Annotated in this window: 50 protein-coding genes and 3 pseudogenes (1 of these 53 running past the window's edge); 26 read left to right on the top strand and 27 right to left on the bottom strand. The window is 59.5% G+C overall.

Annotated elements, in window-relative coordinates; genetic code table 11:
- Positions 1-676 precede the first annotated feature (676 nt).
- The 5 genes from FBY12_RS26970 to arcD (FBY12_RS26990) form a co-directional block, all read right to left on the bottom strand.
- On the bottom strand, positions 677-1,039 hold the full coding sequence (locus tag FBY12_RS26970) for a DUF5064 family protein (protein WP_145257429.1): 363 nt from the start codon (positions 1,037-1,039) through the stop codon (positions 677-679).
- A 12-nt stretch (positions 1,040-1,051) separates the two neighbouring features.
- Positions 1,052-1,981, bottom strand: a complete 930-nt coding sequence (arcC, locus tag FBY12_RS26975; RefSeq protein ID WP_092278839.1) for a carbamate kinase — start codon at positions 1,979-1,981, stop codon at positions 1,052-1,054.
- Positions 1,982-2,122: 141 nt separating this feature from the next.
- A complete protein-coding gene (locus FBY12_RS26980; RefSeq protein WP_145257431.1) occupies positions 2,123-3,133 on the bottom strand; it encodes an ornithine carbamoyltransferase in 1,011 nt (336 codons plus the stop codon).
- A gap of 69 nt (positions 3,134-3,202) precedes the next feature.
- On the bottom strand, positions 3,203-4,459 hold the full coding sequence (arcA, locus tag FBY12_RS26985; protein WP_145257434.1) for an arginine deiminase: 1,257 nt from the start codon (positions 4,457-4,459) through the stop codon (positions 3,203-3,205).
- A gap of 25 nt (positions 4,460-4,484) precedes the next feature.
- Positions 4,485-5,912 carry an arginine-ornithine antiporter gene (arcD, locus tag FBY12_RS26990; RefSeq protein WP_145257436.1) on the bottom strand — a complete coding sequence of 476 codons (1,428 nt, stop codon included), beginning with the start codon at positions 5,910-5,912 and terminating at the stop codon, positions 4,485-4,487.
- A gap of 451 nt (positions 5,913-6,363) precedes the next feature.
- Between arcD (FBY12_RS26990) and arcD (FBY12_RS26995) the strand changes: the two genes are divergently transcribed.
- Complete coding sequence (arcD, locus tag FBY12_RS26995) at positions 6,364-7,791, top strand: arginine-ornithine antiporter (RefSeq protein ID WP_121731247.1); 1,428 nt, start codon at positions 6,364-6,366, stop codon at positions 7,789-7,791.
- Between the two features lie 126 nt (positions 7,792-7,917).
- Here the strand turns inward: arcD (FBY12_RS26995) and FBY12_RS27000 are convergent, their stop codons facing one another.
- The 9 genes and pseudogenes from FBY12_RS27000 to gap form a co-directional block, all read right to left on the bottom strand.
- Positions 7,918-9,249, bottom strand: coding sequence for a CoA transferase (locus tag FBY12_RS27000; protein ID WP_145257439.1), 1,332 nt, complete (start codon positions 9,247-9,249; stop codon positions 7,918-7,920).
- Between the two features lie 206 nt (positions 9,250-9,455).
- A complete protein-coding gene (locus tag FBY12_RS28260) occupies positions 9,456-10,211 on the bottom strand; it encodes a methyl-accepting chemotaxis protein (RefSeq protein WP_371927584.1) in 756 nt (251 codons plus the stop codon).
- A gap of 150 nt (positions 10,212-10,361) precedes the next feature.
- A pseudogene (locus tag FBY12_RS28265) lies at positions 10,362-11,594 on the bottom strand (chemotaxis protein); the annotation flags it as partial.
- Positions 11,595-11,848: 254 nt separating this feature from the next.
- Positions 11,849-12,250 carry a YbaN family protein gene (locus tag FBY12_RS27010; RefSeq protein WP_101208018.1) on the bottom strand — a complete coding sequence of 134 codons (402 nt, stop codon included), beginning with the start codon at positions 12,248-12,250 and terminating at the stop codon, positions 11,849-11,851.
- Between the two features lie 123 nt (positions 12,251-12,373).
- Positions 12,374-12,976, bottom strand: a complete 603-nt coding sequence (locus FBY12_RS27015) for a biliverdin-producing heme oxygenase (RefSeq protein WP_145257445.1) — start codon at positions 12,974-12,976, stop codon at positions 12,374-12,376.
- A gap of 223 nt (positions 12,977-13,199) precedes the next feature.
- The gene (locus FBY12_RS27020; protein ID WP_145257448.1) at positions 13,200-15,764 is read right to left on the bottom strand and encodes a TonB-dependent receptor; all 2,565 of its coding nucleotides are present in this window, start codon (positions 15,762-15,764) and stop codon (positions 13,200-13,202) included.
- 121 nt (positions 15,765-15,885) lie between these two features.
- The gene (locus FBY12_RS27025) at positions 15,886-16,851 is read right to left on the bottom strand and encodes a FecR domain-containing protein (protein WP_145257452.1); all 966 of its coding nucleotides are present in this window, start codon (positions 16,849-16,851) and stop codon (positions 15,886-15,888) included.
- An 80-nt stretch (positions 16,852-16,931) separates the two neighbouring features.
- Positions 16,932-17,450, bottom strand: a complete 519-nt coding sequence (locus FBY12_RS27030) for an RNA polymerase sigma factor (RefSeq protein WP_121731242.1) — start codon at positions 17,448-17,450, stop codon at positions 16,932-16,934.
- A gap of 200 nt (positions 17,451-17,650) precedes the next feature.
- The gene (gene gap / locus FBY12_RS27035; protein WP_092278863.1) at positions 17,651-18,652 is read right to left on the bottom strand and encodes a type I glyceraldehyde-3-phosphate dehydrogenase; all 1,002 of its coding nucleotides are present in this window, start codon (positions 18,650-18,652) and stop codon (positions 17,651-17,653) included.
- 220 nt (positions 18,653-18,872) lie between these two features.
- Between gap and edd the strand changes: the two genes are divergently transcribed.
- The 11 genes from edd to FBY12_RS27090 all read left to right on the top strand — a co-directional run bounded on the left by edd (position 18,873) and on the right by FBY12_RS27090 (position 32,759).
- Positions 18,873-20,699, top strand: a complete 1,827-nt coding sequence (gene edd, locus FBY12_RS27040) for a phosphogluconate dehydratase (protein ID WP_092278865.1) — start codon at positions 18,873-18,875, stop codon at positions 20,697-20,699.
- On the top strand, positions 20,696-21,646 hold the full coding sequence (locus FBY12_RS27045) for a glucokinase (protein WP_092278867.1): 951 nt from the start codon (positions 20,696-20,698) through the stop codon (positions 21,644-21,646). Before edd ends, FBY12_RS27045 begins: the two co-directional genes overlap by 4 nt.
- Before the next feature lie 177 nt (positions 21,647-21,823).
- Positions 21,824-22,555, top strand: coding sequence for a response regulator (locus FBY12_RS27050; protein WP_101208023.1), 732 nt, complete (start codon positions 21,824-21,826; stop codon positions 22,553-22,555).
- The gene (locus FBY12_RS27055) at positions 22,545-24,014 is read left to right on the top strand and encodes an ATP-binding protein (protein ID WP_121731241.1); all 1,470 of its coding nucleotides are present in this window, start codon (positions 22,545-22,547) and stop codon (positions 24,012-24,014) included. The genes FBY12_RS27050 and FBY12_RS27055 overlap by 11 nt, the downstream gene beginning before the upstream one ends.
- A 529-nt stretch (positions 24,015-24,543) precedes the next feature.
- Positions 24,544-25,803 carry an AGE family epimerase/isomerase gene (locus tag FBY12_RS27060; RefSeq protein WP_145257455.1) on the top strand — a complete coding sequence of 420 codons (1,260 nt, stop codon included), beginning with the start codon at positions 24,544-24,546 and terminating at the stop codon, positions 25,801-25,803.
- A 118-nt stretch (positions 25,804-25,921) separates the two neighbouring features.
- The gene (locus FBY12_RS27065) at positions 25,922-27,214 is read left to right on the top strand and encodes an ABC transporter substrate-binding protein (RefSeq protein ID WP_092278875.1); all 1,293 of its coding nucleotides are present in this window, start codon (positions 25,922-25,924) and stop codon (positions 27,212-27,214) included.
- A 147-nt stretch (positions 27,215-27,361) separates the two neighbouring features.
- Positions 27,362-28,270, top strand: coding sequence for a carbohydrate ABC transporter permease (locus FBY12_RS27070; RefSeq protein ID WP_092278877.1), 909 nt, complete (start codon positions 27,362-27,364; stop codon positions 28,268-28,270).
- Entirely contained in the window at positions 28,263-29,108 is an 846-nt protein-coding gene (locus tag FBY12_RS27075; RefSeq protein ID WP_092278879.1) for a carbohydrate ABC transporter permease, read from the top strand. Before FBY12_RS27070 ends, FBY12_RS27075 begins: the two co-directional genes overlap by 8 nt.
- 2 nt (positions 29,109-29,110) lie before the next feature.
- Positions 29,111-30,271 (top strand): ABC transporter ATP-binding protein, encoded by a 1,161-nt coding sequence (locus FBY12_RS27080; RefSeq protein WP_145257458.1) that lies wholly within the window; start codon positions 29,111-29,113, stop codon positions 30,269-30,271.
- Between the two features lie 171 nt (positions 30,272-30,442).
- A complete protein-coding gene (locus FBY12_RS27085) occupies positions 30,443-31,789 on the top strand; it encodes a carbohydrate porin (RefSeq protein WP_145257461.1) in 1,347 nt (448 codons plus the stop codon).
- A 115-nt stretch (positions 31,790-31,904) separates the two neighbouring features.
- The gene (locus tag FBY12_RS27090) at positions 31,905-32,759 is read left to right on the top strand and encodes a D-hexose-6-phosphate mutarotase (RefSeq protein WP_092278885.1); all 855 of its coding nucleotides are present in this window, start codon (positions 31,905-31,907) and stop codon (positions 32,757-32,759) included.
- A 130-nt stretch (positions 32,760-32,889) separates the two neighbouring features.
- Here FBY12_RS27090 and FBY12_RS27095 read toward each other — a convergent pair whose 3' ends face one another.
- A complete protein-coding gene (locus FBY12_RS27095; RefSeq protein ID WP_177331417.1) occupies positions 32,890-33,750 on the bottom strand; it encodes a MurR/RpiR family transcriptional regulator in 861 nt (286 codons plus the stop codon).
- Positions 33,751-33,976: 226 nt separating this feature from the next.
- Between FBY12_RS27095 and zwf the strand changes: the two genes are divergently transcribed.
- The 4 genes from zwf (at position 33,977) to FBY12_RS27115 (ending at position 37,839) form a co-directional block, all read left to right on the top strand.
- The gene (gene zwf / locus FBY12_RS27100) at positions 33,977-35,446 is read left to right on the top strand and encodes a glucose-6-phosphate dehydrogenase (RefSeq protein ID WP_092278887.1); all 1,470 of its coding nucleotides are present in this window, start codon (positions 33,977-33,979) and stop codon (positions 35,444-35,446) included.
- Positions 35,433-36,146 (top strand): 6-phosphogluconolactonase, encoded by a 714-nt coding sequence (pgl, locus tag FBY12_RS27105; protein WP_145257464.1) that lies wholly within the window; start codon positions 35,433-35,435, stop codon positions 36,144-36,146. Before zwf ends, pgl begins: the two co-directional genes overlap by 14 nt.
- A gap of 17 nt (positions 36,147-36,163) precedes the next feature.
- Positions 36,164-36,829 (top strand): bifunctional 4-hydroxy-2-oxoglutarate aldolase/2-dehydro-3-deoxy-phosphogluconate aldolase, encoded by a 666-nt coding sequence (locus tag FBY12_RS27110; RefSeq protein ID WP_145257467.1) that lies wholly within the window; start codon positions 36,164-36,166, stop codon positions 36,827-36,829.
- A 287-nt stretch (positions 36,830-37,116) separates the two neighbouring features.
- On the top strand, positions 37,117-37,839 hold the full coding sequence (locus tag FBY12_RS27115; protein ID WP_145257471.1) for an intradiol ring-cleavage dioxygenase: 723 nt from the start codon (positions 37,117-37,119) through the stop codon (positions 37,837-37,839).
- A gap of 36 nt (positions 37,840-37,875) precedes the next feature.
- On the opposite strand, the gene FBY12_RS27120 is transcribed toward FBY12_RS27115, so the two are convergent.
- On the bottom strand, positions 37,876-39,057 hold the full coding sequence (locus tag FBY12_RS27120) for an aminotransferase class V-fold PLP-dependent enzyme (RefSeq protein ID WP_145257474.1): 1,182 nt from the start codon (positions 39,055-39,057) through the stop codon (positions 37,876-37,878).
- Between the two features lie 16 nt (positions 39,058-39,073).
- Positions 39,074-39,310 (bottom strand): DUF3820 family protein, encoded by a 237-nt coding sequence (locus tag FBY12_RS27125; protein ID WP_007949456.1) that lies wholly within the window; start codon positions 39,308-39,310, stop codon positions 39,074-39,076.
- Positions 39,311-39,514: 204 nt separating this feature from the next.
- Here FBY12_RS27125 and FBY12_RS27130 point away from each other — a divergent pair, with 204 nt between their 5' ends.
- Complete coding sequence (locus FBY12_RS27130) at positions 39,515-39,982, top strand: PA2169 family four-helix-bundle protein (protein WP_145257477.1); 468 nt, start codon at positions 39,515-39,517, stop codon at positions 39,980-39,982.
- A 135-nt stretch (positions 39,983-40,117) separates the two neighbouring features.
- Here the strand turns inward: FBY12_RS27130 and FBY12_RS27135 are convergent, their stop codons facing one another.
- Together FBY12_RS27135 and FBY12_RS27140 are read right to left on the bottom strand one after the other, a co-directional pair.
- On the bottom strand, positions 40,118-40,588 hold the full coding sequence (locus tag FBY12_RS27135) for a MaoC family dehydratase (RefSeq protein ID WP_054044906.1): 471 nt from the start codon (positions 40,586-40,588) through the stop codon (positions 40,118-40,120).
- Between the two features lie 66 nt (positions 40,589-40,654).
- Positions 40,655-41,599, bottom strand: a complete 945-nt coding sequence (locus tag FBY12_RS27140) for an alpha/beta hydrolase (RefSeq protein WP_145257480.1) — start codon at positions 41,597-41,599, stop codon at positions 40,655-40,657.
- A 274-nt stretch (positions 41,600-41,873) separates the two neighbouring features.
- Between FBY12_RS27140 and fadD2 the strand changes: the two genes are divergently transcribed.
- Together fadD2 and fadD1 are read left to right on the top strand one after the other, a co-directional pair.
- Positions 41,874-43,562: a long-chain-fatty-acid--CoA ligase FadD2 gene (gene fadD2 / locus FBY12_RS27145; protein WP_145257483.1), complete on the top strand. Its 1,689-nt coding sequence runs from the start codon at positions 41,874-41,876 to the stop codon at positions 43,560-43,562.
- A gap of 353 nt (positions 43,563-43,915) precedes the next feature.
- A complete protein-coding gene (gene fadD1, locus FBY12_RS27150) occupies positions 43,916-45,607 on the top strand; it encodes a long-chain-fatty-acid--CoA ligase FadD1 (protein WP_121731230.1) in 1,692 nt (563 codons plus the stop codon).
- A 110-nt stretch (positions 45,608-45,717) separates the two neighbouring features.
- Here fadD1 and FBY12_RS27155 read toward each other — a convergent pair whose 3' ends face one another.
- Positions 45,718-46,095 carry a hypothetical protein gene (locus FBY12_RS27155; protein WP_121731229.1) on the bottom strand — a complete coding sequence of 126 codons (378 nt, stop codon included), beginning with the start codon at positions 46,093-46,095 and terminating at the stop codon, positions 45,718-45,720.
- A gap of 201 nt (positions 46,096-46,296) precedes the next feature.
- Between FBY12_RS27155 and FBY12_RS27160 the strand changes: the two genes are divergently transcribed.
- The 3 genes from FBY12_RS27160 to def all read left to right on the top strand — a co-directional run bounded on the left by FBY12_RS27160 (position 46,297) and on the right by def (position 48,156).
- Entirely contained in the window at positions 46,297-46,488 is a 192-nt protein-coding gene (locus FBY12_RS27160; protein ID WP_092278909.1) for a CsbD family protein, read from the top strand.
- 172 nt (positions 46,489-46,660) lie between these two features.
- A complete protein-coding gene (locus tag FBY12_RS27165; protein ID WP_092278911.1) occupies positions 46,661-47,614 on the top strand; it encodes a YihY/virulence factor BrkB family protein in 954 nt (317 codons plus the stop codon).
- 2 nt (positions 47,615-47,616) lie between these two features.
- A complete protein-coding gene (gene def / locus FBY12_RS27170) occupies positions 47,617-48,156 on the top strand; it encodes a peptide deformylase (protein WP_121731228.1) in 540 nt (179 codons plus the stop codon).
- A 124-nt stretch (positions 48,157-48,280) separates the two neighbouring features.
- Here def and FBY12_RS27175 read toward each other — a convergent pair whose 3' ends face one another.
- Both FBY12_RS27175 and gstA read right to left on the bottom strand, forming a co-directional pair.
- Positions 48,281-48,688: a GNAT family N-acetyltransferase gene (locus tag FBY12_RS27175; RefSeq protein ID WP_145257486.1), complete on the bottom strand. Its 408-nt coding sequence runs from the start codon at positions 48,686-48,688 to the stop codon at positions 48,281-48,283.
- A gap of 358 nt (positions 48,689-49,046) precedes the next feature.
- The gene (gene gstA / locus FBY12_RS27180; protein ID WP_145257489.1) at positions 49,047-49,649 is read right to left on the bottom strand and encodes a glutathione transferase GstA; all 603 of its coding nucleotides are present in this window, start codon (positions 49,647-49,649) and stop codon (positions 49,047-49,049) included.
- A gap of 596 nt (positions 49,650-50,245) precedes the next feature.
- On the opposite strand from gstA, the pseudogene FBY12_RS28270 reads away from it, so the two are divergent.
- Positions 50,246-50,917: pseudogene (locus FBY12_RS28270) on the top strand (PAS domain-containing protein); the annotation flags it as partial.
- 120 nt (positions 50,918-51,037) lie between these two features.
- Positions 51,038-51,460 (top strand): annotated as a pseudogene (locus tag FBY12_RS28275) (methyl-accepting chemotaxis protein); the annotation flags it as partial.
- Positions 51,461-51,533: 73 nt separating this feature from the next.
- On the opposite strand, the gene FBY12_RS27190 reads toward FBY12_RS28275, so the two are convergent.
- The 4 genes from FBY12_RS27190 to FBY12_RS27205 all read right to left on the bottom strand — a co-directional run bounded on the left by FBY12_RS27190 (position 51,534) and on the right by FBY12_RS27205 (position 55,092).
- The gene (locus FBY12_RS27190; protein WP_145257494.1) at positions 51,534-52,085 is read right to left on the bottom strand and encodes a hypothetical protein; all 552 of its coding nucleotides are present in this window, start codon (positions 52,083-52,085) and stop codon (positions 51,534-51,536) included.
- Between the two features lie 136 nt (positions 52,086-52,221).
- Entirely contained in the window at positions 52,222-53,646 is a 1,425-nt protein-coding gene (locus FBY12_RS27195) for an MFS transporter (RefSeq protein WP_145257496.1), read from the bottom strand.
- A gap of 336 nt (positions 53,647-53,982) precedes the next feature.
- Positions 53,983-54,615 (bottom strand): glutathione S-transferase family protein, encoded by a 633-nt coding sequence (locus FBY12_RS27200; protein ID WP_145257499.1) that lies wholly within the window; start codon positions 54,613-54,615, stop codon positions 53,983-53,985.
- A 42-nt stretch (positions 54,616-54,657) separates the two neighbouring features.
- The gene (locus FBY12_RS27205; protein WP_092278929.1) at positions 54,658-55,092 is read right to left on the bottom strand and encodes a PACE efflux transporter; all 435 of its coding nucleotides are present in this window, start codon (positions 55,090-55,092) and stop codon (positions 54,658-54,660) included.
- A gap of 120 nt (positions 55,093-55,212) precedes the next feature.
- On the opposite strand from FBY12_RS27205, the gene FBY12_RS27210 reads away from it, so the two are divergent.
- Complete coding sequence (locus FBY12_RS27210) at positions 55,213-56,085, top strand: LysR family transcriptional regulator (protein ID WP_145257502.1); 873 nt, start codon at positions 55,213-55,215, stop codon at positions 56,083-56,085.
- A gap of 323 nt (positions 56,086-56,408) precedes the next feature.
- Here the strand turns inward: FBY12_RS27210 and FBY12_RS27215 are convergent, their stop codons facing one another.
- Positions 56,409-57,440 carry a LacI family DNA-binding transcriptional regulator gene (locus FBY12_RS27215; protein ID WP_145257505.1) on the bottom strand — a complete coding sequence of 344 codons (1,032 nt, stop codon included), beginning with the start codon at positions 57,438-57,440 and terminating at the stop codon, positions 56,409-56,411.
- Between the two features lie 216 nt (positions 57,441-57,656).
- Here FBY12_RS27215 and FBY12_RS27220 point away from each other — a divergent pair, with 216 nt between their 5' ends.
- Positions 57,657-57,671: the beginning of a gluconokinase gene (locus tag FBY12_RS27220; protein WP_121731219.1), read on the top strand. 519 nt of this gene lie beyond the right edge of the window; the window shows 15 of its 534 coding nt (coding positions 1-15); the start codon lies at positions 57,657-57,659; its stop codon lies beyond the right edge, outside the window.

Below are 57,671 nucleotides of genomic sequence, written 5' to 3' on the forward strand. Positions count from 1 at the left end.
CCCTTTGGAGGTGGAGTTGAAAACCACCCCTCACCCCAGCCCTCTCCCCAAAGGGGAGAGGGGGAAAGGGGGCCGACCTGTGTTGCTTTCAAGGCTTGAGTTCGACTCGGACTTTCAGGTCGATGTCGCTCGAACATGCAACTCGGTCAGTCCCCTCATCCCTTTGGAGGTGGAGTTGAAAACCACCCCTCACCCCAGCCCTCTCCCTAAAGGGGAGAGGGGGAAAGGGGGCCGATCTCTGTTGCTTTCAAGGCCTGAGTTCGATTCGGGCTTTCAGGTCGATGTCGCTCGAATATGCAACTCGGTCAGTCCCCTCATCCCTTTGGAGGTGGAGTTGAAAACCACCCCTCACCCCAGCCCTCTCCCCAAAGGGGAGAGGGGGAAAGGGGGCCGACCTGTGTTGCTTTCAAGGCCTGAATTCGACTCGGGCTTTTAGGTCGATGCAGCTCGAACATGCAACTCGGGCAGTCCCCTCATCCCTTTGGAGGTGGAGTTGAAAACCACCCCTCACCCCAGCCCTCTCCCCAAAGGGGAGAGGGGGAAAGGGGGCCGATATCTGTTGCTTTCAAGGCCCGAGTCAGACTCGGAGTTTCAGGTCGATGTCGCTCAAAAGTACAACTCGGTCAGTCCCCTCTCCCCCTGGGGAGAGGGTTAGGGTGAGGGGTGGCCTCTGGATTCACTCCAGATGCTCAGGCTTCACCGGATCACCCGATTTCATGTCGAGTTGCACCCGCACATCTTCAAACATCGCGTCGTAATGCTTGTGCACCGAACCGATGCTGCTGTGGGTTTTCGGAATGCCGTATTTTTCGACGATTTTCGTCACGTTGCTGGCGAAGTTGTAGGCCTGATCCTTGGGCAAAAAGAACGACTCGTTAACGTCTTTGCCCTGAGCGCTGCCATGCAAGGTGAACTGCATGCCTTTGCCTTCCTGCGGATCTTCCGACACCTCGTAATCAAGGCACAGGTTGTAGCTGACGTCTTCGTCATTCAGCGCGTGGCGCTCGAAGTGCAGGTGACCGGGTTCGAACGTGGCCATTGGCGTCTCTCCTTATAAATAGGTAATGCCAGGTGTCGCCGTGCTGATGCGCGTGCCGGCCTTGCCCTGGACGATTGCTTCGATGTCGGAGAGTGAACCGATGACCGCGACTTTGCCAGTATTGCGCGCGAACTCGCACGCCGCCTGGACCTTCGGCCCCATGGAACCGGCGGCGAAACCCAGTTCTTCCATGGCGTCGGGGTGCGCTTGGGCGATGGCTTTTTGCGTTGGTTTGCCGAAATCGATAAACGCCGCGCTGACGTCGGTGGCGATCACCAGCAGATCGCTTTCCAGCTGTTCGGCCAGCAGCGCCGAGCACAGATCCTTGTCGATCACCGCTTCCACGCCTTCGAGTTTGCCGTCGGCGCCGTACATCGTCGGAATGCCGCCACCGCCGGCGCAGATGACGATACTGCCCTTGTCCAGCAGCCACTTGATCGGGCGGATTTCGAAGATGCGTTTTGGCCGTGGACTGGCCACCACACGGCGATATTTGTCACCGTCCGGGGCAATCGCCCAGCCTTTTTCAGCGGCGAGTTTCTCCGCTTCAGCCTTGGCGTAGACCGGGCCGATCGGTTTGCTCGGGTTGTGGAACGCCGGGTCGTTGGCATCGACTTCGACTTGCGTCAGCAGCGTGGCGAACGGCACTTCGAAGTCCAGCAGATTGCCCAGTTCCTGCTCGATGATGTACCCGATCATGCCTTCGGTTTCGGCGCCAAGCACGTCCAGCGGGTACGGCGAAACCGAGGTGTAGGCCGCCGCTTGCAACGACAACAGGCCGACTTGCGGACCATTGCCGTGAGCGATGACCAGTTGGTTGCCGGGGTAGATTTTGGCGATCTGTTCGGTGGCCACGCGAATGTTCGCGCGTTGATTGTCCGCCGTCATGGGTTCACCACGACGGAGCAGGGCGTTACCGCCCAGGGCGACGACGATACGCATAATGCAGTCCTTTCAGAATTCGGTGATCCCCTGTAGGAGCGGGGCTTGCCCGCGAAGAGGCCATCAAGACCGCTGAAAAGCTTCGCGGGCAAGCCTCGCTCCTACAGGTTCAGTGGCAGCTCACAAAATGTGTTCAGCCTTTTAGATATCCGCCAACGCCGAGACCAGAATCGCCTTGATCGTGTGCATGCGGTTTTCCGCTTGCTCGAAGGCGATGTTGGCGGGCGATTCGAAGACTTCTTCGGTCACTTCGACGCCATTGGCCAAATGCGGATAACGCGCGGCGATGTCTTTGCCGACCTTGGTTTCGCTGTTATGGAACGCCGGCAGGCAATGCATGAACTTCACGCGCGGGTTGCCCGAAGCTTTCATCATTTGCGTGTTGACCTGGTACGGCAGCAATTGCTCGATGCGCTCGTCCCACGCTTCCACCGGCTCGCCCATCGACACCCAGATATCGGTGTGAATGAAATCGACGCCTTTGACCGCTTCCTTCGGATCTTCGGTGATGGTGATGCGCGCGCCGCTTTCTTCGGCGAAGGCTTTGCACTGGTCGATGAAGTCCTGATGCGGCCACAGCGCTTTCGGCGCGCCGATGCGCACGTCCATGCCGAGTTTGGCGCCGATCATCAGCAACGAATTGCCCATGTTGTAGCGCGCATCGCCCAGGTAGGCGTAGCTGATGTCATGCAGCGGTTTGTCGCTGTGTTCGCGCATGGTCAGCACGTCGGCGATCATTTGCGTCGGGTGGAATTCAGCGGTCAGGCCGTTGAACACCGGGACCCCGGCAAACTTCGCCAGCTCTTCGACGATTTCCTGTGCGAAGCCACGGTACTCGATGGCATCGAACATCCGGCCGAGGACGCGGGCGGTGTCCTTCATGCTTTCCTTGTGGCCGATCTGCGACGACACCGGGTCGATGTAGGTGACGTGTGCGCCCTGGTCGTGGGCCGCGACTTCGAACGCGCAACGGGTGCGGGTCGAAGTTTTTTCGAAGATCAGCGCGATGTTCTTGCCTTGCAGGTGCGGACGCTCGGTGCCGGTGTACTTGGCGCGCTTGAGGTCGCGGGACAGGTCGATCAGGTAATTGAGCTCGCGAGTGGTGTGGTGCATCAAGCTCAGCAGGCTGCGGTTGCGCATGTTAAAAGCCATTTTGGATCTCCTTGGGTTTCGGTTATCCGCCGGCTCCGCGCCTCATGGACGCGCAGCAGGGCACAGTAATTAATAGTCGATCGGGTCACGAATGATCGGGCAGGTCATGCAATGGCCGCCGCCACGACCGCGACCGAGTTCGCCGGCGCTGATGGTGATGACTTCGACGCCAGCCTTGCGCAGCAAGGTGTTGGTGTAGGTGTTGCGGTCATAACCGATGACCACGCCCGGTTCCAGCGCCACCACGTTGTTGCCGTCATCCCACTGCTCGCGCTCGGCGGCGAAGCTGTTGCCACCGGTTTCGACCACGCGCAGCGCCTTGAGATTGAGCGCGGCGGCGACGGTGTCGAGAAAGTTGCTTTCCTCGCGGCGGATGTCGATGCCGCCCGGTTTGCTGTCGTCAGGACGCAAGGTGAACGCAACGATCTGGCTCACCACTTCGGGGAAAATCGTCACCAGGTCGCGGTCGCAGAAGCTGAACACGGTGTCCAGGTGCATCGCCGCGCGGGACTTCGGCAGACCGGCGACGATCACCCGTTCCACAGCGTTGTGCTTGAACAGGTTCAGCGCCAATTGGCCGATGGCCTGGCGCGACGAACGTTCGCCCATGCCGATCAACACCACGCCGTTGCCGATCGGCATGACGTCGCCGCCCTCAAGCGTGGCATTGCCGTGTTCCTGATCCGGGTCGCCGTACCAGACCTGGAACTCGGCGTTGGTGAATTCCGGGTGGAATTTGTAGATGGCGCTGGCCAGCAGGGTTTCCTGGCGGCGCGCCGGCCAGTACATCGGGTTCAGCGTGACGCCGCCGAAGATCCAGCACGTGGTGTCGCGGGTGAATTGGGTGTTGGGCAGCGGCGGCAGAATGAAGCTCGAGTGGCCGAGGAAGTCGCGGAACATCTCGATGGTCTTGCCGCCGAAGCTGTCCGGCAGGTCATCCGCTGACACGCCGCCGATGAGGAACTCGGCAATCTTGCGCGGCTCCAGACTGCGCAGCCATGAGCTGACTTCGTTGACCAGGCCCAGGCCCACCGAGTTGGCGGTGATCTTGCGTTGCAGAATCCAGTCCAGTGCTTCCGGGATCGCGACGATGTCGGTCAGCAGGTTGTGCATTTCCAGTACATCGACATTGCGTTCGCGCATTTTCGTGACGAAATCGAAATGGTCACGTTTAGCCTGGGCAACCCACAACACGTCGTCGAACAGCAGCTCGTCGCAGTTGTTTGGGGTCAGCCGCTGGTGCGCCAGGCCTGGGGAGCACACCATGACTTTGCGCAGTTTGCCGGCTTCGGAATGGACGCCGTACTTGATTTTTTCCGTGGTCATTCAGTGATCCTCCAGATTTAAACGGTTACAGAGTCAGGAAGCCGTCATACAGCCCGTAGGCCGCCACAAGGGCGCCAACCACGACGGCGGCGAAAATCAGCTTCTCGACATTGGTGAAAACCGGTTTGCCCACTTCCATTTTTGCCTTGGCGAACAGGATCGCGCCGGGGGCGTAGAGCAGGGCGGACAACAGCAGGTATTTGATCCCGCCGGCGTACAGCAGCCATACCGCATAGACCACCGCAATGGCGCCGATAATCAAATCCTTGCGGCGCTCGGCGAGGGCGTTTTCGTAAGTCTCGCCGCGCACCGCCAGCAGCAGCGCATAGGCCGCCGACCACAGGTACGGGACCAGAATCATCGAGGTCGCGAGGTAGATCAGCGACAGGTAAGTGCTGGCGGAAAACAGCGTGATGATCAGGAACACCTGGACCATCGCGTTGGTCAGCCACAAGGCGTTGACCGGCACGTGGTTGGCGTTTTCCTTGCGCAGGAATGCCGGCATGGTGTGGTCCTTGGCGGCGGCGAACATGATCTCTGCACACAGCAACACCCACGACAGCAATGCGCCGAGCAGCGAGATGATCAGGCCGACGCTGATCAGCACCGCGCCCCAGTGACCGACCACGTGTTCGAGCACTGCGGCCATCGACGGGTTCTGCAATTTGGCCAGTTCCGGTTGGGTCATGATCCCCAGCGACAGCACGTTGACCAGCATCAGGAACAACAGCACGGTGATGAAACCGATGACCGTGGCTTTGCCAACGTCGCTGCGTTTCTCGGCGCGGGCCGAGAAAATGCTCGCGCCTTCGATGCCGATGAACACCCACACGGTGACCAGCATCATGTTGCGCACCTGGTTCATCACGCTGCCGAGGCTGGTGTTTTGCGTGCCCCAGATGTCCGCGGTGAAGATATCCAGTTTGAACGCGAACACCGCGATCAATACGAACAGCAGCAGCGGCACCACTTTCGCGACCGTGGTCACGAGGTTGATGAACGCCGCTTCCTTGATCCCGCGCAGCACCAGAAAGTGCACCGCCCATAGCAGCAGCGACGCGCCGATCACTGCCGCGACGGTGTTGCCCTCGCCGAACACTGGAAAGAAGTAACCGAGGGTGCTGAACAGCAACACGAAGTAACCGACGTTGCCCAGCCACGCGCTGATCCAGTAACCCCACGCGGAGGAGAAACCCATGTAATCGCCGAAACCGGCCTTGGCGTAAGCGTAGACGCCGCCATCCAGCGTCGGTTTGCGGTTGGCCAGGGTCTGGAACACGAAGGCCAGGGTCAACATGCCGACTGCGGTAATCGCCCAACCGATCAGCACCGCGCCGACGTCGGCACTGGCGGCCATGTTTTGCGGCAAAGAGAAGATCCCGCCGCCAATCATTGAGCCAACAACCAGCGCGACCAGTGCGCCAAGTCGAAGTTTTCCGGGGGTATCAGACATTAATGACTCCAATGCAGGAGAAGCGAGGACAACAGAGTAGATCTGTTTAATGTTCGATCAGCTGACATGGATCAGTGCATCAGCACATTGCGTGGTTAATTAGAGACTTGTGAACTTATGGCGTTCATAACGGTATCGCTGGAAATCCGCATTCCAGAGCCTTCGGCCCGTCAGCCACGACTGACGCTCTGCGCGTCGAGCTTTTAAACTAGTTGGTATTACCAGTTTGGCAAGTTTTGTCGGGTATTATCGGCGCGGATTGATTTATCAGAATTAATCCCCATAACTGCGCTACGGCCGGTAGCGCTAGATGGATCGGTTATAAATAAAAGACGTCAGTTTCGATTAATAAATAAGGGCTCAAAGTCACTATTTATCTAACTAATGTCATTCATTTGTGCTGGGGGCCACGCCCTCACGCAGTATTAGTGAAGAAAGGAAAAAGTCAGGAATGTCGCAACCGACGCAAAAGCTGCGCCTGAGTGCGTTGATCGCCCTGGTGGTGGGGTCGATGATTGGCGGCGGGATTTTTTCCCTGCCGCAGAACATGGCGGCGCGGGCCGATGCCGGGGCGATTCTGATCGGTTGGGCGATCACCGCCGTCGGCATGCTGACCCTGGCGTTCGTGTTCCAGACCCTGGCCAATCGCAAACCTGAACTGGATTCCGGAGTCTACGCCTACGCCAAGGCTGGGTTCGGCGACTACATGGGATTCTCTTCGGCGTGGGGTTACTGGATCAGCGCGTGGCTGGGCAATGTCGGTTATTTCGTCCTGCTGTTCAGCACGCTCGGGTATTTCTTTCCGGTGTTCGGTCAAGGCAATACGCCGGTCGCCATCGGCTGCGCCTCGGTGCTGCTGTGGGCCGTGCATTTTCTGGTGCTGCGCGGGATCAAGGAAGCGGCGTTGATCAATCAGCTGACCACCATCGCCAAGATTGTGCCGCTGGTGATGTTCATCGTGATTGCCGCCGTAGCGTTCAAGGCTGACATTTTTACCCGTGACATCTGGGGGCGCAGCAACCCGAATTTCGGCGGGGTGATGGATCAGGTGCGCAACATGATGCTGGTCACGGTGTTCGTGTTTATCGGCATCGAAGGCGCCAGTGTCTACTCGGCGCGTGCGGAAAAACGTTCGGACGTTGGCCGGGCAACGGTGATTGGGTTTGTCGGGGTGCTGGCGCTGCTGGTGCTGGTGAATGTGTTGTCGCTGGGGATCATGAGCCAGCCGCAATTGGCGACGTTGCAGAACCCGTCGCTAGCGGCGGTGCTGGAACATATCGTCGGCCCGTGGGGCGCGTTGCTGATCAGCGTTGGCCTGGCGGTATCGCTGCTCGGCGCGTTGCTGTCGTGGGCGCTGCTCTGCGCGGAAATCCTCTTCGCCACGGCCAGGGACAACACCATGCCGGCGTTCCTGAAAAAGGAAAACGCCAATCGGGTGCCGGTCAATGCGTTGTGGATGACCAACGTGATGATCCAGATTTTTCTGTTGATCACGCTGTTTTCGGCAGGGACTTACACCAGTCTGATTTACCTCGCGTCGTCGATGATTCTCGCGCCGTACTTGTGGTCGGCGGCGTATGCGCTGCTGTTGAGCGGGCGTGGCGAAACCTACGCGAATGCCTCGGGTCAGCGCGGCAAGGATTTGCTGATCAGCGCCATCGCGGTGATGTATGCGGTGTGGTTGTTGTATGCCGGCGGGATGAAATATCTGCTGCTGTCGGCGCTGCTGTACGCGCCGGGGGTGATCCTGTTTGCCAAGGCAAAACGCGAACAGGGCCAGCCGTTGTTTACCCACATCGAGAAGGGCATTTTCACCTGCGTGATCAGCGGCGCGGGGCTGGCGGCTTATGGGTTGTACAGCGGGATGCTGTCGTTGTGATGCGGTATTTTCAGCGGCTCGTCCGGCCTCTTCGCGAGCAAGCTCGCTGCCACAGGTAAGCGCATTCCTTCAGGGAAAACTCGCTCCACCGTGGGAGCGAGCCTGCGCGCGAAAGCGATTTCGCCGTTACCACCATTGCGCGCGGTGTGAGCCGAGTTCTGTCGCCGGAATCGCCCATTGCAGCGGTGTGCCGGTGATTTTCAGCGGCACCTGCAAGCGATGCGCCGGCCCCCACGGCGTCTGTTCAACCAGCAAACCCTGATCGCGATCATCCTCGGCGCGCAATGGCTCAGCCGTCCCGGCGCCGTGCTCGATCAGCAACTTCGCCGTACGCGCCAGCGACAACCGCGCCGAACCTCCTTGCCCCAGTAATTTGAGCACTGCGGCCGCCATTAAGTAGCCGGTGGCATGGTCCAGCGCCTGCACCGGCAGCGGCGTCGGTTTATCGGCGTTCTTCCATTGCTGACCCGCCGCCGCAATGCCACTGCTCATCTGCACCAGGCTGTCGAAACCCCGCCGGTTCTGCCACGGGCCGCTCCAGCCGTAGGCGTTCAGGCACACATCGATCAGGCCCGGCGCCAGTCGCTGGCGTTCAGCGGCGCCAAAACCCAAACGTTCCAAAGCATCGGCGCGGTAGCCGTGGAGCAAGATATCGGCGTCCTGGAGCAGGCTCGCAAACACCGCGCGATCAGCCGTGTCGTGCAGATCCAGACGCGCGCAGCGTTTGCCGAGGGTGACTTCCGGGACCACGCCCGGCTCGTTCCAGCTCTGCGGGTCGATGCGCAGCACGTCGGCGCCGAGTCCGGCGAGAAAGCGACTGGCGACGGGGCCGGCGAGCACTCGGGTCAAATCCAACACTTTGAGCCCGGCCAGCGGCCGAGCGACCGAGCCTTGCCACGCTTTGGCCCGATAGCGCGGGTTTTCGCTGAACTGAATCAACGGCTCGGCGTTTACCGCGATGCCTTGTGGGTGCGCCTGCCATTGCGCCCAAGTGCGCATTTCGGCGGCGCAACCCGCGGCCTCGACCACGGCATGTTCGAGATCGGTGCTGGCCCATTTCGCCACGGCAATCGCCATCGCGGCGCGGTCGCTGCAGGCGCCGAGCACACGTTCCGCCGCCGCGCGGTGATGCGGCGCGTTGGTGTGCAGGCGAATCCAGCCGTCCTTGGTCGCGTAATCACCGGCAATCGGGTCCCACAAGGGCGGCACGCTCCAGCCGACCGGGCGGATCGAAGTGGCAAACCAGAACGAGGCGAGGCGCCGGTCGACTTCCAGCGCGGGTGTGCGTGCGGTGTGTTGCTGCAGTAATTCGCCGAGGGCCTGGCCAGCGGCGGCAATGCTCGCGCATGCGAGGTCGGTCACGGCAAACGCCGAGGGCAGGGCGCCGCTCGAAGTGAAAGGGATCGGCGTGTGCGGCAAGCCGAGTGCGGCTTGAATGGACGTGAGTAAATCAGTCATCGAAGGCCCTCCGGAACGAGGGGCGATCATAGAACAAAAGAAACTGCCGCCGGATGAAATCCCCGTAAGCGCGAGGCTTTGTGGCGAGGGGGCTTGCCCCCGTTGGAGTGCGAAGCGCTCCCGGATTTACCACGGTCTCGCCGCCGGAACGGGGGCAAGCCCCCTCGCCACAGGAGCCCGTCCCCACGGGGATTGTTGCTGGATGGTTAAACGCGGAACTGGTCCATCAGTTTCATCTGGTGGGTGGCCAGTGCGTTGAGTTGGCTGCTGATTTGCGCCGATTCGGTGGCTTGGCCGGTCAGGGTTTCGGTGACGGTACGGATCGCCGAAACGTTGCGGTTGACCTCTTCGGCCACCGCGCTTTGCTGTTCGGCGGCGCTGGCGATTTGCAGGTTCATGTCGCTGATCACTGTCACTGCGTCGCTGATCTTGCCCAGCGCCTGCACCGCTTGCTGGATTTGCCCGGCGTTGCTGTGCGCCTGGGTCTGGCTCGAATGCATGGTCGCGACCACGCCACGGGTGCCGGTCTGAATGCGCTCGATGACCACGCGAATTTCTTCCACCGAATCCTGCGTGCGCTTGGCGAGGTTGCGCACCTCATCGGCGACCACCGCAAAACCACGCCCACTTTCACCGGCCCGCGCCGCTTCAATCGCCGCGTTCAGGGCCAGCAGATTGGTCTGCTCGGCGATGCTGCGGATCACTTCCAGCACCGAGCCGATCTGCTCGCTGTTGACCGCCAGCGCCTCGACTTCGGTCACTGCTTTGCTGACTTCGTCGGCGAGTTGATTGATGTTGTGGGTGCTGCGCTCGATGATCTGCATGCCGTCGCGGGCCGATTGGTCGGCGCCCTTGGCCGCGTTCGCCGCGTTCGAAGCGCTGTTGGCGACGTCGTGCGCGGTGGCGCTCATTTCGTTGGACGCGGTGGCGACCTGATCGATTTCGCGGAACTGCACTTGCATGCCTTCGCTGGTCTGCCGGGCGATTTCCGAAGACTGGTCGGCGGTGCCGCGCGCGTCGGTAATGCTCTGTTTGATCTGCGCGATGGTCGGTTGCAGCTTGTCGAGAAAGCGGTTGAACCAGCTCACCAGTTCGCCGAGTTCGTCCTTTTTGCTGTAGTGCAAACGCTGGGTCAGGTCGCCGTCGCCGCTGGCAATCGCCTTGAGCATTTGCGCCACGCTGTTGATCGGCCGGGTCACGCCCGACGCGGTCAGCCAGATAAGCAGCAAGCCGACCAGGCCCGCCGCCGCCGCGACCAGCAGCGACTGAAGGGTGCCGGTTTCCTGCGCATCATCGAGCACCGCTTGCAGCTTCACCGAGTCGGCGAGCAACACCTGTTTCGGCAGGTCGATGACCACGCCCCAGGCTTTCGAATCGCTGATCGGGCTGACCGGGTACACGGCGCGGATCATCTCACCTTGTTCGATGATCTTCGGCGAACCGCTGCCGAGCAGTTGCAGGACTTCCTTGCCATCGGCGCCCAAGGTCTCGCCGATGTTTTTGCCGACCTTGCTCGCGTCGACGCTGTAACCGGCGAGCACGCCGCTGCCGGAAACGATCAGCATGTGCCCGGCGTTGTTGAACAACTCACGCTGCGAATCCACCGCCGCCGCTTGCAACGCATCGAGCGCGATGTCGACGCCGACTACGCCGATGGCTTTGCCGTCCACCAGCAGCGGCACGGAAATTGTCGTCATCAACATTTCCTTGCCGCCGACGGTGTCGGCGTAAGGGTCGAGCAAGCAGGTGCGTTTGTTGTCGCGAGGGCAGGTGTACCAACTGTTGTACGGCGTGCCGCTAAGGCTGAGGGTGGTTTTGGTCATGTCTTCTTCGACCATGATCGTGTTCAGCCCGGCGCCACCGGCACGGCTCCAGTAACTGGCGAAGCGCCCGGCTTCGTTGGACTGGCGGGCGGCGTCGTTGGCGAATTCGCTGTCCCTGCCATCAAGGCCATTGGGCTCGAACGCCAGCCAGATGCCGAGCACTTTGCTGTTGCGCTCGAACGCGGTTTTCAGGCTCTGGTTCAACTCTTCGCGCAGCGCGCCGGGCTCAAGTGAACGCTTGGCGGCGAGGTTGCGCAGGTCCTTGACTTGATCGGCCAGCGCCGTCACCACCAGCAGGTTTTCCCCGAAGGTTTGCTGCACGCGCACGGCTTGCTCGGCGGCTTTGGCCTGCAGCAGGTTTTGCACGCTGGTGGTGAGCATTTTGCTGCTGGAGGCGCTGACGAGTTCGTCGTTGCGGTCGGTCTGGTAAATGTTCATGCCGACGATCAGCGCGACCACGCCTAGCAGGCACAGACCGGACAACAGAACGATTTTCAGGCGGATGGACAGAGAGTCGAACATAGGGCGAACTCGCGAATGGATGAGGTGTTGGCCAGGAGTCGGAAACGATCCGGCTCGCCAAGTCCATTCAGCGCCATTCCCCAACCATCGGCGTGGGGCGCAGTTGCATGAGTAAAAGCCGATGAGTGGTCAGCGCAAAGGTTTGCGGGGGGATTTGTGGCGAATCGACTGCCGCCATCGCGAGCAGGCTCACTCCTACAATTCGTCGCAGCGCAGATCCCTTGTAGGAGCGAGCCTGCTCGCGATGCGGTGTTTCAGGAAGCTTGCGCCACTGACTCTGGCCGCGACCAGATCCACAGATTGCCCAGACTCATCCCGGCAATCGCCAGGTAAATCGGCCAGCCGTGATCGAGCATCACCAGCATCAACCCCGCGCACAGCAACATGCTGACGGTGGCGCTGACTTTGGCCCGGCGCGCGATGATCTTGCCGTTGCGCCAGTTGCACAGGATCGGCCCGAACAACCGATGGTTTTCCAGCCAGGCACTCAGGCGCGGCGAACTCTTGGTCGCGGCCCAGGCAGCGAGCAGGATGAACTCGGTGGTCGGCAGGCCCGGCACGACAATCGCAATCAGGCCGATACCGAGGCTGACGTAGGCCAGCAGGCCAAAAAGGATGCGCGCGAGTCTGGAAGAAGCGAGGTGTTTGCGGGTCATAAGGTCGACATTTATACCCTGTAGGAGCAAGGCTTGCCCGCGATAGCGATCATTCAGTCGACACAATGTTAGATGTCAGTCCGTCATCGCGGGCAAGCCTTGCTCCTGCAGGGGTGTGTGTAATCAGGCGAGTTCCGGGGTGTAGGCCTGTTCCAGCAGCACGGTGAAGCGGTTGAAGGCATCGACCGCCGCCTGCTCGATTTCGGCTTCTTCCTGGGCGCTGAACTCCAGCGAATCGAGGGTTTTGACGAAGTTTTTCCAGCCTTCCGCGCGACCACCTGCCGGCTCACCGAGGTGACGCGCGCCAAAGGTTTCGCTCAACCCCAGACCCACCGCGCGCTTGATCAAAAACGCGGCACCGAGCTTCGAGCCTTCGGAAACAAACAGCCAGCCCAGCGCCGCCGCTTTGCCTGGGTTTTTCACTGCGCCCGCGACTGGCGCCGGCACTTCGGTTTCCAGGTCGGCGAGGTCAGCTTTGGCTGCTTCGGCGCGGCAACGCGCTGGCAAGTCCGGGACGATCGCGGTCAGCTCGGCGTCGTTGTACAGCGCCACCAGTTCCGACTGGAACAGATACTGTGCAATCACAAAACGGGCGAAATTGGCCTGGGTTTCAAACGGCGCGTGCGCCTTGACCAGCGCATCCAGTTTGGTGTGCGGCTCGTTGGTGATCTGGTTCAAACGTTGCGAACGCAGGGCCGGGCGTTGAGCAGTGTCCTGAGAGGTCATTGAGTAATCCTTGAGAAAAAATGCCGCTTGCGAGAAAAGCGCCGCGTGCGGAATAAACAACCACTGGTTAACGAGACGAATCAGAAGACGTCCGAGCGTAAAAAAACCTCACTGCGACGCATTAACAAATGTTTCGCAGCGAGACTTTCTGGTTCAAATGCTCAAGCTCAGATGCTCAAGCTCAAATATTCAGGCTCAAATATTCAGGCTCGGACGCTCAGCCTCAGATATCCCAGACCAGATTGATCGCGAAGTTGCGGCCCGGCTGGGTCAGGCGATCCAGATTGGCCGGTTGCGTGACCGAAGCTTCGCCGACGCTGTCGTAACCGCGCACGTCATCCCACTGCCAGTATTTCTTGTTGGTCAGGTTGTACAGGCCGGCGTTGAGCGTTACGTCGTCGGTGACTTTGTAGAAACCGGCCAGGTCGAGCACGCCATAACCGGGGGTCTTGAACTGCGTGCTGGTGCCGTCCGGGGTCTTGAAACTGCTGCTGTCGACGCGGTCCTTGCGTTTGACCAAAGTCCAGCTCAGCAGCGCGCCGTAGTTGTCCTGGTCATAACCGAGGCCGAACACGCCGGTCAGCGGGTTGACGCTGTTCAGCGGTTCGCCGCTGTCGTCGTTGCGGCCATACAAATAGGCCAGCGAGCCCTGGCTGTAGAGGCCGGTTGGCGCGCCGAGGGTGTCGAGGTTCAGACGGCCCTTGAGTTCGACGCCCTTGATGGTCGCGTGCTTGATGTTGTTGGTCTGGAATGTGGTTTCCGAGTAGCCGGGCGTGATCGCGTTCTCGTCGATGAAGTCGCGGTATTTGTTGTAGAACACCGCCACGTCGAAGGTGCCAGCGTCGAACTGACCGCGCAGGCCGGTTTCGTAGCTCTTGCTCTTCTCCGGCTCAAGGTCCGGATTCGGCGCCACTTGATAGCCGCCGGAAAGGTTTTCGAAGCGACCGTACAAGGCTTTCGCGGTCGGCGTGCGGAACCCTTCGGCGTATTGGCCGTACCAGGTGTAGTGGTCGTTGAAGCTGTAAGTGGTGCCGAACTTCGGCGACAGACGATGCCAGGTTTTGGTTTTGTCGCTGACCACGCCGTTGCCGCTTTGGTCGGCCGTCGCCAGGAACTCATCGGTGATGTGCGGCTTGAGCTGCGTGTAGTCGTAGCGCGCGCCGGGCAGGAAGGTCCAGTTGCCCCAACTGATCTGATCCTGCGCGAACAGGCTGTAGCTGTTGATCGTCGGGTCCGGGAAATCGCTGGCCGGGGCCGGGCTGTCGGCGGCGCTCGGCGCACCAATCACCCGACACGCGGCGGCCACGGTCAGGCAGGTGCCGCTGCCGGTGCGCAGGCCGGTGACTTTGTCCTGTTTGATGGTGGTGCCATAAGTCACCGTGTGATCGGTGCTGGCAATCGCGAAGGACTTGTCGGCCTGGGCGTCGAACACCCATTGGCGATCCTTGTAGGTGGTGTCGCGTTCACGCAAAACCGTGCGCGATGGCGCGTAGATTTCTTCGGTGCTCTGGTCAGTCTTGGCGATCTGATAGTTCAGCGACCACTTGATGTTATCGGCCAGCGCGCTGTCGAGTCCGAAGCTGTGCTCGATGCCGAAACGTTCGCGGCTGACCGTGTCGTTACCGGTGCGCGACTTGTAGAAACCGAAACCGCGTCCGGCGTTGAACGGCCCGCCAACCGCGCTCAGTTGATTGGTGTCGCGGTCATCCTTGTACTTTTCGTAGGTCAGGCCCAGGCGCGCGTCGTCGGCGTAGTTCCAGCCGAGTTTGGCCAGCACGTTGGTGGTGCGCACGTCCTGCGGATTGGCCTCGGTGCGGTTGAGGCCGCTGCCGCCGTGTTCGCCGAAGGAATCGGTTTCGTGGCCATCGCGCTGGCTCAAGTGCAGCAAACCATCGAAGTCGCCAGTGCGCCCGGCAACCGTGGCGGATTTCAGCCAGCTCTCATCGGCCGAGCTGTAGCCGGTTTTCAGGCGCGCGCCAACGTCTTTGCCGGGTTTGATGATGTCGTCCGGGTCCAGCGTGTAGTAGCTGACGGCGCCGCCGATGGCATTGCTGCCGTACAGCACCGAGGCCGGGCCACGGAGAATTTCCACGCGTTTGACGATTTCCGGGTCGACGTAATTGCGGTTGGTTTGCGCGTAGGGGCCGTTGAAGAAGCTGTCCGGCACTTGCACGCCGTCGACTTGCGTCAGCACGCGGTCGCCGTCGATGCCACGAATGTTGTACCCCGTCAGGCCGGCGCGCTGGCCGGCGCCACCGACCGAGACACCCGGCTCATAGCGCACCAGATCCTTGATGCTGTTGACGTTGTTGCGGTCGAGTTCTTCGCGCGTTTGCACGCTGACGGTGGCGGGCACGCTGTCGATGCTTTGTTCCTGACGCGTGGCGCTGATCGTCACTTGTTGCAGATTGAGCGCGCCGCTGCTGCTGCGTTTTTCCAGCACGATGTTGTTGGTGCCGAGTTTGCGATAGCTCAAGTTGGTCCCCACCAACAAGCGCTCGAGGGCTTTGTCCGCTGGCAACGAACCGCGCACGCCCGGCGAGGCAACGCCTTCAGCCAGTTCGGCGGGCAGGCCGACTTGCCAACCGGTGACGCCGGTGAAGGCATTCAGCGCCGACACCAGCGATTGCTGTGGAATGGCGAACGAGTAATCGCCGATATTGCGGCTCGGCTGCTCGGCGGCAGTCGCCGCCATCAGTGGCGCAGCGCCGGCCATCAGGATGGCGGCGGTCAGCAGCGACAGCACGCGCGAGGGTGAAGAGGATTGGCGGGTATGGCGAAAGGACATCGATAGCGCTCCGTGTCGCACGAATCTTATAGGTGCAGATTGGCATCGATAGATGCGAATCAATTGCATTGGCTATAACGAGACGAACGAGCAACGGCTATCGAGTAAAAATAATTCTCATTTAGTTCAAGATCACCAGCGCCGGGAATTCCTGCAGGCGCGCCGAGGTGATGTGAGCGAGGGAACGGACCACGTCCAGCGGCTGGTCGAGACGGTAATTGCCGGTGACGGCGACGTCGGCGAGCTGCTCATTGTTGTTGATGATCCAGCCCGGATAGTAGCGGCGCAGTTCCGCCAGCACTTGGCTCAATGGGCAATTCTCGAACACCAGTCGCCCGTCGACCCACGCCAGGTCAGTCGCCGCATCGAGTTTGGCCGGACGGTCGAAACCATTGGGACCGATGCGGATGCTTTCGCCGGCGCTCAGTCGCACCCGTGCATCGTCGCGGGTCGCGCGCAAATCGACATCGCCGCGTTGCACCCGCACCTGCGCCACGCCGTCGAGGTAACGCACGGCAAAATCGGTGTCACGCACGCTGGCCTTGACCGGCCCGGCATCGATTTCCAGCGCTTGGTCACGGTTGGCTGGCACTTCGAAAAACGCTTCGCCCTGATACAGACGCGCGACGCGCTGCTGATCGTTGATGGTGCTGGAGAACGCCGAATTGGTGTTGAGCAAGACTTTCGAGCCGTCCTCCAATTGCAGGCGCTGGCGCTCGCCGACCACGGTCAGGTGATCGGCCTGCAGGCGCATGGGCAAGTTGCTGAAACTGAACAATCCGAGGATCAACACCGCAGCAGTGGCCAGCGGTTTCCAGTGCGGGCGCAGGCGCGCCAGCACGCTGACTTTGGCCGGTTGGGCGGCGAGGTTTTGCGCACATTGCACCACTTGCGGGCCGTCCCAGATCGCTTGTGCCTTGGCGAACGCTTCGGCGTGCAGCGGGTCGGCGGCCAGCCATTGATGGAACTGGCGAGATTGTTCCTCGCTCGGACTGCCCATCACAATCAACCAGTCCAGCGCCTGGTCCATCGCGTCTGCAGGGTCCCGCGCCGGTTCAGGCAGTTGGGAGCGGTGGGTGTCCGTCACGGTGTTTCCTCGGCAGTGTCTGTGCACGGCTGTTTCTTAAGTGAAGCTTGAGGTCAGCAGGGTAGCAAAGCCTTATGGGCTCAGTCGCCATTCAAGCGCTCGGCGACGCCAATGCAGATCGCCATGATCAGCTTCAGTTCCTTTTGCACGGTGCTCAACGACACGCCGAGCTGCTCGGAAATCTCCAGATAACTGTGCCCGTGCAGGCGGCTGAGGATGAAAATCTGCTGCTGACGGTGGCTGAGTTCACTGAGGCTCACGTTCAAACGCTCCAGCAATTGTTCGGCATGCGCGGCGTCTTCGGCGCTGCTGACCGGGGCGGCGATGCTTTCGACGACGTCCAGCGGCACGTCATCAAGCAAGGTCCGCGACTGAATGCGCCGCGCACGCAAATGGTCCAGCGCCAGGTTGCGGGCGGTCTGGAAGACGAAGGGTTCGAGGTGATCGATGGCCCGTTCACTCAACGCCCGGGTCACGCGCAGGTAGGTTTCCTGCAGCAGGTCTTCGGCGGTGCTGTGATTGTTGACCATCCGCTCCAGCGTGCGCAGCAGCGAAACGCGCTGGGCGATGAAGACGTGATTGAAGCGCGATTGACTCACGGGAGGACCTGATCCATTTCAAGCGAATGATAATGCTTATCATCTAGCTCGATGGTCAAGTGTTGATTTGTGACGGTTATGTAACACGCCGCAAACCTGTAGGAGCAAGGCTTGCCCGCGAAAGCAGTGTGTCAGTCAACCTTAATGTCGCTGACACACCGCTTTCGCGGGCAAGCCTTGCTCCTACAAAGCGGTGTTGGTTACTCGGCGTTACACAGCGCCAGGCAGTTATCCAGCATGCGGTTGGAGAAGCCCCACTCGTTGTCGTACCAGGCCAATACCTTGAGCAATTTGCCGCTGGATTTGGTGTGGTTGGCATCGAAAATCGACGACAGCGGATTGTGATTGAAATCGCTCGAAACCAGCGGCAGGGTGTTGTAGCCGAGGATTTTCGAATGCTGTGCGGCTTCTTTCAACAGCGCGTTGACCTCATCGGCCGACGCTTCGCGCTTCAATTGCACCGTCAAATCCACCAGCGAAACGTTGATCACCGGCACGCGCACCGCCATGCCGGTCAGTTTGCCCGCCAGTTCCGGCAGCACCAGGCCTACCGCTTCGGCGGCGCCGGTCTTGCTCGGGATCATGTTCTGCGTGGCCGAGCGCGCGCGGTAGGGGTCGGTGTGGTAGACGTCGGTGAGGTTCTGGTCGTTGGTGTAGGCGTGGATCGTGGTCATCAGGCCGCTTTCGATCCCCAACTCGCGGTGCAGCACCTGCGCCACCGGCGCGAGGCAGTTGGTGGTGCACGACGCGTTGGAAATGATCTGGTGCGACTGGCGCAGAATGTCGTGGTTGACGCCATACACCACGGTGGCGTCGGCGCCCTTGGCCGGGGCCGAGATAATCACTTTGCGCGCGCCGGCCGTAATATGCGCAGCGGCTTTGGCGCGGTCGGTGAACAGACCGGTGCATTCGAACACCACATCAATCTTCTCGGCCGCCCATGGCAGTTCGGCCGGGTTACGAATGGCGCTGACCGAAATGCGGTCGCCGTTGACGGTCAGGCTTTCATTATCGTGCTGCACTTCGGCGTCGAAAGTGCCGTGAACGGTGTCGTACTTGAGCAGATGAGCGTTGATCGAGCTGTCGCCCAAGTCGTTGATCGCAACAATCTGCAAATCCTGGCGGTAGCCTTGGGTATACAGTGCGCGAAGGACGTTGCGGCCGATACGGCCAAAACCATTGATTGCGATTCGAAGAGTCATTTAACTGGGTCGCCGTCGATTTGTTGTTGGAATTACAAGATTATTCGCATAAAAATAGAAAACAAGCCTTTTTAATGGCAATATTTTGTTCAATCTACAACGAGTGACCTGAATCAACTGGTCCGATCGATCAAGTAAACCGTCTGTCATCTCACCGACAGTGGCGCTTGATCAGCATAGACAATCAGGTCGCCACATCCGTTAGCCTGGAGTTCTACACATGCATCCCCGCGTCCTTGAGGTCACCGAACGGCTTATCGCCCGTAGCCGAGCTACTCGTGAGGCTTACCTTGCGCTGATTCGCGGCGCTGCCAGCGACGGTCCGATGCGCGGCAAGCTGCAATGCGCCAACTTCGCCCATGGCGTGGCCGGTTGTGGCACCGAAGACAAGAACAGTCTGCGGATGATGAACTCGGCCAACATCGCAATTGTTTCCTCATATAACGACATGCTCTCGGCGCATCAGCCGTACGAAGTCTTCCCTGAACAAATCAAGAAAGCCCTGCGCGAAATCGGTTCGGTTGGCCAGTTCGCCGGCGGCACTCCGGCGATGTGCGATGGCGTTACCCAGGGTGAGCCGGGCATGGAGCTGAGCCTGCCGAGCCGCGAAGTGATTGCCATGTCGACCGCCGTGGCGCTGTCGCACAACATGTTCGATGGCGCGCTGATGCTCGGCATCTGCGACAAGATTGTCCCGGGCCTGATGATGGGCGCGCTGCGTTTCGGTCATCTGCCAACGATTTTCGTGCCGGGCGGGCCGATGGTGTCGGGCATTTCCAACAAGCAGAAAGCCGATGTGCGCCAGCGCTATGCCGAAGGCAAAGCGAGCCGCGAAGAGCTGCTGGAATCGGAAATGAATTCCTACCACAGCCCCGGCACCTGCACGTTCTACGGCACCGCCAACACCAACCAACTGCTGATGGAAGTCATGGGCCTGCACTTGCCGGGCGCCTCGTTCGTCAACCCGAACACGCCGTTGCGCGATGCCCTGACCCGCGAAGCGGCGCACCAAGTCACGCGCCTGACCAAGCAGAATGGCGATTTCATGCCGATCGGCGAAATCGTCGACGAGCGTTCGCTGGTCAACTCGATTGTCGCGTTGCACGCCACCGGCGGCTCGACCAACCACACCTTGCACATGCCGGCCATCGCCATGGCCGCGGGCATTCAATTGACCTGGCAGGACATGGCCGACCTCTCCGAGGTGGTGCCGACCCTCAGCCACGTTTATCCGAATGGCAAAGCCGACATCAACCACTTCCAGGCGGCTGGCGGCATGTCGTTCCTGATCCGCGAGCTGCTGGAAGCCGGGTTGCTCCACGAAAACGTCAACACCGTGCTCGGCCATGGCTTGAGTCGCTACACCGTCGAACCGTTCCTCGATAACGGCGAACTGGTCTGGCGCGAAGGCCCGATCGAAAGCCTCGACGAAACCATCCTGCGTCCAGTGGCGCGCGCGTTCTCGCCTGAGGGCGGCCTGCGGGTGATGGAAGGCAACCTCGGGCGCGGCGTGATGAAAGTCTCCGCCGTAGCGCTGGAGAATCAGATCGTCGAAGCACCGGCCATGGTCTTCCAGGATCAGCAGGATCTGGCCGACGCATTCAAGGCCGGTTTGCTGGAGAAAGATTTTGTCGCAGTGATGCGCTTCCAGGGCCCGCGCTCCAACGGCATGCCGGAATTGCACAAAATGACCCCGTTCCTCGGCGTGCTGCAGGATCGCGGCTTCAAGGTTGCGTTGGTCACTGATGGACGCATGTCCGGCGCTTCGGGGAAAATCCCGGCGGCGATTCATGTCAGCCCGGAAGCTTTTGTCGGCGGCGCTTTGGCGCGCGTGCAAGAGGGCGATATCATCCGCGTCGATGGCGTCAAAGGCACTTTGGAGCTTAAGGTGGACGCCGAAGAATTCGCAGCACGCGAACCTGCCAAAGGCCTGTTGGCCAACAACATCGGCAGCGGCCGCGAACTGTTTGGTTTCATGCGCATGGCCTTCAGCTCCGCAGAGCAGGGCGCCAGCGCCTTCACTTCTGCCCTGGAGACGCTTAATTGAAACTGGCTTTGGTCGGTGACATCGGAGGGACCAACGCACGTTTCGCGTTGTGGAAAAACCAGCAACTGGAATCGATCCAGGTGCTGGCGACGGCGGATCACGCCAGCCCCGAGGAGGCCATTGGCGTCTACCTCGGCGGTCTCGGTTTGAAACCTGGCGACATCGGTTCGGTGTGCCTGTCGGTGGCGGGGCCGGTGAGTGGCGATGAATTCAAATTCACCAACAACCACTGGCGCCTCAGCCGCAAGGCGTTCTGCGAAATTTTGCAGGTCGACAGATTGCTCCTGACCAACGACTTTTCGGCGATGGCGCTGGGCATGACCCGCTTGCAGCCCGACGAATTTCGCGTGGTCTGCGCCGGCACACCGGAGCCACTGCGCCCGGCGGTGGTGATCGGCCCCGGCACCGGTCTGGGCGTCGGCACATTGCTGAATCTGGGCGAAGGCCGGTTCGCGGCGTTGCCGGGCGAGGGCGGTCACGTCGATCTGCCGCTGAGCAGCCCGCGTGAAACTCAGCTGTGGCAACACATCTTCAACGAGATCGGCCACGTCAGCGCCGAGACCGCATTGAGCGGCGGCGGTCTGCCTCGGGTTTACCGGGCGATCTGCGCGGTGGACGGCCACGAGCCGGTGCTCGATTCTCCGGAATCAATCACCGCAGCAGGGCTGGCGGGCGATCCGATTGCCCTGGAAGTGCTGGAGCAATTCTGCTGCTGGCTCGGGCGAGTCGCCGGCAATAACGTGCTGACTACCGGGGCGCGCGGCGGGGTGTTTATCGTCGGCGGGGTGATTCCACGGTTTGCCGATTTCTTCATCGAAAGTGGTTTCGCCCGGTGTTTTGCCGACAAGGGCTGCATGAGCGATTACTTCAAAGGCATCCCGGTGTGGCTGGTGACAGCACCGTATTCCGGGCTTGTCGGCGCGGGAGTGGCGCTCGACCAAGCCTGAAACACACTAAACCTGTAGGAGTGAGCCTGCTCGCGATAGCGGACTGACATTCAACATTGACGTTGACTGGCATACCGCTTTCGCGAGCAGGCTCACTCCTACATGGGTTTCTGGTGTTTGTCGGTTCCGCGCTTGAGGCATAATCCGCCCAATTCAAACAACAAGGATGCCGCCCCTGTGAGCTCAGTCAACAAGTCGATTTTGTTGGTCGATGACGATCAAGAGATACGCGAGTTGCTGGACACCTACCTGACCCGCGCAGGTTTTCAGGTGCGCACCACGCCGGACGGCGCCGGTTTTCGCCAGGCTATGAACGAAGCGCCGAGCGATCTGGTGATCCTCGACGTGATGTTGCCGGACGAAGACGGTTTCAGCCTCTGCCGCTGGATTCGCCAGCATCCGCGCCAGGCCCAGGTGCCGATCATCATGCTCACCGCCAGCTCCGACGAGGCCGACCGCGTGATCGGTCTGGAACTCGGCGCCGACGATTACCTCGGCAAACCCTTCAGCCCGCGCGAATTGCAGGCGCGGATCAAAGCGCTGCTGCGTCGCGCGCAATTCGGCCAGGAACGCTCGGGCAGCGAAGTGCTGGCCTTCGATGACTGGCGGCTGGACATGGTCAGCCATCGGCTGTTTCACACCGACGGCGAAGAAGTGATTCTGTCCGGCGCCGATTTCGCCTTGCTCAAACTGTTCCTCGACCACCCGCAGGAAATCCTCGACCGCGACACCATCGGCAACGCCACCCGTGGCCGCGACTTGATGCCGCTCGATCGCATCGTCGACATGGCCGTCAGCCGCTTGCGCCAACGCCTGCGCGACACCGAAAAACCGCCACGGCTGATCCGTACCGTGCGCGGCAGTGGTTATCAACTGGCCGCCAACGTGGTCGCCAGCAATGGTCATTGACGGGCTGCGTTCCCTCGCCGCCAAGGTTCCGGTACCGCGCTCATTACTCGGGCGGATGTTGCTGCTGACGTTGCTGGTGGTGATGTTCGCTCAGGCGTTGTCGAGCGTGATCTGGGTTTCGCAGCTGCGCGCCACGCAACTTGAAGGCCTGGTCACCAGCGCGCGCAGCCTTGCGCATTCGATGACCGCCAGCGTCAGTTATTTCCGCTCGTTGCCGGTGGCGTTTCGGCCGCTGGTACTCGACCAGTTGCGCAGCATGGGTGGCACGCGATTTGTGGTGACGCTCAACGACAAGCCGCTGGGCATGGAGGTGTTGCCGATCACGCCGCGCAAGGAAGCGGTGCTCAAAGCGGTCGACGAAGTGTTGCGCCAATCCCTCGGCCAAGACACGGACATCTCGGTGACGTTCGTCAGCCCCGAAGACCTGCGCATTTTCAACAGTGGTTTGAAACTTGATGAATTGCCGCGTTCGTGGGCGCATTACGCGTTGACCCTGGAGCCGGTGAATCCGCCGGTGCTGGTCACGCAAATTCAAATGGCGCCGGGCGAATGGCTGTACATCGCCTCGCTGTTGCCCGAGCCCTACACCAGTCTTGAAGAGCAAGGCCTGCCCGCGCAGCAAGTGTGGTTCATCGTGCTCACCAGCGGATTTTTGCTGTTGTTTATCGGCCTGCTGGTGCATTGGCAGAGCCGGCCGCTGAAGCGTTTGGCGCGTGCGGCGCGGGACATGTCGCTTGGCGCCGAAGTCGAGCCAGTGCCCGAGGGCGGCGGCAGCGAAGTGGTCGAGGTTGGCCGCGCGTTCAATGCCATGCGCGAACGCATCAGCCGTTACCTGACCGAGCGCAGCCAATTGTTCAGCGCGATTTCCCACGACTTGCGTACGCCGATTACCCGCCTGCGCTTGCGCGTCGAATTGCTCGAAGACGAGAAGCTGCAAGCCAAGTTTGGCCGCGACCTGGATGAACTGGAGCTATTGGTCAAAGGCGCGCTGCAATGCGTGAAAGACACCGACATCCACGAAAACATCGAGCCGGTCGACCTCAATCATGTACTCGATTGTTTGGTGGAACCGTACCTGGCGCCGAATGGCAATGGTCGCGTGACTCAGCATGGCCGGGCGTTGGCGGCGTATCCGGGGAAACCGCTGGCGCTCAAGCGGTGTATCGGCAACCTGATCGACAACGCGTTGAAGTACGGGCAGAACGCGCATTTGCATATCGACGATGATCCGAGCGCGTTTGTCTTGCACGTCGACGACGAAGGCCCGGGCGTGCCGGAGCAGCGGATGGAGCAGGTGTTTGAACCGCACTTTCGTCTGGCCGGGCAGCAGCAGGGTTACGGTCTGGGCCTGGGCATCGCGCGCAACATCGCGCATAGCCATGGCGGCGAAGTGAGTTTGCAGAACCTGCGCGAGGGCGGATTGCGCGTGACGTTGCAGCTTCCTCGGTCGCTTGATTGATTTTCGCTCTTTAGACCCACCCCTCACCCCAGCCCTCTCCCCAGAGGGGAGAGGGGGAAAGGGGGCCGATTGGGGGTTTTTCAATACCTGAGTTCGACTCGGTGGTTCAGGTCGATGTAGCTCCAAGAACAACTCGGTCTCCCCTCTGCCCAATGGGGAAAGGAAGCCGATCGGGGATTTTTTCAAAACCCGAGTTCACCTCGGTAGCTCAGCTCGATGTACCTCCAAGAACAACTCGGTCGGCCCCCTCTACCCCTTGGGGATGGTGAAAGGGAGCCTATTGGGGGCTTTTCAATACCTGAGTGCGACTCGATAATTCAGGTCGATGTACCTCCAAGAACAACGCCGTCGGCCCCCTCTACCCCTTGGGGAGAGGGCTGGGGTGAGGGGTGGCTCTTAACCCCAACACAACACCAAAGTCCCATCACATTTGTCACAACCCTGTGACAAAACCCGTCCCCTTCGTTACCTGCCGTTCCTCGGCCGTTGTTTAGACTGCCCGCAGTCATAACAACAAAAAAGGTACCCCATGGACACCTTCCAACCGAGCTTCGACAGTTGGCTCAATGCGCCTGCCCATCAGCACTGGCTCGCCGCCGAAGGCCTGCGCCTGCTGACGTTTGCCAAGGCTTCGAAGCTGCCGGAAGGCTTCGGCAATCTCGATGAAAAGGGCCACCTCGCGCCCGACGCTCACGCAGAAACCATGAACACCGCGCGCATGACGCACAGCTTCGCCATGGCGCACATTCAGGGCCTGCCGGGTTTTGCCGAGCTGGTTGATCACGGTGTTCGCGCGCTCAGCGGTCCGTTGCGCGATGCCGAGCATGGCGGCTGGTTCGCGGTCGCTGGGCATCGCGACGACAACACCGGCAAAGCCGCGTACCTGCACGCTTTTGTTGCGCTCGCCGCCAGTTCGGCCGTGGTCGCCAAGCGCCCCGGCGCGCAGGCGTTGCTCGACGAAGCGATCCGCGTGATCGACGCGCATTTCTGGAGCGAAGAGGAGGGCGCCATGCGCGAATCCTTCGCTCGCGACTGGAGTGGCGAAGAGGCCTATCGCGGCGCCAACAGCAACATGCACGCCACCGAAGCGTTCCTCGCGCTGGCCGATGTCACCGATGACCACCGCTGGCTGGTGCGCGCGCAACGCATCGTCGAACGCGTGATCCACGGCCACGCTGCCGCCAACGATTATCTGGTGGTCGAGCATTTCGACCGCGACTGGCAACCGCTGCGCGAGTACAACCACGACAACCCGGCGGACGGTTTTCGCCCTTACGGCACCACGCCGGGCCACGGTTTTGAATGGGCGCGGCTGTTGCTGCACCTCGAAGCTGCGCGGGTCCGGGCCGGCATGTTGACGCCGGGCTGGCTGGCCACGGATGCGCAGAAACTCTTCGATAACAACTGCCGCCACGGCTGGAACATCGACGGCGCGCCGGGGATTGTCTACACGCTCGACTGGGACAATCGTGCGGTGGTGCGCCATCGTTTGCACTGGACCCATTGCGAGGCCAGCGCTGCCGCCAGTGCCTTGCTCAAGCGCACCGGCGATGAGCAATACGAAACCTGGTATCGGCTGTTCTGGGAATTCTGCGACAGCCATTTCATCGATCGTTGCGACGGCAGTTGGCACCACGAACTCGACCCGCTGAACCGTCCGAGCGCCGACATCTGGGCGGGCAAACCCGATCTCTATCACGCCTGGCAAGCTGTGCTGATTCCGCGCCTGCCATTGGCGCCCAGCATGGCAACTGCGCTGGGGCAGTTGAGCCAGAGCGTGCCTGTGTAACCATGTGGTGACATTCAAGCGTCCCTTCGTTACCTGCGAAGGGATAACTCCTGGTTAAAATCCCGTGCAGCGCAAGCACCAGACTTGCAATGCATAACAACAAGAAAGGTACTTCTAGATGAATGCGATTTCTCGCCTCGCTACTGTCATTTCTCTCGTTTCCCTGTCTGCAATCCCCCTCAGTGTGCTTGCCGCCGAATCCAAAGGTTCGGTAGAAGTCGTTCACTGGTGGACGTCCGGTGGCGAAAAAGCCGCTGTTGACGTGCTCAAGGCCCAAGTCGAAAAAGACGGCTTTACCTGGAAGGACGGCGCCGTCGCCGGTGGTGGTGGTGCTACGGCCATGACCGTTCTGAAAAGCCGCGCCGTGGCCGGTAACCCGCCTGGCGTTGCGCAAATCAAAGGCCCGGACATTCAGGAATGGGCGTCCACCGGTCTGCTCGACACTGACGCGTTGAAAGATGTCGCCAAGTCCGAAAAGTGGGACAGCCTGCTCGACAAGAAAGTCTCCGATACCGTGAAGTACGACGGTGATTACGTGGCCGTGCCGGTGAACATTCACCGCGTCAACTGGCTGTGGATCAACCCTGAAGTCTTCAAGAAAGCCGGAATCGAAAAAGCCCCGACCACCCTCGAAGAATTCTATGCCGCGGGCGACAAGCTCAAGGCTGCCGGTTTCATCGCGCTGGCCCACGGTGGCCAGCCTTGGCAGGACAGCACCGTGTTCGAAGCGGTGGTGCTCTCGGTAATGGGCGCCGACGGTTACAAGAAGGCTCTGGTTGACCTCGACAACGCGACCCTGACCGGTCCGGAAATGGTCAAGTCGCTGACCGAGCTGAAGAAAGTCGCGACCTACATGGACGCCGACGGCAAGGGCCAGGACTGGAACCTGGAGGCGGCCAAGGTCATCAACGGCAAGGCCGGCATGCAGATCATGGGTGACTGGGCCAAGAGCGAATGGACCGCCGCGAAGAAAGTCGCCGGCACCGACTACCAGTGCGTAGCGTTCCCGGGCACCGACAAGGCGTTCACCTACAACATCGATTCCCTGGCCGTGTTCAAGCAGAAAGACGCGGGCACCGCTGCCGCTCAGCAAGACATTGCCAAAGTGGTGTTGGGTGAAAACTTCCAGAAAGTCTTCAGCATCAACAAAGGCTCGATCCCGGTGCGCAACGACATGCTCGCCGACATGGGCAAGTACGGTTTCGACGCGTGCGCCCAGACCGCTGCCAAAGACTTCCTGACCGATGCCAAGTCCGGCGGCCTGCAACCAAGCATGGCGCACAACATGGCGACCACGCTGGCGGTGCAAGGCGCGTTCTTTGATGTGGTGACCAACTACATCAACGACCCGAAAGCCGATCCGGCTGACGCCGCGAAGAAACTCGGCGCCGCGGTCAAGTCGGCCAAGTAATGCTTGGCCCTGTAGGAGCGAGCCTGCTCGCGATTGCAATCTGTCAGCCAGTGAATGGCTGACTGATACACCGCTATCGCGAGCAGGCTCACTCCTACAGGGGTCAGCATTTCCAACGTAAATTTTCTCTTCGTACTGGATCTTCCCATGAGTTCTGTTGCTGTGTTCAGCAAGGCCTCGCCATTCGATGCGCTGCAGCGCTGGCTACCGAAACTGGTGCTGGCGCCCAGCATGTTCATCGTTCTGGTGGGCTTCTATGGCTATATCCTGTGGACGTTTGTCCTGTCGTTCACCAGTTCGACATTCCTGCCGACCTACAAATGGGCCGGGCTGGCGCAATACCAGCGGCTGTTTGAAAACGATCGTTGGTGGGTTGCGAGCAAAAACCTCGCGGTCTTCGGCGGCATGTTTATCGGCATCACGCTGGTGATCGGTGTGCTGCTGGCGGTGTTTCTCGACCAGCGCATCCGTCGCGAAGGTTTCATCCGCACCATTTACCTGTACCCGATGGCGCTCTCGATGATCGTCACCGGTACCGCGTGGAAATGGCTGCTCAACCCGGGCATGGGCCTGGACAAATTGTTGCGTGACTGGGGCTGGGAAGGCTTTCGTCTCGACTGGCTGATCGACCCGGATCGCGTGGTGTATTGCCTGGTGATCGCGGCCGTCTGGCAAGCCTCGGGTTTTATCATGGCGATGTTTCTCGCCGGTCTGCGTGGGGTTGATCAATCGATCATCCGTGCTGCCCAGATCGACGGCGCGAGCATGCCGCGAATTTACCTCAAAGTGGTGTTGCCGAGCCTGCGCCCGGTGTTCTTCAGTGCGGTGATGATCCTCGCGCACATCGCGATCAAGAGTTTTGACCTGGTGGCGGCGATGACGGCCGGCGGTCCGGGTTATTCCTCCGACCTGCCAGCGATGTTCATGTATTCCTTCACCTTCAGCCGCGGCCAGATGGGCATGGGTTCGGCCAGTGCAATCCTGATGCTCGGGGCGATTCTCGCCATCATCGTGCCTTATCTGTATTCCGAGCTGAGGACCAAGCGCCATGACTAGTTTCGCTGCCAAACCGGCCATCAGCCTCAGCCGCATCGCGATCTACGCGGTGCTGATCCTTGCGGTGTTCCTGTACCTGATTCCGCTGGTGGTCATGCTGCTGACCAGTTTCAAGACACCCGAAGACATCAACACCGGCAACCTGCTGAGCTGGCCGACCGTGGTCAGCGGCATTGGCTGGGTCAAGGCCTGGGCCACGGTTGACGGGTATTTTTGGAACTCGATCAAGATCACCGTTCCGGCGGTGCTGATCTCCACCGCGATCGGCGCGCTCAATGGCTACGTGCTGTCGATGTGGCGCTTCCGTGGTTCGCAGTTGTTTTTCGGCTTGCTGTTGTTCGGCTGCTTCTTGCCGTTCCAGACTGTATTGCTGCCAGCCTCGTTCACCCTCGGCAAAATGGGCCTGGCGAGCACCACCACCGGTCTGGTGTTTGTGCACGTGGTCTACGGATTGGCGTTCACCACGCTGTTTTTCCGCAACTACTACGTCAGCGTGCCGGATGCGCTGGTGAAAGCCGCGCGGCTCGATGGCGCCGGTTTCTTCACCATCTTCCGGTTGATCATCCTGCCGATGTCGACGCCGATCATCATGGTCTGCCTGATCTGGCAGTTCACCCAGATCTGGAACGACTTCCTGTTCGGCGTGGTGTTCTCCAGTGGTGATTCGCAACCTATTACCGTGGCGCTGAACAACTTGGTCAACACCAGTACCGGGGCCAAGGAATACAACGTTGATATGGCGGCGGCGATGATCGCCGGGCTGCCGACCCTGCTGGTCTATGTGGTCGCAGGCAAGTATTTCGTGCGCGGGCTGACGGCCGGCGCAGTCAAGGGGTAATCATGGCTACGCTCGAACTTCGCAATGTAAACAAGACCTATGGCCCAGGCCTGCCGGACACCCTCAAGGACATCGACCTGTCGATCAAGGACGGTGAGTTCCTGATCCTTGTCGGGCCTTCGGGTTGCGGCAAGTCGACCCTGATGAACTGCATCGCCGGCCTGGAAACCATCACTGGCGGCGCAATCATGATCGATGACCAGGACGTCAGCGGCATGAGCCCCAAGGATCGCGACATCGCCATGGTGTTCCAGTCCTACGCGCTGTACCCGACCATGAGCGTGCGCGAGAACATCGCGTTCGGCCTGAAGATTCGCAAGATGCCGGCGGCGGACATCGAAACCGAAGTGGCGCGGGTGTCCAAGTTGCTGCAGATCGAACACCTGCTCAATCGCAAACCCGGCCAGCTCTCCGGTGGCCAGCAGCAGCGCGTGGCGATGGGCCGGGCGCTGGCGCGGCGGCCGAAGATTTACCTGTTCGACGAACCGCTGTCCAACCTCGACGCGAAGCTGCGCGTCGAGATGCGCACCGAAATGAAACTGATGCACCAGCGCCTGAAAACCACCACGGTTTACGTGACCCACGACCAGATCGAAGCGATGACCCTGGGCGATAAAGTCGCGGTGATGAAGGACGGGATCATTCAGCAGTTCGGTACGCCGAAAGACATCTACAACAACCCGGCCAACCTGTTTGTGGCGAGCTTCATCGGTTCGCCGCCGATGAATTTCATCCCCCTGCGTTTGCAGCGCAAGGACGGGCGTCTGCTGGCCCTGCTCGACAGCGGTCAGGCGCGTTGCGAATTGCCGTTGGGCATGCAGGACGCCGGCCTCGAAGATCGCGAAGTGATCCTCGGCCTGCGCCCGGAACAAATTGTCCTGGCCAACGGCGAGCCGAACGGTTTGCCGACTATCCGCGCCGAAGTCCAGGTCACCGAGCCAACCGGGCCGGACACGCTGGTGTTCGTCAACCTCAACGACACCAAGGTCTGCTGCCGACTGGCGCCGGACGTTGCACCGGGCGTGGGCGAGACCCTGACCTTGCAGTTCGATCCGGCGAAAGTGCTGCTGTTCGATGCCAAGACTGGCGAGCGGCTGGGCGTTGCGGCTCAGCCGAAAACTGAAGCTGCGGTCGGTAACATCGCGCAGTTCAAAGGGCGCTGAAAAACAAAAACTGTAGGAGCCAGGCTTGCCGGCGAAGGCGATTTCAAGGACGCCTTCGCCGGCAAGCCTGGCTCCTACAAGGGGATAAGTGGCGAATGGGCCCATTCGTCGCAATCGATGTAAACCGCGTTAGATAAAAACAGTTAATAACAATAAAACGAGGATGTAGGGATGAAGAAGAAGAACAACGCTCAGCTTATCTGCCAATTGTCAGCTGTTGCGGTAATGACCATGGCCGGTAGCGCTCACGCGGCTGACGCGTTCAGCGCCGACTCCCAGTGGATGACCGGTGACTGGGGTGGCGAGCGGACCAAGCTGATCGAGCAGGGTATCGACATCAAGGCCGATTACGTCGGTGAAGTCGGCGGCAACTTGCACGGCGGCTACAACAACGACAAGACTGCGCGTTACTCCGACCAGTTCGGTCTGGGCGTGGCGCTGGACTTGCAAAAACTCTGGGGCTGGGACAACACGCAAGCGAAGATCCAGCTGACCAACCGTAATGGCCAGAACATCTCCAACGACCGCGTTGGCGATCCGCGCGCCGGCACCTTGAGCTCCTCGCAGGAAGTCTACGGCCGTGGCCACATGGTCCGTCTGACCCAGTTGTGGATCAAACACCAGTTCCTCGACGGCAAACTCGACGTCAAGGCCGGTTACTTCGGCGAAGGTGAAGACTTCAACACCTTCCCGTGCGAATTCCAGAACCTGGCGTTCTGCGGTTCCCAGGTCGGTAACTGGGCGACCAACATCTGGTACAACTGGCCAGTCAGCCAAGCGGCGATTCGCGTGAAGTACAACATCTCGCCTGAGTTCTATGCGCAGATCGGCGCGTACAACCAGAACCCGTCGCAACTGGAACACGGCAACGGCTTCAAACTCAGCGGCAGCGGCACCAAAGGTACGGTCCTGCCAGTTGAACTGGTCTGGTTGCCGAACCCGAACAACTTGCCGGGCGAATACCGTGTCGGTTACTACAAAAGCACGGCCAAGGCTGATGACGTTCGCGAAGACGACAATGGCAATGACGCGGCCACCAGCGGCAACGCCTATCGCAGTCACAGCAGCAAATCCGGTTATTGGTTCGTGGCGCAACAGCAACTCACCACGCACAACGGTGATGCTTCGCGCGGTCTGAACATCGCGGCTAACGCGACGTTCCACGACAAGGACACCAACTTCATCGACAACTATCAGTCGCTGATGCTGGTGTACAAAGGCCCGTTTGATGCGCGCCCGAAAGATGACGTCGGCATCGGTTTCGCGCGTATTCACGTCAACGATGACGTGAAGAAAAACGCCGAGCTGATCAACGCCTCCAACGGCATCAGCGATTACAACGACCTGCAGTTCGCACCACTGCGCAACACCGAATACAACTACGAAATCAACTACGGCTTCCACGTCACCAACTGGCTGACCGTGCGGCCGAACCTGCAATACATCACCCACCCGGGCGGTGTTGATGAAGTCGATAACGCGCTGGTGGCCGGTCTGAAAATTCAGTCGGTGTTCTAACGCTGTTGCGATAAGCTCCCCCTCTATGTGCGCATTTATGCGGATGGCCAAGGCTATCCGCTTTTTTTTGGGGGCTGCACACCCCGGCGACAGATGATTTTCAGGATCGCGGCACATGCATGAGCATCCGTTACAACGCTTCTTCAAATCCTTGCGCGAACGCCCGGTGTTTGCGTGGGAGCGCTATCAGATGCGCGATGTGCTGGTGATCGATCATCCGCTGTGCCAAGCGGTGTTCAGTCGGCAGGGCGCGCAGTTGCTGCACTTTCAGCCAACCGGGCAAAAGCCCTGGTTGTGGTGCGCGGCGAAGTGGCCGCACGTCGGCGCTATTCGGGGCGGGGTGCCGGTGTGCTGGCCGTGGTTTGGTCGCCACCCGAGCGAAAACGCCTGGCCGTCGCATGGCTGGGCGCGGCTGCTCGACTGGAAGTTGCTCGATAGCCGCCACGACGAAGAAGGCGTGCATTTGCATTGGCAATTGCAGCTGTGTGACTGGACCGTTGACCTGCACGCGCACCTTGGCGAACGCATGGATTTGCGCCTGAGCACCGAGCATCAAGACAGCCTGCCGTGCCAGTTGAGTCAGGCGTTGCACGCGTACTGGCGTATTGGCGACGTTGGTGAGGTAGCGCTGTCTGGGCTCGACGGTGCGCAGGGTTATGACCAGTTAAGTCGTCAGGCCTGTCTTCAGGAAGGTGAGTTGCGCGTGGATGGCGGCTGTCAGCGGGTGTTCCAGCATGATGGCGAACTACAGCTCAAGGACCACGCCTGGCAACGCGAATTGTGCATCGACACCGGTGACGATGGCGACACGGTGGTCTGGCATCCGGGGTCGCGGCCATTGCTCGGGGTGAGCTGGAATGAAGTGCTGGAATTTGTCTGCGTGGAAGCGGCGAGCGGCGGCACCGACAGCCTGAGCCTGGCGCCGGGGGAGAGGGCGCATTTGAGTTTGCAGGCGCGGGTGGGGGTTTGAGCAAAAGTGTTGCGGTGCTGCTGCTGACGTCATCGCGAGCAAGCTCGCTCCCACATTTGGAATACATTTCCCCTGTGGGAGCAAGCTTGCTCGCGATGAGGCCGGAACAGCCGCTGAAGATCCCTCCGAGTTAATTGAACTCATCCCCGACCGGATAGCGGCTCGCATTCAAGCTCTCTTTGATCTTGCGCAAATGCGGCTGGAAATCCACGCCACGGCGCAGCGTCATGCCGGTCGCCAACACGTCCAGCACGGTCAATTGAATAATCCGCGAAGTCATCGGCATATAAATGTCGGTGTCTTCCGGCAGCGGAATGTTCAGGCTCAGCGTGCTGGCCTTGGCCAGCGGCGAACCTTCGGCAGTCAGGCCCAGCACCGAAGCGCCATTTTCCCGGGCAATCCGCGCCACTTCCACCAATTCACGGGTACGCCCGGTGTAGGAAATGATCACGAACAACTCGCCGGTGTGCGCCACCGAAGCAATCATTCGTTGCATCAACACATCGGCATGCGCGGTCACGGCCAGGTTAAAACGGAAGAATTTATGCTGCGCATCCAGCGCCACCGGAGCCGAGGCGCCGAGCCCGAAGAAGTGAATCTGCCGCGCTTGAATCAACAGATCGACGGCGCGGCTGATCAGGTTCGGATCGAGCGCCTGGCAAGCGCTGTCCAGCGAGGCAATCGCGCTGCCGAAAATCTTCTGCGTGTAGGCTTCAGGATTGTCATCCGCCTCGACCGCACGGCTGACATACGCCGCGCCACTCGCCAGGCTCTGGGCCAATTGCAGCTTGAGTTCCGGGTAACCGCTGACGCCGAACGAGCGGCAGAAACGGTTGACCGTCGGCTCGCTGACCTTCGAGGCCTGGGCGAGGGCGGCGATGCTGAACCGCGTGGCCTGCTGCGGATTGAGCAGGATCACTTCGGCGACTTTGCGCTCGGCCTTGTTCAGGTCTTCAAGGCGATTCTGGATTTGTTCCAGCAGATTTCGCACGCGGTCCATAGATGTTCCTTGAGTCAGCAGCGCAAAGATGCGCTCTGCTATGCAAAAAGGGCCTTTGATGCGGCCCGTCACGGTGGCCTATCCTACTGATGGCTCCGACCGACCACCACTCGGAATCTGTATTTTGCGAAAATGTTGTGGTTATTACTACATTTTCCCTTGAGTGATGCCTTGAAAAAAGGTATTTGTAGCTTAACTTGATAAAAGAACAAACATCATGCCCTCGATTACGGTAGAACCGTGCACCTTTGCCTTGTTCGGCGCCCTCGGCGATCTGGCCTTGCGCAAGCTGTTTCCTGCCCTTTATCAATTGGACGGTGCCGGCCTGTTGCACGAGGACTCGCGAATCATCGCGCTGGCCCGTGAGCCCGGCAGCGAACAGCAGCACCTCGCGTTCATTACCTCCGAGCTGCGCCGCTACGTGGATGCCAAAGAACTGGACGAAGCGGTTCTCGAACGTTTCCTCGCACGCCTGACCTACCTGCACGTCGACTTCCTGCGCTCCGAAGACTACGTCGCCCTGGCCGAACAGGCGGGTACTGCTCAACGTGTAATCGCCTATTTCGCTACACCGGCGGCCGTTTACGGGGCGATTTGCGAGAACCTGTCGAAGGTTGGCCTCAGCGAAAACACCCGCGTCGTCCTCGAAAAGCCGATCGGTTCGGACCTGGAGTCGTCGCGCAAGGTCAACGACGCTGTGGCGCAGTATTTCCCGGAAAACCGCACCTACCGCATCGACCACTACCTGGGCAAAGAAACCGTCCAGAACCTGATTGCGCTGCGTTTCGCCAACAGCCTGTTCGAAACCCAGTGGAACCAGAACTACATCTCCCACGTGGAAATCACCGTGGCCGAGAAGGTCGGGATCGAAGGTCGCTGGGGTTATTTCGACAAGGCCGGCCAGCTGCGCGACATGATCCAGAATCACCTGCTGCAACTGCTCTGCCTGATCGCCATGGACCCGCCGGCCGACCTGTCCGCCGACAGCATCCGTGACGAGAAAGTCAAAGTGCTCAAGGCCCTCGCGCCGATCAGCCCCGAAGGCCTGACCACGCAAGTGGTGCGCGGCCAATACATCGCCGGTTACAGCGAAGGCAAACCGGTGCCGGGTTATCTCGAAGAACCGAATTCCAACACCCAGAGCGACACCGAAACCTTCGTTGCGCTGCGTGCCGACATTCGCAACTGGCGTTGGGCCGGCGTGCCGTTTTACCTGCGTACCGGCAAGCGCATGCCGCAGAAGCTGTCGCAGATCGTCATCCATTTCAAGGAACCGTCGCACTACATCTTCGCCCCGGAGCAGCGCCTGCAGATCAGCAACAAACTGGTGATCCGCCTGCAGCCGGACGAAGGTATTTCCTTGCGTGTGATGACCAAAGAGCAAGGCCTGGACAAGGGCATGCAGCTGCGCAGCGGTCCGTTGCAGCTGAATTTTTCCGACACCTATCGCAGCGCGCGGATTCCCGATGCCTACGAGCGATTGTTGCTGGAAGTGATGCGCGGCAATCAGAACCTGTTTGTCCGTAAAGATGAAATCGAAGCCGCGTGGAAGTGGTGTGACCAGTTGATCGCCGGGTGGAAAAAATCCGGTGATGCGCCCAAGCCGTACGCGGCCGGGTCCTGGGGACCGATGAGCTCCATTGCACTGATTACGCGGGATGGGAGGTCGTGGTATGGCGATATCTGAATTGAAACTGCCTCAGGGCGTCAACGCCCATGAGTTCAAGAGCCCGGTGCTGCTGGCCGAAGGCCTGGCGCTGAATGTGGCCAAGCAACTGAGCGATGCGCTTGACGCGCGTGGCACCGCGACCCTGGTGGTTTCTGGCGGTCGCAGCCCGGTGGCGTTTTTCCAGCACCTGGCCAAGCAGACGCTGGACTGGTCCAAAGTCGTTGTGACCCTGGCCGACGAACGCTGGGTGCCGGTCGAGCACGCCGACAGCAACGCCGGTCTGCTCAAGCGTTATCTGCTGCAAGGCCCGGCGGCGAAAGCCCAGTTTTTGAGCTTGTACAGCGCCACTGCCAGCGTCGAGCTGGCCGCCGAACAGGCTGATCGCCTGCTTGCCGAATTGCCACCGATCGACGTGCTGATCCTCGGCATGGGCGATGACGGTCACACCGCGTCGCTGTTCCCCAACAGCCCGAATCTGCCCGAGGCACTGGCAGCCGATGGCACGCGTCGCTGCTATCCGATGCTGGCGCCGACCGTGCCGCATCAGCGCCTGACCATGAGTCGCGCGTTGCTGGCTTCGGCGAAGACCACCGTTTTGTCGATTTCCGGTCAGTCGAAACTGACGACCTTGAGTGCCGCATTGGCCGGTGACGATGTCGCCGCCATGCCGATTCGCGCGTTTCTGCAACCTACGTTAGAGATTTACTGGTGCCCATGAGCCAAGGATCAGCCGCTATGAAAAACACTCCCCCGACCGTTTCCATGGCGGATAAGGTTGCCCTGATCGACAGCCTCTGCGCCAAGGCGCGGATTTTGCCGGTGATCACTATTGCTCGCGAACAGGACGTACTGCCACTGGCCGACGCCCTGGCCGCCGGTGGCCTGACGGCGCTGGAAGTGACCCTGCGTTCGCAGTTCGGCCTCAAAGCCATCCAGATCCTGCGCGAGCAGCGTCCGGAACTGGTGACTGGCGCCGGCACCGTGCTTGATCGCAGCATGCTTGCCGCTGCCGAAGCGGCCGGCTCGCAGTTCATCGTCACGCCGGGCATTACCCGCGACCTGCTTGAAGCCAGTGTCGACAGCGCGATTCCGCTGTTGCCGGGCATCAGCAACGCTTCCGGAATCATGGAAGGTTATGGTTTGGGTTATCGCCGCTTCAAGCTGTTCCCGGCGGAAGTCAGCGGCGGCGTCGCGGCGATCAAAGCCTTGGGCGGCCCGTTCGGCGAGGTCAAATTCTGCCCGACTGGCGGCGTCAGCCCGGCCAATATCAAAAGCTACATGGCGTTGAAAAACGTCATGTGCGTGGGCGGTAGCTGGATGCTTGATCCGGAGTGGATCAAGAACGGCGACTGGACACGCATTCAGGAATGCACCGCCGAGGCTCTCGCGCTGCTCGACTGATTTGATTGTTACCAGACACTTCGTTGTGTGTTCTACGGCTTTAGCGGTGCACTTGGTCGGTGCACCGTTTTTTTTTGCGCAAAAAGTCATCGAGCCCTGTGGGAGCGAGGCTTGCCCGCGAAGGCGCCGGCACATTCAACACATCGGCTGGATCTGAAAGCGCTTTCGCGGGCAAGCCTTGCTCCCACACAAGCAATGCGATCGGATACACGCCTCGATACATAGATACCGCATGCCGGCGCGGTTCTCTCTCTATCCTTCAAAAATCTTAAGGAAGAGAGAACGTCATGGACTACACCACTGCTGCCCCTCGCGACAGGGTTTTGCTGCTTTCACCCGAGCACATCGCCGGCCCGTATTTCCGCAACCCCAAACTGATCCGCAGGAACATCAGCGAAAGCCAGGATGGCGTTCCGCTGGTGTTGCGCCTGTCGATTGTCGACGCCATGACCGGCGAACCCGTAAGCGGCGCGCTGGTGGATATCTGGCACTGCAACGCGCGTGGCGCCTATTCGGGCTGGAGCAAGGTTGATCCGGATCAGGCAGTCGCAGCCGACCACATCGGCGCCGTTCCGCGCACCGATGACGACACCTACCTGCGCGGCGGGCAATTCAGCGATAACAGGGGCGCTGTGCGTTTCACCACGATTTATCCAGGTTTTTATGCCGGCCGCGCCCTGCACATTCATGTCGCAGTGCGCATCACCGGTGGCAACAATTACCTCGAAGAGCGCCACGTTGCGTGGGTTGGCCAACTGTATTTTCCCGAAGTGGCTTCCCGCTCAGTGCTCAATGGCAAAGCTTACAGCGGTCGAAGTCTGCTGCCGATGGACAACCATCAGGATCAATATCATCAACAAATGAACGGCAGCGCCTCGACCCTGACGGTCAGGAGCATCGGGCGGGAGAGTCATGAAGACGGATTTTTCGGGCACATGACTATCGGCATCGACACCTTTGCGGTGTCGACACAGATCAAACCCGAGGATTTCGCTAAATACACGGTTTAATACAAGGTGTAGCGGCGTGCACTCGACTTGATGCGATCAGCTCAGCTCGGTCAGGGCTTTGATCAGCAGATCGATCTCGGCAGCAGTGGTCGTCAGCCCCGGCGTGATGCGAATGCACGGCCCGCTCGCCGCACCGCTGCGCACCACGGTAAACAGGTTGTACTCACTGAGCAGCCGTTCGGCCATGACTTGCTGGTCGGCATGATTGGTAAAGCGCATCGAGGTGATGCCGCAATACAACCGCGGATCGTCCGGGGTCATCACTTCAATACCCGGCAGCTCGCGCACCGCGCTGACCCAGCGATCCCGCAGATAGTTGAGCCGTGCACCTTTGGCCGCTGAGCCGCCCATCGCCTGATGTTCTTCGAGCACCAGCGGCAGGGTCATCAGCGCCGGAATGTTCGGCGTGCTGTACGGCGTGCGCCCGCGAATGTCGTTGAGCGGGAAATGCATCTCGCCCATGTCCGGGTCGATGTCGGCCAGGCGCTGCGGGGCGATATAGATGAAGCCGAGAGTCAGCGGTGCGCCGATCCACTTGTGCAGGTTGTAACCGGCGAAGGCAACGCCCAGCGATTCCAGGTCGAATTCGAGCTGGCCGAGCGCATGCGCGCCGTCGAGAATCACATCCACGCCGTGTTCCTTCGCCAGCGCGGCGATGGCCTGTACCGGCATCACCAAACCGGTACGGTGGGTGACGTGGGTCAGCGCCATCAGCTTCAGGCGCGGGTAACGCACGAAGATGTCGCGGTAACTGGCCAGCAGACTGTCGAAGGTCGCCGGGTGCTGGTGATCAATCTCGATTACCTCGACGCCGCGATGACGCGCAAGCCAGCGCATGGCGCCTTTTACCGTGTCGTATTCCAGATCGCAGATCAGCACCTGATCGCCCGGTTGCAACCGGTTGTAGTTGCGGATCAGCGCCTGCAAGCCGTCCGAGGCGTTGCGGGTGAGGGCGATCGAGTGCGCGCGCACGCCGAGCATCTCGGCAAGCTGCGCGCGGATGTCTAGGCTGTCCTGCGGCTCGAAACGCTGGCGCACCTGCACCGAGTTGCTGCGATTGATCAGCTCGATATTGCGCTGGTATTCCTCGACCACCGTGCGCGACATGCGTCCGAAATAGCCGTTCTCCAGATTGATCGGCCCAGGCTGGACGGCGTAGCGGTCGGCGAAGGTCAGCCAGAAGTCTTCATCGCGGGCACGGCGGGTGTTATCGGGCATGGGCTACTCAGTTGATTCAGTGGCGAGGGGCGGGTTTGCCGTGTTTGGCGCGCAGCGGCTCGAGCAGTTCGGACAAACCGTTGTGATCGATTTCCTGCATCAGCGCAAGCAAACCGCCGAGCTCGCCGTGCGGGAAACCCTCACGGGCGAACCAGTTGAGGTATTGGCCGGGCAGGTCGGCAATGATCCGGCCCTTGTATTTGCCGAAGGGCATTTCGCGGGTTATCAGCAATTCGAGCTTTTCAGGATTCATTCATCAGTCGTCTGGATTCAATCAGTCTGGAAAATACAGGCATTCTGCATGCAGGCCAAATGACAGATCATGCAAATAACACTGATACAGATTTTTGATGAAATCATAAGTTATTGAAATATAAGGATTAAATATTCAATCCAAAGCTGGCATGCAGGCTGCAATAGCTATTGCATCTCTCATCAAACCGCGAGGAATTGAAAAATGACTGACGTGAATAAAGAAGCCATCTCTGTACTGAACGACCTGATCGAAACCAGCAAAGACGGTCAGGAAGGCTTCAAGACCTGCGCTGAAGACATCAAGCATCCAGAATTGAAATCTCTGTTTGTTACCCGTTCCGCTGATTGCGCGGCCGCTGCTGCCGAGCTGCAAGCCGAAGTCCGCAAACTGGGCGGCGATCCGGAAACTTCGACCAGCGTTAGCGGTGACCTGCACCGTCGCTGGGTAGACGTGAAAGCGATGTTTACCGGCAAGGATGAAGAAGCCGTGTTGAACGAAGCTGAACGCGGTGAAGACCACGCGCTGAAGGCTTACAAAGAAGCGCTGGAAAAAATCAGCAAGCACAATCTGGTTGGCATTCGTGACCTGGTTGAGCGTCAGTACCACGGCGTACAACGCAACCACGACCAAGTAAAAGCCCTGCGTAACCAGGCTCGTGCTCGCTCGTAATTGCTTGTCGCTGTAACAAAAAACGCCAGTTTGACTGGCGTTTTTTTATGCCCGCAATAAAAGCGGCGCGTACCTGTGGTGAGGCGGGCAAGCCACCTCGTCACACAAGCCCATCATCACAAATGCAGGGTTTGATCAGCCGATGCTGATCGCCGGCAATACGGGCAATGTCACAGTCTGCTGCTTGCGTGGCGCGAGGATCTCCGCTTCGCCGTCCACTACCAACTCATCACGCTGGTTGAACACGCGAGTGGCAATCCGTACACGAAACTTTGGCAGTTTCTCGAGAATCTCCAAGCGCACGGTCAGGGTGTCGCCGATTTTCACTGGTTTCTGAAAGCTCATCTGCTGACCGATATAAATAGTCCCCGGCCCAGGCAACTCACAAGCCACCGCTGCGCTGATCAACGCGCCGCTGAACATGCCGTGCGCGATGCGTTCCTTGAACATGGTGCCGGCGGCGAATTCGGCGTCCAGGTGCACCGGGTTGTGATCACCGGACATTGCGGCGAACAACTGAATATCGCGCTCTTCGACGGTTTTGCTATAGCTGGCGGTCTGGCCGACTTCAAGGGCTTCGTAAGGGGTGTTGGTAACCTGGGTCATTTGTCTCAATTCCTGTGACGAATTTAAAAATCCACAAAAGCAACTGTTCAAAAATCTGTCGAAAAACTATTCGGTTCTGGCCGGGCGGCGGTGGCTCAGGGCCTCGGCGATCCAGTTCAATACGTCGGCGGTCACTTCATCGCGGTTGCTCTCGTTGAACAGCTCGTGGCGTGCCTGCGGGTAAATATTCAGTTGCAGGTTCTGACTGCCGGCGGTGCGCAGCGCATTGGCCAGATCCTTCAGACGCTTGCCGTCGCTCACCGGATCACATTCACCGCCCATTACCAACAAGGGCAGGCCCGGATCGACCTGGGCGAGATTGGACGCTTTGCTGATTTGCTGCAAGCCGCCGAGCAAGTCGATCCACAGCTGATTGGTGCAACGAAAGCCGCAGAGCGGGTCGTTGGCGTACAGATCGACCTGCGCCGGGTCGCGGCTCAGCCAATCGAATTTCGTACGCGTGGGTTTGAATTTGTTGTTGAACGAGCCGAATGAGAGATATTCGATCAGCGCACTGCGCCCCTTCGGCCCCTGACGCAAGCGTTCCAGGCGAGCAATCTGCCGCGCCGCGCGATACAGCGCGATCGGCTGAAAATTCGAGCCGCTGAGAATCGCCCCGTGCAGGCTGGCGCTGTGATGCAGCAAATACGCCTGGGCGATGTAGCTGCCCATGCTGTGGCCCAGCAGCACAATCGGCACGCCGGGATGCTGCTGGCCGATGTGTTGATTGAGGCTGGCAAGATCGCCGACCACTTTGCACCAGCCATCGTCATCGGCGAAATGCCCGAGCGTGGCGTTTTCGGCAGTTTTGCCATGTCCGCGCAAGTCCGGTGCGTAGACGCCATACCCCTGCGCGCAGAAACTTTTTGCCAGCCGATCATAACGGCCGCTGTGTTCGGCCATCCCGTGGGCCAGCAGAATCAGCGCTTTCAGTGGCGCGTCGGGCAACCACTGGTTGACGAAGAGGCGGCTGTGATCACTTGCGGTCAGCCAGAAAGTGTCGTGGGTCATGGCGGTTCCTTTGCACGGTTTTGCTGCGGATGTTGCTGCGAATGTTGCTGCGTGTGTCGTTGCAGATGTCGTTGCATTGTATAGCGCATCCGACGCGCCTCGTCTGATCAGCCCACAGCGGGGCAGGAAGATTCACACGATCTATGACGCACTTGGCCATATTTGCCTGATCCGCCATAACTGCTAGTGTCCGTGAAGCTCCGCTTTCCGTTGTTGGTGTTTCACAAATGACAGAAGTGGCCCCGGATAGATTCAGGTAAAGAGGACAAGAACAATGCAACCTGATTTCTGGAATGACAAACGCCCGGCCGGCGTGCCCCTGGATATCGAGCTGGGCGCTTACAAGTCGGTGATCGAGGTGTTCGAGCGCTCCTGCAAGAAATTCGCCGATCGTCCGGCCTTCAGCAATATGGGCGTGACCCTGACCTACGCTGAACTGGAACGCTACAGCGCTGCATTCGCCGGTTATCTGCAGGCCCACACCGACCTGGTGCCGGGCGACCGCATCGCGGTGCAGATGCCCAACGTCCTGCATTACCCGATTGCGGTGTTCGGTGCCCTGCGCGCCGGGCTGATCGTGGTCAACACCAACCCGCTGTATACCCCGCGCGAGATGCGCCACCAGTTCAAGGATTCCGGCGCCCGGGCGCTCGTCTACCTCAATGTGTTCGGTTCCAAGGTCCAGGAAGTGCTGGCCGACACCGACATCCAGTACCTGATCGAAGCGAAGATGGGCGACCTGATGCCCGCCGCCAAGGGCTGGCTGATCAACACCGTGGTCAACAAAGTGAAGAAGATGGTCCCGGCGTATTCCTTGCCGCAGGCCATTTCCTTCAAAAGCGCGCTGCGTCAGGGCCGGGGCCTGGGGATCAAGCCACTGAATGCCGGGCTCGGCGACATCGCCGTGCTGCAATACACCGGCGGCACCACCGGTTTGGCCAAAGGTGCGATGCTCACGCACGGCAATCTGGTGGCGAACATGCAACAGGCGCGCGCGTGTCTCGGCCAGTTCGGCAGCGACGGCCAGCCGTTGTTGCGTGAAGGTCAGGAAGTGATGATCGCGCCGCTGCCGCTGTACCACATCTATGCATTCACGGCGAACTGCATGTGCATGATGGTCACCGGCAACCACAACGTGCTGATCACCAATCCACGCGACATCAAGGGCTTTATCAAAGAGCTGAAAAACTGGCGATTTTCGGCGCTGCTCGGGTTGAACACGCTGTTTGTGGCGTTGATGGATCATCCGGATTTCAAGACGCTGGACTTCTCCAGTCTCAAACTCACCAACTCCGGTGGCACCGCGCTGGTCAAAGCCACCGCCGAGCGCTGGGAACAGCTCACCGGTTGCCGGATCACCGAAGGCTACGGCCTGACTGAAACCTCGCCGGTGGCCTGCACCAACCCGTATGGCGATAAATCGCGAATCGGCACGGTCGGCCTGCCGGTGCCGGGCACCACGCTGAAAATCATCAACGACGAAGGTGTCGAGCAGGCGTTGGGCGAGCGGGGCGAGTTGTGCATCAAAGGCCCGCAGATCATGAAAGGTTACTGGCAGAAACCCGAAGCCACCGCCGAAGTGCTGGATGCCGAGGGCTGGTTCAAGTCCGGCGATATCGCGGTGATCGACCCGGACGGTTTTGTGCGCATTGTCGATCGCAAGAAAGACATGATCATCGTCTCGGGTTTCAACGTGTACCCGAATGAAATCGAAGACGTGGTCATGGCCCACCCGAAAGTCGCCAATTGCGCGGTGATCGGCGTGCCGGACGAGCGTTCCGGCGAGGCGGTGAAGTTGTTTGTAGTGGCGCGTGAATCGGGGGTCAGCCTTGAAGAGCTGAAGGCTTACTGCAAGGAAAACTTCACCGCGTACAAAGTGCCCAAACACATTGTGTTGCGGGAGTCGTTGCCGATGACGCCGGTGGGCAAGATTCTGCGCCGCGAGTTGCGGGATATTGCATAACGGTTGAATGGCCGCGCTTCGCGCGATCGCGAGCAAGCTCGCTCCCACAGGGTTTTCGATGGTCCTGTGGGAGCGAGCTTGCTCGCGATTTTTTTTGGATAACCCCTGAATTCCGGGGGTTTCACGGATGTATAGAATTTTTGCTCTAAAATGACTGCCGGTTATTCTTGAGTCATTAAAGTGACTGTAGAGGCTCTTTTTGGCTCTAGTCGGCCCTTGGCAAAGCTGCTACTCTCGGCGCGCTTTTGTGACTTCTCGGCCTATATAAAAGCCAGATTCACCCTAAAAACACACACCAATAATAATCGCATCAAATGCGGTGATGAATTCGCGTTGCTGAGGAGTGGGCTTCCATGATCGAAGACTTTTGGAAGGATAAGTACCCTGCCGGGATTGCTGCCGACATCAATCCAGACGAGTATCCGAATATTCAGGCAGTGTTGAAGCAATCCTGCCAACGCTTCGCCAACAAACCGGCTTTCAGCAACCTGGGCAAGACAATCACCTACGGTGAACTGTACGAATTGTCCGGTGCCTTTGCCGCTTACCTGCAACAGCATACCGACTTGCAGCCCGGTGATCGAATCGCCGTGCAACTGCCTAACGTGTTGCAGTACCCGGTCGCGGTATTCGGCGCCATCCGCGCCGGGCTGATCGTGGTCAACACCAACCCGCTGTACACCGCGCGGGAAATGGAACACCAATTCAACGACTCCGGGGCCAAAGCCCTCGTCTGCCTCGCCAACATGGCGCACCTGGCCCAGACCGTCGTGCCGAAAACCGGGGTCAAGCATGTCATCGTCACTGAAGTCGCCGACCTGCTGCCGCCGCTCAAGCGCCTGCTGATCAACAGCGTCATCAAGTACGTGAAGAAAATGGTCCCGGCGTATCACCTGCCGAAAGCCATCAAGTTCAACGACGTGTTGAGCAAGGGCCACGGCCAACCGGTCGCCGAAGCTAACCCGGACAGCGGCGACGTTGCCGTGCTGCAATACACCGGCGGCACCACCGGCGTGGCGAAGGGCGCAATGCTGACCCACCGCAACCTCGTGGCGAACATGCTGCAATGCAAGGCGCTGATGGGTTCCAACCTCAATGAAGGCTGCGAAATCCTCATCACGCCGCTGCCGCTTTACCACATCTATGCCTTCACCTTTCATTGCATGGCGATGATGCTGATCGGCAACCACAACATCCTGATCAGCAACCCGCGCGACTTGTCGGCAATGGTCAAGGAACTGTCGAAGTGGAAGTTCAGCGGTTTTGTCGGCCTCAACACGTTGTTTGTTGCGCTGTGCAATAACGAAGCGTTCCGCAAACTGGATTTCTCGGCGCTGAAAGTCACTTTGTCCGGTGGCATGGCCCTGCAATTGGCCGCCGCCGAGCGCTGGAAAGCGGTGACCGGTTGCGCCATCTGCGAAGGTTACGGCATGACCGAGACCAGCCCGGTGGCCACGGTCAACCCGATCCAGAACATCCAGATCGGCACCATCGGCATTCCGGTGCCGTCGACCCTGTGCAAAGTCATCGACGATGCCGGCGTTGAACAGCCGCTGGGCGAAATCGGCGAGCTGTGCGTCAAGGGCCCGCAGGTGATGAAGGGCTACTGGCAGCGCCAGGACGCCACCGATGAAATGCTCGACAGCGAAGGTTGGTTGAAAACCGGCGACATCGCGATCATTCAGCCAGACGGCTACATGCGCATTGTCGATCGCAAGAAAGACATGATTCTGGTCTCCGGTTTCAACGTGTATCCGAATGAGCTCGAAGACGTTTTGGCGACTCTGCCGGGCGTGCTGCAATGCGCGGCCATCGGCGTGCCGGACGAGAAGTCGGGCGAGGCGATCAAGATTTTCATCGTCGCCAAACCGGGCGTGACGCTGACCAAGGAACAGGTGATGGAGCACATGCGCGCCAACGTCACCGGTTACAAAGTCCCGCGTTCCGTGGAATTCCGCGATGCGCTGCCGACCACCAACGTCGGCAAGATCCTGCGCCGCGAACTGCGCGACGAAGAACTGAAAAAGCTTGGCGTGAAGAAATAAAACACGCTGAAACACAAAAGCCCCGCAGATGCGGGGCTTTTTGTTTGCAGCACAATTTCACGAGGACTCTATGGCGAGGGGGCAAGCCCCCTCGCCACAGTGGGCCGGCGTTACAGGCGGAACGGCGCGAAATTGACGTTGGTCCCCGCCGGACGCATGTCCTGCAGGTACGAGTCCTTGTCGGCGCTCAACTCCAGGCTCAACGCCGCTTTGCGCTTGCCTTCGTTGCGCACCACCAGGCCTTCGAGTTTCTCGCGCAGGAACACCGTCGGCACTTTCAAATGCACCAGCTCGTCGGTGTCCGGCGTGTGCATCAGCAAATGCACCCATTCGTACTGACCGACGGCCAGCCGTGCGACCGGAATATCAAACCACCAGATGTTGCGATTGCGGTTCAATTCGGTGAAATGGCAGTTGTTGACGCCAAGCACAGCACCGCCGAGTTCCTGGTTTCTGCGGGCAATGGCCTGCTTTTTATCGAGTTTCATAACATTCCTACGGGATTGGATCTTCAGCGCCTGGGGCCTGAATACGTTGCGCATTCTCGGGGGTTGGCGGGCAAACATAAAGCCCAACCTGTGTGCCGCGATGAAATGTCGCTGAAAAAATAAATGAAACTCCCGCCAATGGGCGCCGGTCAATCTTTGTGTAACGACTTTCCCCGTTGAATTGTTCTGAGGAGAAACACCATGAGCAGCACTGGCGATAAAGTTAAAGGCATGGCAAACGAAGCAGTCGGCAACGTCAAGCAAGGCGTCGGCAAAGCGACTGACAACGACAAGCTGCAAGTCGAAGGCAAGGTTCAGGAAAAGAAAGGTGAAGCTCAGCAAGCTGTGGGCAAAGCCAAGGACGCCGTCAAGAAGGGCGTCGACAAGGCGTGATTGCCTCGTTGATTGCAGCAAAAAAACGGCCATTCACGGATGGCCGTTTTTGTGTCAGAAGCATTGGATTAAAACGAAATTGTTTCAAAGTCGCCAAACCGGCTACTTTGATGTAGAAAACGGACCCTGAGTCGCCACGACTTCAACCTTTTTGCGGCGAAAGGAGACGCTAATGATTTTCCCTGACATGAAACGCCTGCCCCTGCACCGCGTGATGGTGCGTACGGTCAAAGAATTCATCGATGATGAAATGTCGACCTACGCCTCGGCGCTGGCTTACCAAATGCTGTTCTCGCTGTTCCCCTTCATTCTCTTCCTGATTGCCCTGATCGGTTTCCTGCACCTGCCGGACTTTTTCTCGTGGCTGCGTCTTCAATCGGAACTGGTCCTGCCGCCTCAGGCGCTGGAACAAGTGAACCCGGTCATCGACCAGTTGCAGCAATCGAAAGGTGGTCTGCTCTCGATCGGTATCGTCATCGCCCTCTACACCGCCTCATCGGGCGTGCGGCTGATGATGAGCGCGATGAACGCGGCGTATGACGTGGTTGAGGGCCGGCCGGTGTGGAAGCGCTTTCCGCTGTCGATTTTCTACACCATCGGCATTGCCGGGATGCTGCTGATCGCCGCCGCGCTGATGGTGCTCGGGCCGCAAGTGATGGGCTGGATTGCCGCGCAAGTCGGCCTCGAAGACTTCATCGTCACGGTGTGGACCATCGCCCGCTGGCCGGTGATTGTGATTCTGATGATGGTCGCGGTGGCGTTGATCTACTACGTGATGCCCGACGTCAAACAGGAGTTCCGTTTCATCACGCCAGGCTCGGTGCTGGCGGTGGTGGTATGGATCAGCGCGTCGCTGGGTTTCGCCTTCTATGTCAAGACATTCGCCGATTACAACGCCATGTATGGGAGTATCGGCGCGATCATCGTGCTGTTGCTGTACTTCTATATTTCCGCCGCCGTGCTGCTGCTCGGCGCGGAGATGAATGCGGTGATCGAGCACATGTCGACCGAGGGCAAAGACCCCGGTGAAAAAGTCCCCGGCGAAAACGACCAGGAAGACACCAAACAACACGTTTCGGGACTGGGACGAGATCACTCGCTCAAGCCGAACACTGACGAAGTCTGAACATGATCCGTGAAATCCTGAAAATGGGTGATGAGCGCCTGCTGCGCATCGCCCCGCCCGTACCGCCAGAAATGTTCGACAGCCCTGAGTTATGGGAATTGATCGACGACATGTTCCAGACCATGGAAAGCGTCGGCGGCGTAGGCCTGGCCGCGCCGCAAGTGGGCGTCGATCTGCAACTGGTGATCTTCGGCTTCGAGCACAGCGAGCGTTATCCCGATGCCGAAGCGGTGCCGCAGACGATTTTGATCAACCCGTTGATCACGCCGCTGAGCCCGACCCTGGAAGAGGGTTTCGAAGGTTGCCTGTCCGTGCCCGGTTTGCGCGGCGCGGTGCAGCGTTACCAGCACATTCGGTATGAAGGTTTTGATCCGAAGGGCCAGCCGATTGTGCGCATCGCCTCGGGGTTTCATGCGCGGGTGGTGCAGCACGAATGTGATCACCTGATCGGCCGTTTGTACCCGTCGCGGATTACCGATTTCAGCAAATTCGGCTTCACCGAAGTGCTGTTCCCGGAACTCGACCCGGCCGCAGACGAATAACCCCGCAGCGATAAACATCAACTGTAGGAGCGAGCCTGCTCGCGATAAGGCCATGTCAGTCAACTGTTACTGACTGACACAGCGCTATCACGAGCAGGCTCGCTCCAACAGGTTTGATGTATCTCTAGCCCAATCCCATCGCAATCATCGGTTTGCTCCGTGCATACCGGGCCAATCGCTCGACCATCGCGTAGGGCATTTTCGGGTCGAACGTAAACCCGCGCCGCTCATAAAACCCGCGCAAATCCGGATGGCAATACAACCACACCGGGCTGTCGAGGTCTTTGACCGCTGCGGCGATCAGCGCCGCCGCGATCCCTTGTTCGCGACACGCCGGGTCGACAAACAACCCGGTCAGCCAATACCCGCCCGCCACCGGCCGCAAGCACAACGCGGCAACGATTTCACCACGCCGCGCCACCCACAATTGCGCATCGCGCACCGCTTTCATCGGCGATTGGTGGGCGCGGTAGAACTTGTTCATCAGCGGCCATAACGGTTCGTCGAGCAGGGCGTATTGGGTGTCTGGCATGGGCCTGGGCTGTCGGTCGGTAAAGTCGGCGATTATAAAAGAACGCGCGCGCGGCGATAGGTGTATACCTGACCCCACATCCCGTATGAGTGGAGTACGTATCATGGCCAAAGGCATGGATTCAAAGAAAGCAGCGAAGAAAAAACCGGCAAAAACCGCCGATGAAAAACGCGCGGACAAGAAGGCCAAGAAGGTGGACGTGTTCGGGCATTAATAGCGAGCTTTAACAAAAAGCCTGTGGCGAGCGAGCTTGCTCGCGTCGGGTCGCGCAGCGGCCCCCCCTTTTGATATCAGGAAGAAGGGGACTGCTGCGCAGTCCAGCGCGAGCAAGCTCGCTCGCCACAAATGCTCGCAAGTCTTACGCGGTTTCTACCGCCAGTACCGCTTTCACCGCTGGCCGCGCCTCCACCCGCGCCTGAAATTGCACCAATGCCGGCCACTGATTCAAATCAATCGCAAAATACGATGTCCAGCGCAGCACCGTGAACAAGTACGCATCGGCCACGCTGAAACCGCTCGCCAGCAAGTAGTCTTGCTGTTCCAGCGTCGCGCTCAGCACTTTGAAACGTTTGAACAGTTTCTCCTTCATCTGCGCTTTAACTTCTTCCGGAAACTGCGAGTTGAACAGCCAACCCAGGCAGCCATGAATCTCGGTCGAGACGAAGTTAAGGCATTCCTGCAAACGCACACGCTCGAAACTGCCGTTGGCCGGTGCCAGTTTGGCCTCGGGGCGAAGGTCTGCGAGGTATTGCAAAATGGCCGGGCCCTCGGTCAAAACCTGGCCGTCGTCCAGTTGCAGCGCTGGCACGTAACCCTTGGGGTTGATCGCGAGATAGTCCTCACCGGTGGCGGTCTTCTTGGCTTTGTTATCGACACGAACCAACTCGAACGGCAGATCGAGTTCGCGCAGCACAATGTGCGATGCCATCGAGCAGGCTTGCGGGGCGAAATATAACTTCATGGGAAGCGCTCCAGGTAGACGAAGCCTTCCAGTGTCAGGCGTGCAACGCGGCTGGGTAAAATGAAATTTTAAATAGTTGATGGCGCCGAACCCGTCGGCCAAGTCCGGCATTTGTCCTGAACACCCTGATTACCCGCCGACTGCTGGCCTTGCGCGGTTGATTACGCTGGCTATGCTTAGCCATAACTAACTATCCAGATCAAATTTTCACCGCGTGATACACCACCAGAGTGCGCGAACAACGCACCGGTTTTCACAACACGGAGCTGTGCGGTAAATGGAATTACTTACCAAAACGTTAGGGCTGGCCCGACCGGGCTATCAAGAGAAGGATGTCTTGATGAGAGCGTTGCTGCATGGACGTTCCGATTGAACATCACCTATCACCTGACACTTCCTGCCCTTGGCGGGATGCGTGTGCCTGTTTCATGACCATTTGAAAGACCGACAACTTTCATCAATCAGAAGACTGCGCTTAAGGTGATAGAACCATGTTCAACCTACATCACAAGGCTGATTTGCAGCAGATCGAGCGCTTCAGTTGTGCGCTGACCGAAGCCAACGCCAAGTTGGCGGCGGTGAGTCGTTCAATGGCGATGATCGAGTTCAGCCCGGATGGCATAGTGCTCGACGCCAATGAACACTTTTGCGCGACTATGGGTTACAGCGTCGAAGAAGTACGCGGTAAACATCACCGCATATTCTGTGAAGAAGCGTTCTACCGCAGCGAGGAATACGCCAAATTGTGGCGTGACCTGGCGCGCGGCGAGCCGGTCAGCGGCACGTTTTTGCGATTGAACAAGGCCGGTCGGGAGATTTGGCTGGAAGCCAGTTACATGCCGGTGTTCGGTCCGGATCGCCAAGTCAGAAGCGTAATAAAAGTGGCCTCGGACATCACCGACCGGGTCAATAAAGAGCATGAAAACGAAAGTATGCTGGCGGCCATCGGGCGCTCAATGGCGGTGATCGAATTCACCCCCGAGGGCAACGTTATTACGGCCAACGAGAACTTCCTGAAAACCACGCACTACTCGCTCAATGAAATAGTCGGCCAGCACCACAGCCTGTTTTGCCATCGCGCCGAAGCCGAATCGCCGCAGTACAAGGCGTTCTGGGCATCACTGAATCGCGGCGAATATCACTCGCACCGCTTCGAGCGCAAAGACAAGTACGGCCACACGATTTATCTGGAAGCGTCATACAACCCGCTGTTCGACAGTAAGGGCCGATTGTACAAAGTGGTGAAGTTCGCCAGCGACATCACCAACCAGGTCACCACGCTGCAATCTGCTGCGGAATCAGCGCACAGCACCTCGGTACAGAACGACGCCTGCGCGCAGAAAGGTTCGCAAGTGGTTCAGCAGACCGTGCAGATCATCCAGGATATTTCCCGCGACCTTAATCAAGCCGCCGAGAGCATCGACGCAGTGAGCAAACAATCGGACATTATCGGCACTATCGTCCAGACCATCCGCGGCATCGCCGACCAGACCAACTTGCTGGCACTCAACGCGGCCATTGAAGCGGCGCGCGCGGGCGAACATGGGCGTGGGTTTGCGGTAGTGGCCGACGAAGTGCGCAGCCTCGCCGCGCGAACCAGCCAGGCAACTTTGGAGATTGTCGAAGTGGTGCGCAAGAACCATGATTTGTCGTTGAGCGCTGTGGCGAGCATGCAATCAAGTCTGAGCCGAACCGGGTTAGGCGTAGAACTGGCGAATGAAGCGGGGGAGGTGATCGTGGAGATTCAACAAGGCTCGCGGCATGTCGTCGATGCGATCAGCCAGTTCAACTCGACGTTGCAGTTGAACTAGCAAACAACTTGTGGGAGCGAGCAAGCTCACTCCCACAGTTTTTTGCAGTGTTCGGCAGGTTCTGCGTGTTGGCTTAGAGCGCAGCCAGGAACTTGTCGACCACTTGTTGGCCGTCAGCCTTGTCGCTGCTGCCATTGTCCTTGTCGGCCTGCGCCAGTTTCATCTTGTCTTGCAGACGCTCGGCGATCTCCTTGCCAATCGCCATTTGCTGCGCCGGCGGCATGGCTTTCAGTTGGTCTTCGGTAATGCCCAGCTCTTGCAGAATGCTGTCGCGCAAACGCTGTTCCGGGGTCTTGCTCATGTAGTCCTTGAAGTCGGCCATGGCCGCGCTGTCGGTGGACTTGCTCTTGTCTTCTTCCGGCACCGAGGCCTGCAACGCCACGCGGGTTTTGGCGAAAGCTTCATCCACGTTGTCGTTGATGGTGCTCGCCGCGCTGATCTGCTGGGTGGCGGAAGTCAGCCCGGAGGACTGCGCGTTGGTGCTGTCCTGCTTGATTTGCGCGATGGTATTTTGCGCGTTCTGGATCAAACCGCTGTACAGCGCACTCGCGGCGGCCGTGGTCGGGTCCATGTCCGTGCGTTGGGTCTGCTGAATGATCGAAGCTTTCTGGGCGCTGACCAACATGATGAATAGCCTGTAGGTAATTGCTGTTGATTGTGTAGGAGCAATTAGCGTGCCGCCGCTGAAACGCCGGTTTTGCGCGGCGATTCAGGTGTGGCGGCGGTCAGTTATTGCCGCTCGGCGGCAGACGGTCACCGCTTCAGCGGTGGGCAATGTTCTCCAATGCCAGGTTGCGCGTACGCGGGCCGAAGTAACCGATGGTGATCATCACGATCAACATGCTGCTGACAATGAAGGCCAGCACCCCCGACGTGCCGAAGTGTTCGAGGAAAATCCCGATCAGCAAACTGCTGAACACTGTCGACAAACGGCTGAACGAGTAACAGAAGCCCACGGCCCGCGCGCGGATGTTGGTCGGGAACAATTCACTTTGGTAAGAGTGATAAGCGAAGCTCAGCCAGGCGTTGCAGAAGGTGATCATCACCCCGCAGACGATCAGCCCCAACGCGCTGGTTTGCAGGGCGAACAATGTGCCGAAAGTCATGGCGCCGAGGGCCGAGCCGACGATCTGCCATTTGTTCTCGAAACGGTTGGCGAATTTCACAAACAGCAACGGCCCGAGCGGGTAGGCGAGGGTGATGATGAAGGCGTACATCAAACTGTGCGTAACGCTGACGCCCTGACCGGATAAAAGCGCCGGCAGCCAGTTGCCGAAACCGAAAAAACCGATCGCCTGAAACACATGGAAAACAATCAGCATCAGCGCCCGACGTCGATACGGCGGCTGCCAGATGTCAGCGAATCGCCCCGCACCCTGCACGTCTACCGCCGCCAGTTCCGGTTCGTCCAGCGCTTTGCCCTGATCTTTCACGCAGCGCGCCTCGATGTTATCGAGAATCCTGCTCGCCTCATCGAAGCGTCCATGCTGCGCCAACCAGCGCGGCGACTCCGGCAGGCGCGAGCGCAGCCACCAGATAAACAGCGCAAACACCGCGCTCGCCAACACCACCCAACGCCAGCCAGACACACCGAACGGCGCTTGCGGCACCAGCCACCACGACATTAGCGCTACCGCAGGCACCGATAAAAACTGCACAAAAAACGCGAAGGCAAACGCCGAACTGCGCATGCGTTTCGGCACCAGTTCCGAGAGGTAGGCGTCGATGGTCACCAGCTCGATGCCCAAGCCAATGCCCACCAGAAAGCGCATGCAAATGATGCCCAGTGCCGAACTCTGCACGCCCATCGCCACAGTCGCGACCGTGTACCAGATCAGCGCAAAAGTGAAAATCGCTCTTCGGCCGAAGCGGTCGGCCAATGGGCTGAGCAGGCTCGCACCGAGGAACAGACCGAGAAATGTCGCCGAGGCAAACGCAGCTTGATCAGAAAAACCAAAAACGCCGCCACTGCCGGTGGCGAAGATGCCATCGCGGATCAGACCGGGGCTGATGTAAGCGGTCTGGAACAAATCGTACAGCTCGAAAAAACCGCCAATCGACAGCAACGCCACCAGTTTCCAGATTGTGGCAACGGCGGGCAGGCGGTCGATGCGCGCGGAAATCTGCGCGGCGCGAACGGGGTCGATACCGTCGGTTTGGGTGATAGCGGGGGAGTAGGCAGGCATGGGCTGATCCGATTCTTGTTGAAGGGAAAGCTTAGCCTGCTATCGGTTATCACGGATTGTGATGTTTTGCGGGTTTGTGATTGGATTTGCAGGGTTATTGCAATATCCGCTTACGTTTTAGCCGTTTATGGCGCAACCGGGGTATTGCCCATCAACCTTTAGGTGACCCCTGTGGCGAGCGAGCTTGCTCGCGTTGGACTGCGCAGCAGTCCCGGAAAAATAGTAGTACTGCGCAGCAGTCCCAGATAAAAGAAGGGCCGCTTCGCAGCCCAACGCGAGCAAGCTCGCTCGCCACAGGTTTGGTGGTGGTGGTGGTGGTGGTGGTGGGTTTATCTGCTATGGCAAACCATTACAGCCGAACTTGAGGAAGCCCGGCCGCTGCGCCAGTCGCTGAAAATACTCATCGACGGCGGGCAAGTCGGGGCGCTCCATGGGCGTCATCAGCCAGCGGTTCACCGACAGGCCGATGACGATGTCGGCCAGGCTGAACCGTGGCCCGGCGACGTAGGCTTTGGTGGCCGCGAGTTGGTGTTCAAGGATGGTCATTTTGCGGTTCCAGTCATCCACGCCGACGGCGATTTGATGCGGGTCCTGGCACTCCGGATCTTTGCGCACCAGCGCGGTAAAGGCATAACCCCACGAGCGATTGAGCTCGGTAGCCTGCCAGTCCATCCATTGCTCAACACGCGCGCGGGCGGCCGGTTCGCCGGGCAACAAGTCGTGATTGTGATGCTTGCCGGCGAGGTAGCGGCAAATGGTGTTGGATTCCCACAACACCCCGGCGTCATCGATGATCACCGGCACCTGTGCATTCGGATTGAGCCGCGTGAACTCGGGGCTGTGGGTAGAGGCAAAACCGCTGCCCCAATCCTCGCGTTCGTAGGAAACGCCCAGCTCCTCACAAGTCCACAGGACTTTTCTGACGTTGATCGATGACGCTTTCCCAAGAATTTTCAGTGCATGTTCCATGGTGCTACTCCTTCAGCGAAACGACGCCTCGGGAATCTACCATCAAGCAGCAGGATCCGGCAGCGCTGACGCTGGCAAACCAAACGTGCGATCAAACAGCCAGTTGAAGGCGAAGGTGTAGCACGGGATGAAAATGATCAGCGCCAGGTCGAGCAAAAAGGCCTGCACCAGGCTGATGTTCATCCACCAGGCAATCAACGGGATGAGAAACACAATCAAGGTTAGTTGAAAACCCACGGCATGGCCGATGCGCCGTTTGACCGTGCGAGTGCGCGACGGCTGGCGACTTTCCCAGCGCTCGAACAGCGAGGTGTAGATGAAATTCCAGGTCACGGCGATGGTGGTGATGATCACCGCCAGCGGCCCGGTGCTGCCCGGCGAAGTGCCGGAAAGCAGCGCCAGACCCAGCGCCGAGAAGGTCATGCCGATGATTTCGTACAACGACACGTAGACCAGTTTGCGTTTAACGCCTTGCATGTTTTTTTGCCTCTTTGTTGCAACTTGATGCCAGCAGCACTGGCGGAGGCGGCGAAAGATAGCTTCAATAGCGCTGACAGAAAAAGTCAGCAGCTTTCAGTTTTATTGATAGGACGGCGAATGAACTTCAACAGCGACAGCATCGAATTGTTTCTCGCAGTGATCGAGCGCGGCTCGTTTTCCGCCGCCGCTCGGGCACTGGGCAAAGTGCCGTCGGCGGTGAGCATGGGCATCGGCAATCTTGAAGCCGAACTCGGTTATTCGCTGTTCGATCGCAGCCACCGCGAACCGGTGCCGACCGCGATGGCCAATGCGCTGGTCCCGCACGCGCGGCTGATTGCCGAGCAACTCAAGCAATTGCAGGTGCACGCGGTCGAGTTGTCGTTGGGGTTGGAGAGCCGGCTGTCGATTGGCGTGGTCGCGGACCTGGATAAAAGCCGTTTGATGGCGGCGATCAAGGTGATTGCCGAGCGGCATCCGCTGCTCGACATCGAAGTGCTGAGCGCGCCGCAGGATGACGTGTTGGCGATGCTCCACAGCGGTCGCGTCAGTGTCTGTCTGGCGTTCGCCGGGTTGAGTGTGAACGGGCTCGAGCGCTTTCAGTTCGTCGGCAGCGAACGGATGATCGCCACGCTGGCGGCGGACAATCCGCTGTTTCAGGGCCAGGATTTGTACTTGGAAGACTTGCTGCACTTGCGCCAGATCATCGTCGCCAGCCGCGACTTGCCGATCAGCGACACGCGGCCGCTGGTCGCGCAGTCGTATTGGCGCACCGACACCCTGGCGATGGCGCTGGAGATGGTCGAGGCCGGTTTGGGCTGGGGCAATTTTCCGTTATCGGTGGTGCAACCGCTGCTGGACGCGGGCCGCCTCAAACGCCTGAGTTTTCGCAACATCGAGAATGGCTTGCTGCTGCCAGTGCACGCGGTGTGGCTCAAAAGCCAGCCACTGCAGAAAGCAGCGCTGGCGTTCGTAGGCCTGATGTCTGCCTGAAACCCCCAACGCAACCCACCACCAAACCCAAAGCAACCCCAAGCAACCCCAAGCAATTCCAGGCAACCCGATAACCCTGTGGCGAGCGAGCTTGCTCGCGCTGGGGTGCGCAGCAGCCCCCAAACCAGGCGACCGGTTTTACCTGACGAAACGGCGGCATCCGCCATGGGTCCGCTCCGCAGCCCAACGCGAGCAAGCTCGCTCGCCACAGGAGTGGTGGTGGGTTGGGCAGCTCAGTTGAGAAGTGGTGTTGGGTTGGAGAGACCAGCTGAGTGTTGGTGGGTTGGTGAGGCCAGTTGATGAGTGGTGATGGGCCCGACAGGTCAGGTGCTTTCGCGCACTTTCAGTTCGAAACCCATGTCCTGCACCGGTTTGGCCACGGTGTTGCCGGCCATCAGCGTGAGCATTTGTTCGGCGGCGCGGCGGCCGATGGCTTCACGCGGGGTGCTGATGCTGCTCAGGCGCGGGACCATGTGGGCAGAGGCGGGCAGGTCGTTGAAGCCGAGGATCGCCACTTGCTGCGGGACTTTGATCCCGCAACGCATCGCCTCGAGCAGCGCGCCTTGGGCCAGGTCATCGTTACCAAAGAAGATCGCATCGACATCGGGATGACTGGCCAGCAATTGCACAAACAACTCGCCGCCCAGCCCTACCGAAGACGCGCGCGGCGTCAGCACTTCCAGGTCTGGGTCGTACAAACCGGCCTTCTGCAGCGCCTTGCGGAAACCTTCGCCGCGCAGCAAGGTGCGCTGATCGAGCTGCGCGCCAATGTAGGCCAGGCGTTTGCGACCACGCGAAAGCAAGTGCGCTGCCGCCGTTTCGCCCGCCGCCAGTTGCGAGAATCCCACGCAATTGAGGCCCGCCGCCGTGTCCAGTTCCATCATATAGACGCAAGGAATGTTGCTCGCCTCGATCATTCGCCGCGAACTTTCGGTGCGATCAAAACCGGTCAGCAGCAAACCGCGCGGCTGATACGCCATGTAGTTGCGCAGGAGGTTTTCTTCTTCATCGCGCGAGTAGTGGAAGTTACCGATCAGCACTTCGAAGCCCTTGGGCCGCAACACTTGATGAATCGCTTCCAGCGTGTCGATAAACAGCAGGTTGGACAACGACGGCACCAGCACCACCACCGAATGGCTCTGCGCCGAGGCCAGCGCGCGAGCGGCGGGGTTGACCACGTAGTTGAGCTCGAGCGCGGCTTTCTGGACTTTCTCCACCAGTTCGGTGGCCACTGTGCTGACACCACGCAACGCGCGCGAGGCCGTGATCGGGCTGACGCCGGCCAGGCGTGCGACTTCGTTGAGGGTAGGGCGGCCGGTGGTGCGGGTATTTTTATCGTTTTTAGAGGTGGTCATCGGGGCGGCTTGCCAAACAAAATTCAAGGCACTAAGGTAGCGCTGTCTCGATGCAGCTGCAAATGCGTGAGCGGGGTTTGCCTGAACCTCGTTCCTTGGCGTCGCGAACGAACATGCTGCAACCCACAAAAATGACAAGAAGGCGTCGGCAACTTCTGCTTTTGGTCTAGTGTCATAACTGGCAAAGGTAGCGCTGTCTGCGCGCTGAGGTGTTTCATGAATCATCCCATC

Source organism: Pseudomonas sp. SJZ131 (genome assembly GCF_007828705.1).
Taxonomy (GTDB): domain Bacteria; phylum Pseudomonadota; class Gammaproteobacteria; order Pseudomonadales; family Pseudomonadaceae; genus Aquipseudomonas; species Aquipseudomonas prosekii.

Coding starts and splice junctions, on each gene's coding strand:
- gstA (WP_145257489.1), bottom strand. CDS start 49,649: ATGAAGTTATATTTCGCCCCGCAAGCCTGCTCGATGGCATCGCACATT.
- FBY12_RS27190 (WP_145257494.1), bottom strand. CDS start 52,085: ATGTTGGTCAGCGCCCAGAAAGCTTCGATCATTCAGCAGACCCAACGC.
- FBY12_RS27125 (WP_007949456.1), bottom strand. CDS start 39,310: ATGAATCCTGAAAAGCTCGAATTGCTGATAACCCGCGAAATGCCCTTC.
- FBY12_RS27060 (WP_145257455.1), top strand. CDS start 24,544: ATGGACACCTTCCAACCGAGCTTCGACAGTTGGCTCAATGCGCCTGCC.
- FBY12_RS27155 (WP_121731229.1), bottom strand. CDS start 46,095: ATGAAACTCGATAAAAAGCAGGCCATTGCCCGCAGAAACCAGGAACTC.
- FBY12_RS28260 (WP_371927584.1), bottom strand. CDS start 10,211: ATGCAAGTGCAGTTCCGCGAAATCGATCAGGTCGCCACCGCGTCCAAC.
- FBY12_RS27090 (WP_092278885.1), top strand. CDS start 31,905: ATGCATGAGCATCCGTTACAACGCTTCTTCAAATCCTTGCGCGAACGC.
- FBY12_RS27075 (WP_092278879.1), top strand. CDS start 28,263: ATGACTAGTTTCGCTGCCAAACCGGCCATCAGCCTCAGCCGCATCGCG.
- FBY12_RS27205 (WP_092278929.1), bottom strand. CDS start 55,092: ATGCAAGGCGTTAAACGCAAACTGGTCTACGTGTCGTTGTACGAAATC.
- FBY12_RS27120 (WP_145257474.1), bottom strand. CDS start 39,057: ATGCCCGATAACACCCGCCGTGCCCGCGATGAAGACTTCTGGCTGACC.
- FBY12_RS27080 (WP_145257458.1), top strand. CDS start 29,111: ATGGCTACGCTCGAACTTCGCAATGTAAACAAGACCTATGGCCCAGGC.
- FBY12_RS27195 (WP_145257496.1), bottom strand. CDS start 53,646: ATGCCTGCCTACTCCCCCGCTATCACCCAAACCGACGGTATCGACCCC.
- fadD2 (WP_145257483.1), top strand. CDS start 41,874: ATGCAACCTGATTTCTGGAATGACAAACGCCCGGCCGGCGTGCCCCTG.
- FBY12_RS27015 (WP_145257445.1), bottom strand. CDS start 12,976: ATGACCTCTCAGGACACTGCTCAACGCCCGGCCCTGCGTTCGCAACGT.
- FBY12_RS27085 (WP_145257461.1), top strand. CDS start 30,443: ATGAAGAAGAAGAACAACGCTCAGCTTATCTGCCAATTGTCAGCTGTT.
- arcD (WP_121731247.1), top strand. CDS start 6,364: ATGTCGCAACCGACGCAAAAGCTGCGCCTGAGTGCGTTGATCGCCCTG.
- FBY12_RS27065 (WP_092278875.1), top strand. CDS start 25,922: ATGAATGCGATTTCTCGCCTCGCTACTGTCATTTCTCTCGTTTCCCTG.
- FBY12_RS27010 (WP_101208018.1), bottom strand. CDS start 12,250: ATGACCCGCAAACACCTCGCTTCTTCCAGACTCGCGCGCATCCTTTTT.
- FBY12_RS26970 (WP_145257429.1), bottom strand. CDS start 1,039: ATGGCCACGTTCGAACCCGGTCACCTGCACTTCGAGCGCCACGCGCTG.
- FBY12_RS27210 (WP_145257502.1), top strand. CDS start 55,213: ATGAACTTCAACAGCGACAGCATCGAATTGTTTCTCGCAGTGATCGAG.
- FBY12_RS27070 (WP_092278877.1), top strand. CDS start 27,362: ATGAGTTCTGTTGCTGTGTTCAGCAAGGCCTCGCCATTCGATGCGCTG.
- FBY12_RS27215 (WP_145257505.1), bottom strand. CDS start 57,440: ATGACCACCTCTAAAAACGATAAAAATACCCGCACCACCGGCCGCCCT.
- FBY12_RS27140 (WP_145257480.1), bottom strand. CDS start 41,599: ATGACCCACGACACTTTCTGGCTGACCGCAAGTGATCACAGCCGCCTC.
- fadD1 (WP_121731230.1), top strand. CDS start 43,916: ATGATCGAAGACTTTTGGAAGGATAAGTACCCTGCCGGGATTGCTGCC.
- arcA (WP_145257434.1), bottom strand. CDS start 4,459: ATGACCACGGAAAAAATCAAGTACGGCGTCCATTCCGAAGCCGGCAAA.
- FBY12_RS27175 (WP_145257486.1), bottom strand. CDS start 48,688: ATGCCAGACACCCAATACGCCCTGCTCGACGAACCGTTATGGCCGCTG.
- gap (WP_092278863.1), bottom strand. CDS start 18,652: ATGACTCTTCGAATCGCAATCAATGGTTTTGGCCGTATCGGCCGCAAC.
- FBY12_RS27020 (WP_145257448.1), bottom strand. CDS start 15,764: ATGTCCTTTCGCCATACCCGCCAATCCTCTTCACCCTCGCGCGTGCTG.
- FBY12_RS27000 (WP_145257439.1), bottom strand. CDS start 9,249: ATGACTGATTTACTCACGTCCATTCAAGCCGCACTCGGCTTGCCGCAC.
- def (WP_121731228.1), top strand. CDS start 47,617: ATGATCCGTGAAATCCTGAAAATGGGTGATGAGCGCCTGCTGCGCATC.
- FBY12_RS27055 (WP_121731241.1), top strand. CDS start 22,545: ATGGTCATTGACGGGCTGCGTTCCCTCGCCGCCAAGGTTCCGGTACCG.
- FBY12_RS27135 (WP_054044906.1), bottom strand. CDS start 40,588: ATGACCCAGGTTACCAACACCCCTTACGAAGCCCTTGAAGTCGGCCAG.
- FBY12_RS26980 (WP_145257431.1), bottom strand. CDS start 3,133: ATGGCTTTTAACATGCGCAACCGCAGCCTGCTGAGCTTGATGCACCAC.
- FBY12_RS27165 (WP_092278911.1), top strand. CDS start 46,661: ATGATTTTCCCTGACATGAAACGCCTGCCCCTGCACCGCGTGATGGTG.
- arcC (WP_092278839.1), bottom strand. CDS start 1,981: ATGCGTATCGTCGTCGCCCTGGGCGGTAACGCCCTGCTCCGTCGTGGT.
- pgl (WP_145257464.1), top strand. CDS start 35,433: ATGGCGATATCTGAATTGAAACTGCCTCAGGGCGTCAACGCCCATGAG.
- FBY12_RS27160 (WP_092278909.1), top strand. CDS start 46,297: ATGAGCAGCACTGGCGATAAAGTTAAAGGCATGGCAAACGAAGCAGTC.
- edd (WP_092278865.1), top strand. CDS start 18,873: ATGCATCCCCGCGTCCTTGAGGTCACCGAACGGCTTATCGCCCGTAGC.
- arcD (WP_145257436.1), bottom strand. CDS start 5,912: ATGTCTGATACCCCCGGAAAACTTCGACTTGGCGCACTGGTCGCGCTG.
- FBY12_RS27115 (WP_145257471.1), top strand. CDS start 37,117: ATGGACTACACCACTGCTGCCCCTCGCGACAGGGTTTTGCTGCTTTCA.
- zwf (WP_092278887.1), top strand. CDS start 33,977: ATGCCCTCGATTACGGTAGAACCGTGCACCTTTGCCTTGTTCGGCGCC.
- FBY12_RS27130 (WP_145257477.1), top strand. CDS start 39,515: ATGACTGACGTGAATAAAGAAGCCATCTCTGTACTGAACGACCTGATC.
- FBY12_RS27110 (WP_145257467.1), top strand. CDS start 36,164: ATGAAAAACACTCCCCCGACCGTTTCCATGGCGGATAAGGTTGCCCTG.
- FBY12_RS27200 (WP_145257499.1), bottom strand. CDS start 54,615: ATGGAACATGCACTGAAAATTCTTGGGAAAGCGTCATCGATCAACGTC.